The 57,380-nt window shown below is 69.4% G+C and carries 48 protein-coding genes and 7 pseudogenes (1 of these 55 cut by a window edge); 26 read left to right on the forward strand and 29 right to left on the reverse strand.

The annotated features are described in order from the left end of the window. The 7 genes and pseudogenes from OG870_RS46405 to OG870_RS46435 form a co-directional block, all read right to left on the reverse strand. A protein-coding gene (locus tag OG870_RS46405) for a BlaI/MecI/CopY family transcriptional regulator (protein ID WP_266588096.1) crosses the window boundary here: on the reverse strand, nt 1-172 show its start. 446 nt of this gene lie to the left of the window's left edge; only the first 172 of its 618 coding nucleotides appear in the window; the start codon lies at nt 170-172; the stop codon falls past the left edge of the window. A 286-nt stretch (nt 173-458) separates the two neighbouring features. Further along, nucleotides 459-2,306: a stealth family protein gene (locus OG870_RS46410; RefSeq protein WP_266588098.1), complete on the reverse strand. Its 1,848-nt coding sequence runs from the start codon at nt 2,304-2,306 to the stop codon at nt 459-461. A gap of 13 nt (nt 2,307-2,319) precedes the next feature. After that, nucleotides 2,320-4,017, reverse strand: coding sequence for a stealth family protein (locus OG870_RS46415; RefSeq protein ID WP_266588100.1), 1,698 nt, complete (start codon nt 4,015-4,017; stop codon nt 2,320-2,322). 126 nt (nt 4,018-4,143) lie between these two features. Then, nucleotides 4,144-4,407: pseudogene (locus tag OG870_RS46420) on the reverse strand (alpha/beta fold hydrolase); the annotation flags it as partial. 52 nt (nt 4,408-4,459) lie between these two features. After that, nucleotides 4,460-5,347: an oxygenase MpaB family protein gene (locus tag OG870_RS46425; RefSeq protein ID WP_327692245.1), complete on the reverse strand. Its 888-nt coding sequence runs from the start codon at nt 5,345-5,347 to the stop codon at nt 4,460-4,462. Nucleotides 5,348-5,514: 167 nt separating this feature from the next. Beyond that, the gene (locus tag OG870_RS46430; RefSeq protein WP_266588102.1) at nt 5,515-5,685 is read right to left on the reverse strand and encodes a DUF5670 family protein; all 171 of its coding nucleotides are present in this window, start codon (nt 5,683-5,685) and stop codon (nt 5,515-5,517) included. A gap of 125 nt (nt 5,686-5,810) precedes the next feature. Further along, on the reverse strand, nt 5,811-6,368 hold the full coding sequence (locus tag OG870_RS46435; RefSeq protein WP_266588104.1) for a Dps family protein: 558 nt from the start codon (nt 6,366-6,368) through the stop codon (nt 5,811-5,813). A gap of 187 nt (nt 6,369-6,555) precedes the next feature. On the opposite strand from OG870_RS46435, the gene OG870_RS46440 reads away from it, so the two are divergent. Continuing rightward, complete coding sequence (locus tag OG870_RS46440; RefSeq protein ID WP_327692246.1) at nt 6,556-7,527, forward strand: asparaginase; 972 nt, start codon at nt 6,556-6,558, stop codon at nt 7,525-7,527. A gap of 42 nt (nt 7,528-7,569) precedes the next feature. Here the strand turns inward: OG870_RS46440 and OG870_RS46445 are convergent, their stop codons facing one another. The 6 genes and pseudogenes from OG870_RS46445 to OG870_RS46470 form a co-directional block, all read right to left on the reverse strand. Then, entirely contained in the window at nt 7,570-8,526 is a 957-nt protein-coding gene (locus OG870_RS46445) for a phytoene/squalene synthase family protein (RefSeq protein ID WP_327692247.1), read from the reverse strand. Between the two features lie 85 nt (nt 8,527-8,611). Further along, nucleotides 8,612-9,459 (reverse strand): annotated as a pseudogene (locus OG870_RS46450) (DMT family transporter). Between the two features lie 63 nt (nt 9,460-9,522). After that, nucleotides 9,523-9,711, reverse strand: a complete 189-nt coding sequence (locus OG870_RS46455; RefSeq protein ID WP_327692248.1) for a hypothetical protein — start codon at nt 9,709-9,711, stop codon at nt 9,523-9,525. An 82-nt stretch (nt 9,712-9,793) separates the two neighbouring features. Beyond that, a complete protein-coding gene (locus OG870_RS46460) occupies nt 9,794-10,282 on the reverse strand; it encodes a hypothetical protein (protein ID WP_266588110.1) in 489 nt (162 codons plus the stop codon). Between the two features lie 154 nt (nt 10,283-10,436). Next, nucleotides 10,437-10,832 carry a peptidase inhibitor family I36 protein gene (locus OG870_RS46465; protein WP_266528665.1) on the reverse strand — a complete coding sequence of 132 codons (396 nt, stop codon included), beginning with the start codon at nt 10,830-10,832 and terminating at the stop codon, nt 10,437-10,439. A 23-nt stretch (nt 10,833-10,855) separates the two neighbouring features. Further along, a complete protein-coding gene (locus OG870_RS46470; RefSeq protein WP_266528308.1) occupies nt 10,856-11,230 on the reverse strand; it encodes a peptidase inhibitor family I36 protein in 375 nt (124 codons plus the stop codon). 340 nt (nt 11,231-11,570) lie between these two features. Here OG870_RS46470 and OG870_RS46475 point away from each other — a divergent pair, with 340 nt between their 5' ends. Then, complete coding sequence (locus tag OG870_RS46475) at nt 11,571-12,509, forward strand: winged helix-turn-helix domain-containing protein (protein WP_266528311.1); 939 nt, start codon at nt 11,571-11,573, stop codon at nt 12,507-12,509. A gap of 128 nt (nt 12,510-12,637) precedes the next feature. Next, a complete protein-coding gene (locus tag OG870_RS46480) occupies nt 12,638-13,693 on the forward strand; it encodes an NAD(+)/NADH kinase (RefSeq protein ID WP_266588114.1) in 1,056 nt (351 codons plus the stop codon). A gap of 301 nt (nt 13,694-13,994) precedes the next feature. Here OG870_RS46480 and OG870_RS46485 read toward each other — a convergent pair whose 3' ends face one another. Further along, nucleotides 13,995-14,669, reverse strand: a complete 675-nt coding sequence (locus OG870_RS46485) for a hypothetical protein (RefSeq protein WP_327692249.1) — start codon at nt 14,667-14,669, stop codon at nt 13,995-13,997. Then, nucleotides 14,666-15,424, reverse strand: coding sequence for an STAS domain-containing protein (locus tag OG870_RS46490; protein WP_327692250.1), 759 nt, complete (start codon nt 15,422-15,424; stop codon nt 14,666-14,668). The genes OG870_RS46485 and OG870_RS46490 overlap by 4 nt, the downstream gene beginning before the upstream one ends. A 288-nt stretch (nt 15,425-15,712) precedes the next feature. Here OG870_RS46490 and OG870_RS46495 point away from each other — a divergent pair, with 288 nt between their 5' ends. The 11 genes and pseudogenes from OG870_RS46495 (at nt 15,713) to OG870_RS46545 (ending at nt 28,287) form a co-directional block, all read left to right on the forward strand. Then, nucleotides 15,713-16,021 (forward strand): hypothetical protein, encoded by a 309-nt coding sequence (locus OG870_RS46495; RefSeq protein ID WP_327692251.1) that lies wholly within the window; start codon nt 15,713-15,715, stop codon nt 16,019-16,021. Between the two features lie 33 nt (nt 16,022-16,054). Continuing rightward, a pseudogene (locus tag OG870_RS46500) lies at nt 16,055-16,447 on the forward strand (hypothetical protein); the annotation flags it as partial. A 62-nt stretch (nt 16,448-16,509) separates the two neighbouring features. Further along, a complete protein-coding gene (locus tag OG870_RS46505; protein WP_327692252.1) occupies nt 16,510-18,405 on the forward strand; it encodes an HSP90 family protein in 1,896 nt (631 codons plus the stop codon). 2 nt (nt 18,406-18,407) lie between these two features. Continuing rightward, nucleotides 18,408-21,347 carry a hypothetical protein gene (locus tag OG870_RS46510; RefSeq protein WP_327692253.1) on the forward strand — a complete coding sequence of 980 codons (2,940 nt, stop codon included), beginning with the start codon at nt 18,408-18,410 and terminating at the stop codon, nt 21,345-21,347. A 233-nt stretch (nt 21,348-21,580) separates the two neighbouring features. Then, nucleotides 21,581-21,939, forward strand: a pseudogene (locus tag OG870_RS46515) (MFS transporter); the annotation flags it as partial. A gap of 38 nt (nt 21,940-21,977) precedes the next feature. Further along, nucleotides 21,978-23,492: an MFS transporter gene (locus tag OG870_RS46520; RefSeq protein ID WP_327692254.1), complete on the forward strand. Its 1,515-nt coding sequence runs from the start codon at nt 21,978-21,980 to the stop codon at nt 23,490-23,492. A 281-nt stretch (nt 23,493-23,773) separates the two neighbouring features. After that, nucleotides 23,774-25,060, forward strand: a complete 1,287-nt coding sequence (locus OG870_RS46525) for a serine hydrolase domain-containing protein (protein WP_266588126.1) — start codon at nt 23,774-23,776, stop codon at nt 25,058-25,060. 102 nt (nt 25,061-25,162) lie between these two features. Beyond that, a complete protein-coding gene (locus OG870_RS46530; protein ID WP_327692255.1) occupies nt 25,163-26,008 on the forward strand; it encodes a prephenate dehydratase in 846 nt (281 codons plus the stop codon). Nucleotides 26,009-26,217: 209 nt separating this feature from the next. Continuing rightward, complete coding sequence (locus OG870_RS46535) at nt 26,218-26,997, forward strand: oxidoreductase (RefSeq protein ID WP_327692256.1); 780 nt, start codon at nt 26,218-26,220, stop codon at nt 26,995-26,997. A gap of 294 nt (nt 26,998-27,291) precedes the next feature. Next, complete coding sequence (locus tag OG870_RS46540) at nt 27,292-27,969, forward strand: DUF4232 domain-containing protein (RefSeq protein ID WP_327692257.1); 678 nt, start codon at nt 27,292-27,294, stop codon at nt 27,967-27,969. Nucleotides 27,970-28,116: 147 nt separating this feature from the next. After that, a complete protein-coding gene (locus OG870_RS46545; RefSeq protein ID WP_266528341.1) occupies nt 28,117-28,287 on the forward strand; it encodes a hypothetical protein in 171 nt (56 codons plus the stop codon). A 45-nt stretch (nt 28,288-28,332) separates the two neighbouring features. On the opposite strand, the gene OG870_RS46550 is transcribed toward OG870_RS46545, so the two are convergent. Continuing rightward, nucleotides 28,333-29,415: a sensor histidine kinase gene (locus tag OG870_RS46550; protein ID WP_266928074.1), complete on the reverse strand. Its 1,083-nt coding sequence runs from the start codon at nt 29,413-29,415 to the stop codon at nt 28,333-28,335. Between the two features lie 10 nt (nt 29,416-29,425). Continuing rightward, on the reverse strand, nt 29,426-30,121 hold the full coding sequence (locus OG870_RS46555) for a response regulator transcription factor (protein ID WP_266588139.1): 696 nt from the start codon (nt 30,119-30,121) through the stop codon (nt 29,426-29,428). A gap of 87 nt (nt 30,122-30,208) precedes the next feature. Here OG870_RS46555 and OG870_RS46560 point away from each other — a divergent pair, with 87 nt between their 5' ends. Both OG870_RS46560 and OG870_RS46565 read left to right on the forward strand, forming a co-directional pair. Continuing rightward, nucleotides 30,209-30,871: a M15 family metallopeptidase gene (locus tag OG870_RS46560; protein WP_266528349.1), complete on the forward strand. Its 663-nt coding sequence runs from the start codon at nt 30,209-30,211 to the stop codon at nt 30,869-30,871. A gap of 23 nt (nt 30,872-30,894) precedes the next feature. Beyond that, complete coding sequence (locus OG870_RS46565) at nt 30,895-31,974, forward strand: endonuclease/exonuclease/phosphatase family protein (RefSeq protein WP_266928070.1); 1,080 nt, start codon at nt 30,895-30,897, stop codon at nt 31,972-31,974. 14 nt (nt 31,975-31,988) lie between these two features. On the opposite strand, the gene OG870_RS46570 is transcribed toward OG870_RS46565, so the two are convergent. Continuing rightward, nucleotides 31,989-32,954: a helix-turn-helix transcriptional regulator gene (locus OG870_RS46570; protein ID WP_327692258.1), complete on the reverse strand. Its 966-nt coding sequence runs from the start codon at nt 32,952-32,954 to the stop codon at nt 31,989-31,991. A gap of 101 nt (nt 32,955-33,055) precedes the next feature. Here OG870_RS46570 and OG870_RS46575 point away from each other — a divergent pair, with 101 nt between their 5' ends. Then, nucleotides 33,056-33,421, forward strand: a complete 366-nt coding sequence (locus OG870_RS46575) for a VOC family protein (protein ID WP_327692259.1) — start codon at nt 33,056-33,058, stop codon at nt 33,419-33,421. A gap of 120 nt (nt 33,422-33,541) precedes the next feature. On the opposite strand, the pseudogene OG870_RS46580 reads toward OG870_RS46575, so the two are convergent. Beyond that, nucleotides 33,542-34,046, reverse strand: a pseudogene (locus OG870_RS46580) (maleylpyruvate isomerase N-terminal domain-containing protein); the annotation flags it as partial. 253 nt (nt 34,047-34,299) lie between these two features. Here OG870_RS46580 and OG870_RS46585 point away from each other — a divergent pair. The 4 genes from OG870_RS46585 to OG870_RS46600 all read left to right on the forward strand — a co-directional run bounded on the left by OG870_RS46585 (nt 34,300) and on the right by OG870_RS46600 (nt 40,586). After that, the gene (locus tag OG870_RS46585) at nt 34,300-35,253 is read left to right on the forward strand and encodes a hypothetical protein (RefSeq protein ID WP_327692260.1); all 954 of its coding nucleotides are present in this window, start codon (nt 34,300-34,302) and stop codon (nt 35,251-35,253) included. 198 nt (nt 35,254-35,451) lie between these two features. Further along, nucleotides 35,452-37,761, forward strand: coding sequence for an ATP-binding protein (locus tag OG870_RS46590; protein ID WP_327692261.1), 2,310 nt, complete (start codon nt 35,452-35,454; stop codon nt 37,759-37,761). Nucleotides 37,762-38,120: 359 nt separating this feature from the next. Then, nucleotides 38,121-39,122: a bacteriocin fulvocin C-related protein gene (locus OG870_RS46595; RefSeq protein ID WP_266588152.1), complete on the forward strand. Its 1,002-nt coding sequence runs from the start codon at nt 38,121-38,123 to the stop codon at nt 39,120-39,122. Nucleotides 39,123-39,401: 279 nt separating this feature from the next. Continuing rightward, nucleotides 39,402-40,586, forward strand: a complete 1,185-nt coding sequence (locus tag OG870_RS46600) for a type III polyketide synthase (RefSeq protein ID WP_327692262.1) — start codon at nt 39,402-39,404, stop codon at nt 40,584-40,586. A 52-nt stretch (nt 40,587-40,638) separates the two neighbouring features. Here the strand turns inward: OG870_RS46600 and OG870_RS46605 are convergent, their stop codons facing one another. Further along, entirely contained in the window at nt 40,639-42,816 is a 2,178-nt protein-coding gene (locus OG870_RS46605; RefSeq protein ID WP_266928061.1) for an ATP-binding SpoIIE family protein phosphatase, read from the reverse strand. A gap of 672 nt (nt 42,817-43,488) precedes the next feature. Here OG870_RS46605 and rph point away from each other — a divergent pair. Then, nucleotides 43,489-46,089 carry a rifamycin-inactivating phosphotransferase gene (rph, locus tag OG870_RS46610; RefSeq protein ID WP_327692263.1) on the forward strand — a complete coding sequence of 867 codons (2,601 nt, stop codon included), beginning with the start codon at nt 43,489-43,491 and terminating at the stop codon, nt 46,087-46,089. 119 nt (nt 46,090-46,208) lie between these two features. Here the strand turns inward: rph and OG870_RS46615 are convergent, their stop codons facing one another. Together OG870_RS46615 and OG870_RS46620 are read right to left on the reverse strand one after the other, a co-directional pair. Then, complete coding sequence (locus tag OG870_RS46615; RefSeq protein ID WP_266528379.1) at nt 46,209-46,364, reverse strand: DUF6131 family protein; 156 nt, start codon at nt 46,362-46,364, stop codon at nt 46,209-46,211. A gap of 188 nt (nt 46,365-46,552) precedes the next feature. Then, entirely contained in the window at nt 46,553-47,470 is a 918-nt protein-coding gene (locus OG870_RS46620) for a TrmB family transcriptional regulator sugar-binding domain-containing protein (RefSeq protein WP_327692380.1), read from the reverse strand. A 100-nt stretch (nt 47,471-47,570) separates the two neighbouring features. Here OG870_RS46620 and OG870_RS46625 point away from each other — a divergent pair. The 3 genes and pseudogenes from OG870_RS46625 to OG870_RS46635 all read left to right on the forward strand — a co-directional run. After that, nucleotides 47,571-47,705 (forward strand): annotated as a pseudogene (locus OG870_RS46625) (transposase family protein); the annotation flags it as partial. A gap of 256 nt (nt 47,706-47,961) precedes the next feature. Further along, a complete protein-coding gene (locus OG870_RS46630; RefSeq protein ID WP_327692264.1) occupies nt 47,962-48,426 on the forward strand; it encodes a hypothetical protein in 465 nt (154 codons plus the stop codon). A gap of 515 nt (nt 48,427-48,941) precedes the next feature. Next, complete coding sequence (locus OG870_RS46635) at nt 48,942-50,357, forward strand: DEAD/DEAH box helicase (protein ID WP_327692265.1); 1,416 nt, start codon at nt 48,942-48,944, stop codon at nt 50,355-50,357. A 407-nt stretch (nt 50,358-50,764) separates the two neighbouring features. On the opposite strand, the gene OG870_RS46640 is transcribed toward OG870_RS46635, so the two are convergent. Genes OG870_RS46640 through OG870_RS46660 form a run of 5 tightly spaced genes read right to left on the reverse strand, consistent with a single transcriptional unit; the run spans nt 50,765 to nt 54,842 of the window. Then, the gene (locus OG870_RS46640) at nt 50,765-51,355 is read right to left on the reverse strand and encodes a hypothetical protein (RefSeq protein WP_327692266.1); all 591 of its coding nucleotides are present in this window, start codon (nt 51,353-51,355) and stop codon (nt 50,765-50,767) included. Next, nucleotides 51,352-52,662, reverse strand: a complete 1,311-nt coding sequence (locus OG870_RS46645; protein WP_327692267.1) for a hypothetical protein — start codon at nt 52,660-52,662, stop codon at nt 51,352-51,354. Before OG870_RS46645 ends, OG870_RS46640 begins: the two co-directional genes overlap by 4 nt. After that, nucleotides 52,659-53,453: an ABC transporter ATP-binding protein gene (locus tag OG870_RS46650; RefSeq protein WP_266528393.1), complete on the reverse strand. Its 795-nt coding sequence runs from the start codon at nt 53,451-53,453 to the stop codon at nt 52,659-52,661. Before OG870_RS46650 ends, OG870_RS46645 begins: the two co-directional genes overlap by 4 nt. 52 nt (nt 53,454-53,505) lie before the next feature. Continuing rightward, complete coding sequence (locus OG870_RS46655; protein WP_266928052.1) at nt 53,506-54,306, reverse strand: hypothetical protein; 801 nt, start codon at nt 54,304-54,306, stop codon at nt 53,506-53,508. Then, nucleotides 54,303-54,842: an RNA polymerase sigma factor gene (locus tag OG870_RS46660; RefSeq protein WP_266528399.1), complete on the reverse strand. Its 540-nt coding sequence runs from the start codon at nt 54,840-54,842 to the stop codon at nt 54,303-54,305. Before OG870_RS46660 ends, OG870_RS46655 begins: the two co-directional genes overlap by 4 nt. A gap of 1,219 nt (nt 54,843-56,061) precedes the next feature. On the opposite strand from OG870_RS46660, the gene OG870_RS46665 reads away from it, so the two are divergent. Then, nucleotides 56,062-56,547, forward strand: a complete 486-nt coding sequence (locus tag OG870_RS46665; RefSeq protein WP_327692268.1) for a hypothetical protein — start codon at nt 56,062-56,064, stop codon at nt 56,545-56,547. Here the strand turns inward: OG870_RS46665 and OG870_RS48370 are convergent. After that, nucleotides 56,540-56,809 (reverse strand): annotated as a pseudogene (locus tag OG870_RS48370) (IS110 family transposase); the annotation flags it as partial. The gene OG870_RS46665 and the pseudogene OG870_RS48370 sit on opposite strands and share 8 nt — an antisense overlap. Before the next feature lie 155 nt (nt 56,810-56,964). After that, nucleotides 56,965-57,234, reverse strand: coding sequence for an SDR family oxidoreductase (locus OG870_RS46670; protein ID WP_266588170.1), 270 nt, complete (start codon nt 57,232-57,234; stop codon nt 56,965-56,967). Nucleotides 57,235-57,380 lie beyond the last annotated feature (146 nt).

Genomic DNA, 57,380 nt, shown 5'->3' on the forward strand with positions numbered 1-57,380 from the left:
GGATGTTCAGCAGAATGCTGTGGTCGTGCTGAAGGGAGGCCAACTGCTCCTGCAGCGCCTCGATTTCAGCGTCGAGGCGTTCCTGCTCCTTGAGGTTGCGTTCAAGGTCGCCGGTGACCTGCGCGCTGTACTGCGAAGTCAATCCGGTGATCCCGGTAGCGTTTTCGGACACGATGCTCACACCTCTTCCTGGATGCCGTGCTCGGTCGGCAACGAGCCCACGGCGTATGCGAAATCTAACGTGTGTGTGCTGTTCCGCATGCTGCCGTGCGAGAAGCAGACGTTGCTGCCGCACATCTATGTCGTAGTGATGCTACGGAACACATGTCTCCAGGCCCCGAGCAATCCGTATGTTGGGGCTTCTGGGAATTATGTGAACAGGCGACGAGGGCTGGATTCGAACCTGAGTCTCCCCGGGACAAAAGCCGACCCGGTCTCCATTCACCCGGCCCGCCGCGTCATCGCCCTTGGCCTTCGCGCTGCACACCCGCGTCATGACGCTGCGCGCTCTCGGGTGTGGGCTGTCGCGGGAGCCGCGTCACGAACGGTGCGACCGGGCGTGGGGCGGGACGAGCCACCCCTTCGAAGCGACTCGGGAAAGGGAACTTGCGCTCCAGGAAGTCATGGATCGCGGCCTGGGCCGCCTCCCTGGCCGCGGGGGAGGTGTCCACGTCGTTGAGGCAGAAGAAGTCGATGTCCTCCCCGGCCGCGAGACGAGCCAGGCGCCGACCCATGTCCGGCGTGCCCAACTGCACATAGCGGAAGCGGTAGTCGGCCGGGACGGCGCGCCCGGTCGCGATCGCCCAGTGGTGGTGGAGCGTGGACGCCGGAGCGACGTCGGAGGTGGAGCGGAAACGGGAATAGGCGGTCCGCTCCAGTTCCTCGATTCCGAGACTCTCCATCTCCCGCATGACAGACAGCAGTTGGGGATGCGGGGTGTGCAGCGACTTGTGCGTGACGTGTCTGCCGTGGAAGCGCCTGATCACCTCACGGGCGTTCTTGCCCGCGGAGTTCGGCGCCGGCTCCAGTGGGTGCGGGGCGCCGAGGCCGAGTTTCAGCGGGGACAGGGGGATACGGGCGATGCCGTTGCCGTGGAAGAAGTGCTCGGCCCGGACGGGGCGGTTGACGAAGACGTCGTCGTTCACATAGAGATAGCGCTCCGACAGCCCCGGTATGTGATGCAGTCGGCTCTCTATCGCGTGTGAGTTGAAGACGGGGAGCGCATCCGCCGGGAGTATGTCCTGGTGGTCGACCACCGTCAGGCCCGTCGCGTCACGGTTCAGCCATGCGGGGACCTGGGAGTCGGTCACGAGGTAGACGTGCCGGACGAACCCGGCGTACATCTCGAGCGAACGCAGCGCGTATCTCAGTTCGTCGTGGCTGGTGTAGCGGGAGGCGCCGGTCTCGCGTGGGGCGATGCCGTCGTCCAGGAGCGCGTGGTAGGCACGGCGCTTCGCCACCATCGTCGGCTCGTCCCCGTCGACCCATGTGAACACGACGTCGACGGGGAAGCGCACCTCGTCGATGCCCGGCTCGGAGAAGACCGCGAACGTCGGCACGCTGCGACGGCGGGTCGCCACCGAGGCCGGCTGTTGCGCCGCCACGGGGAGCACCTCCGACACGGGGTTGCGGCGCGGGGCGACGAGCGCAGGAGCGAACACGTCCTCCAGCCGGCTGCCGGGCACCGTCAGCCACGAGGGGTCCCGGTCCGGTGCCCCGCCCACGTCCCGACCGCGGCGCCAGAACTCGATGTCACACCCCGCCTCCAGGCCGCTGAGCACCTGCCCGGTGGGGCCGAGGCGCACCACACCGATACGCAGCACCGTCGCCCGTCCCAGCGCCCGCGGCAGCTTCCCGTCGGCCCACAGCACCGCGCCTGTCACGACCCCGTCCCGTCCGACGGCGCCGACGTACGCGGGGGTGCCGCCGAGGCGCTGCGCGGCCCGGGCGAGGACCGCAGCACGGTAGGCCTCCTCGACACCGAGCACCTGCCGGGACCCTCCGTGCCCGTGGTCGGCGGGGATGAGGAAGTAGGGGACGTCGTCCACTTCCAGCAGCGTGCACACCCGATCGAGGTCGGCTGCAGCGGCGTCCGCGACCGTGTAGTCGGCGACCACGGGACCGTACAGCCGTATCGGGCCACACATGACGCGGCGCAGCCCGGGGACGGCGGCCCGCAGGCGCCGCCTGGCCCGCGCCGTACGCAGCGTCCACAGGCGGGTCGACAGGATGAGCCGGAAGCGCCCCAGAAGGTCCCGGGCGGCCCGCGATCCCGCGGACGTCGCGAGGCGGTGGCGGAGGTCCATGCGCGCGGCCCCGTCAGTTCCGCTTCTCGAAGGGACTCGGGAACGGGAAGTAGTTCTCCAGGAACTCGCTCATCCCGACGCCGACCCGTTCCCGGTCCTCGGGCGGAACATCGACGTCGTTGAGGCAGAAGAAGTCGAAGCGGCGGCTGCGGCGCAGGTCGTCCAGGCGTGCTTCGGCGTCAGAGCGGCTGATGTTCACGTAGCGGAAGTTGAACCTGCCCGGCACGCCGCGGCCGGTCATCAGCGCGTACTGGTAGAGCAGCGGGGCCGTCATGGCGATGTCCTGCGGCGAGCGGAATCGGGACGCCGTCGTACGGCGGACGTCCTGCGGGAAGAGCTCCTCCAGCGCCTGCAACGTCCCGCGCTGCTGCGGCAGCGGGGTGTGCATGAAGTTGTTCGTGGTCATCCGCCCGAACCGCTCCCACAGCAGCCGTCTCACGTTCTTGCCGGCGGAGTTGGTGGCCGTCTCCTCGGCGTGCGGCTTGCCGACACCGATCTTCAGTGGGGACACCGGAATTCTCATGAGCCCACTGCCGTGGAAGAAGTGCTCGGCGGTGACCCGGCGACCGACGAACACGTCGTCGTTGAAGTACAGGTAGTGCTCCGACAGCCCCGGGATGTGGTGCAGCCGGGTCTCGATCGCGTGCGAGTTGAACACCGGCAGGACGCCCGGCGGGAAGATGTCGCGGTGGTCCACGACAGTGATCCCCGGGGCCTCGGCGTCGAGCCAGTGCGGCTTCTGGCCGTCGGTCACGAGATAGATGTGGCGGACGAAGTCGGCGTACATCGCCAACGAACGCAGCGAGTACCGCAGTTCGTCGTGGCTGGTGTAGCGGGAGGCGTTGGTCTCCTTGTCGAGGATCTCTGCGGTGCCCTGCTGCTGGTACCGGGCACGCTTGGCGCGCATCTCCGGCTCCTCGCCGTCCACCCAGGTGTAGACGACGTCGACGGGGAAGGTCACCTCGTTCACCGTCGGCATGGTGAAGGGGACGAAGGTCGGCAGCTCGCGGTCGCCGACCCGCACCACGGCAGGCTTCTGCTCGGACGCCGGAAGCACGTCCGTGATGCCGTTGTTCCGTGGCGCGACAAGGGACTCGGCGAAGATGTCCTCGGACGCCTGCGGCTGCACCCTGGCCAGCCGCCGCGGCCCGTCATCGGAGGCGAGCAGCTGCGCCCCGTCCTCCCAGAACTCGACATCACAGGCAAGCTCCGGGCCGGCGAGCAACTGGCCGGCGGGGCCGAGGTGGTTCTCCCCGATCCGCAGCGCGGAAGCCGCGCGCAACGGCGTGGGCAGCACACCGTCCATGAACAGTGCGGGGTGCTGGAGCCGCCCACCGGGCAGCGGCCTGCCGATGAACACCGCCTTCCCCGCGTTCCGAGCTTCGAGTGCGGTGAGGAAACGCTCCCGGTCGACGGCGTTCACACCGACCGTGTGACGCGTACGCGAGGCCGGCAGCAAAAAGTGGGGGATACCCTCCTGCTCCAACGCGGCCACGACCAGGCCGAGATTGGCGGCAGCGGCGTCAGCCGCGCTGAACCGGCTCACGACCCGCCCGTACAACTGCTGACCGCGCACCGACACCGGGCGCAGCAGAGGATCGGCGACCGCGGCCCTGCGCCGCCGCCGCATCGTACGCAGCTGCCACGCCCCCTCCGCGGCCTTCCGCTTCACGCGTGGTCGCATCCGCCGGGCAAAGGAACGCACGGTCACGTTCGCAGCTCCTCTTCATCAACCCTGCACGTACCTGCCTTAGCCAGACCGGCACTTGTGGCCAATGGTTGTAAGAGATGTCGCTGAAAGTTAACGTGCCGCACAGCCGGGGCATGGCTTGGCCTGCTATGCCCGAGTGCGCGTCGCGGTGTCGTCGCTACGCGGTCGCAGAGGCCCCGCGGGCCCGCCCTTGAGGCGCAGCGCGGCCGGACCTCCGGGATCGTGCCCGGCGACGGCGAACCTGGTGTGGCCCAGGGAGCGCATCACCGCGACCACGTCATCGGCGACGGCCCGCTTGGAGTACCCGGCGTGATCCGCGGTGGGCGCCGGGCCGCCGACCCGGCCGTATCCGCGCAGGTCAGCACAGACCACCTGGAAACCGCACGCGACGAGGAGCGGGGCGCCAGGCGGATCGACGTCGGTGAGGCATCGGTGTTCGCACTCACCTCCGGGTGGACATCGTCGCCGGTCGTGACGGCGCCATCACCCAGCGCACCGCGGACGTGACGGCGAATCCCAGCGGTCTGACGCACCACTCGTCGACGACCGGCAGCCTGGGCAGGCCGAGCTCCCGGGCGGCCCAAGTGGGCAGCAGGGAGACGGCGTTGGCGGCCAGGACCCCGTAGGGAAGCCGAGCGGCCAGCGGGACGGGCGGATTCAGAAGCAGAAAGCGAGCGGCCTCCCGCGCCTGTGCGGTGGCCCGGAGCTCCGGACGGTAGGCGGCGAGCAGCCGAGCGAGTTCCGCGCGGTCGCGCGGCGGATCGAGCACGCCCAACTCGCCGGCAATACGAGCGGTGTCGGCGATGTATCCGTCGCAGCCTTCCTCGGACAGAGGATTCGTCCCGTAGCGCTGGTGCGCCCGGAGGAAGCTGTCGATCTCGGCGGCGTGCACCCAGCCAAGCAGATGGGGATCGGCGGCGTGGTACTCGTCGCCGTCGACGGTGAGCCCGCGAATGCGTTCGTGCACCGACCGGACCTGCTCACACGCCTGCTCCGCGTGCGCGGCGGTGCCGAAGGTGGTCGTGGCCAGGAACGTGCTCGTACGGTGCAACCGACCCCAAGGATCTCCGCGATAACCGGAGTGCGCCGCAACGGCAGCCATGGCCACCGGGTGCAGGGACTGCAGCAGCAAGGCGGACAGCCCACCGATGAACATCGAGGCATCCGCGTGCACTCGCCGGACGGGGCGTTCAGGCCCGAACCAACGCGGACCAGGGGTGCCATGGATGAGGGCGCGATTGCGCCGGCCGTCCGGACCGGCGACGCGGGCGAAAATGCCACGGCTCAATTGCTCTCGCAGTCCGGACCCGCCGGATGGAATGAGTCTCACCACCGTGCGGCCCTCCTCCCGGTCGACTGCGGCGGGGCACGACACCGGCCGTCGCCCTCCAGTGTCCCGTGGCGGTCGGAGCAGGTGAACGGGCCAGTCGGCCTGATCAAGGACGAGCGGGCCCCGCCGGCTCTGCGCCTGCGGGGCCCGCTCACCTGTCGCCACACCTACCAGCGATACCAGCGGCCCTTACGACCGCCGTGCCCCGCGGGCCGGACCAGGAATCCCAGCAGCCACAGCACCAAAACGATGACCGCGATCCACCATAGCGCCTTGAGCGCGAAACCGGCACCGAAAAGAACCAGGGCGAGCAACAGAACCAGAAGCAAGGGAATCATTCTTTATGCACCTCCGCCGATTCAAGTGCCCCGGGTAAAGCGCCTCACGCACCGAATTCCCCTTGTTTGTTTCGGGCGCTTCCGGGAATTCGGATTTGTTTCCGCGGGCCCTCCAGTTCCTCGGGTCAGGACTTCGCGGCCCTGGCTGCGTCTTCCTCCGTCTCGGCCAGAGCCGTGGTCAGAGTGCCGCCGGCGTTCTCGAGGTGGGCTCGGACGAACCACTGGAACTGCTCCAGGTCCCGCAGGTGTTCGATGAGCAGGTCCTCCGTTGCCGGGTCGATCTCGCCGACGACCTTGATCGCCGCGCGGACGTCCTCGATGAGGCCGGTGTAGACGACGTTCAGCGCACCGAGGTGGGCGATGGCGTCCTCGCGGCCGATGGAGTAGTCGTCCCAGGTCCGTTCACTGACCAGGGCGCCGGGTGTGCCCTGGGCGACCCCACCGAGTGCGGCGATGCGTTCGGCGACGTCGTCGGCCATGTCACGGACCCTGTCGACCTGAGGGTCGACCATCTGGTGCACGGCGATGAAGTGCGGCCCCACGACGTTCCAGTGCACATGCTTCAGCGTGAGGTGGAGGTCGTTGAGGGCGTGCAGTCGCAGGCGGAGGACATCGATGAGCCGACCGGACGCCTCGCGCTCGATGCCCGGCACCGTGTACTCGGGGGTGAGGTTCTTCGCCATCACAGTCACTCCTTCTCCAGTGGATGGGGTAGGTGTTCCTGGTGCCCCACCTGCGCTCCGACAGACCTGTGAACTCGGTCTCCGGAGGCGGACACCGCCCCCAGGGCGTTGGGTGCGTGTGCTGGTCGCCCGGTGAACCGGTGGGTGGCAGGCTGCTGTGATCGGTGCGCTGAGACATGGAGTGCGAATGGCGAAGCCCGTGACCGTATTCACGCTGGGCGGGACGATCTCCGCCGCTCGGGGAGGCGCCGGGCGACTGACCGGTGCCCAGGTGCTGGCGGACCTGACCGTCGCCGCGGACGTCGACGTACGATTGCGGGACTTCCGGCGGCTCCCCAGCTCGGCACTGACCGTGGACGACCTCGCGGAACTCGCCGAGCTGATCGACGCGGCCGGAGTCCTTGGCTCAGGTGCAGTCGTCGTTCAGGGCACGGACACGATCGAGGAATCGGCCTTCCTCCTCGACCTGTTGTGCACGCATCGCGAGCCCCTCGTGGTCACCGGCGCCATGCGGCGCCCCGACTCACCAGGGGCGGACGGTGCCGCGAACCTGGCCTCGGCCATCGCCGTGGCCGGCGATCCGAGGTTCCGTGACGCAGGTGCCGTCGTGGTGATGGCGGACGAGATCCACGCCGCACGATACGTCCGCAAGGCACACACGACGTCGATCGCCACCTTCGCCTCGCCCGGCGCCGGACCGCTCGGAACCGTGGTGGAGGGCAGACCCCGCGTCCTGCTCCAGCCCCCGGCGCCCACTGTCCCCAGCCCTCTGCGCATCAACCGGGCGGTGCGGGTCGCCCTGGTCACGCTGTCGCTGGGCGATCAAGGAGAACTCATCGACGCCGTGGACGACCGTTTCGACGGGCTTGTCGTGGCGGCCTTCGGGGCGGGGCATGTGCCCGGGTGGCTGGTCCCGTCACTGGAGGACCTCGCTACGCGCATGCCGGTGGTCCTCGCCTCCCGCGCCGGCGCCGGATCGATCCTGGGTACGACGTACCGAGGACCTGGATCGGAGTTCGACCTTCTCCGTCGAGGCCTCATCTCGGCCGGTGTCCTCGACGCACCGAAGGCACGGTTGCTCCTGCATGCGCTGCTGGCCGACGGGGCGGACCGCGCACTCATCGCACTGACCTTTGCAGATCTGACCGGGGAACGCTGAGGCCGCGGCCTTCATGGGGCTGTCTTTAGCGTCGAGTTGCGGCTACCGTCGGACGCCGGTGCTCTCACTGGAGTGACGCTGCCGACTGCGCGCGGTGAGGTACTGGCGCCCCAGAAGTCGTACGGTCGCTGACACCTTGGGACGCGCACCGTGCGCCAGCAGCGCGCTCCCCTTGCGCTCTACGTCCTGCAGGCGCAGGCGTTGCACCGCGATCAGGGTGTCGAGGAATGGCTGAAGCTCGGGTTCGACGAGACGCGGCAGGCCGTCGCAGGAATCCAGCGCCGTGCCGGCGAGGCGCGCCTGGGCGGTGACCAGGCGGTCGACGGCCGGCAAGTGGTCGCCTGTGCCGTGCGCCAGGTCTTCGGTGCCGAGACCGAACCGGTCCAGTGCGTCACGGGGGATGCCGACCCGTCCCTCAGCGGCGTCCTCGGCCAGGTCCGCCAGGAAATCTGTGCGCTGCATCGCCTCGATCAAAGTCCGGCAGCCGTCCTGGAACTTCAACGCGTCCGCCTGGGACGGCGGTTCGAGCAGCGAAGCCGTGAGCATGAGGGCAGGCAACGAGTAACCGTCCACATACGCCTGGAAGTCGTTCTCCGTCTCGAAGCCGTTCCAGGCGACCTCAACCGACGCCCCGTCGAGGAAGTCCCGCACACGCGCCGCCATGAACGGATGCCGACGCGCGGTGTCCGCAAGGGCCCTCAGCATGGGCTGCTCCACGCTGCCGCGACACTCGACAGCGGCCGTGACCGTCCGATCCCAGGAGCGGAGAGCCGCCAGCCGAGCGTCGCTCTCGCCTGTGTCGATGCGGTTGTCCGTCTCGTGCATGAAGGCGACAGCCGCCACGACGGAGGGGTGGAGCCGTGCGGGGAGCAGCAGCCGAACCGCAATGTACTCAGCCGCTGCGAACCGGCGAACCATCGTGCGTTGCGAGCTGTAGTCCCTGCGCAGAGAGGGATCACTGATTCCGCACTGGTCCAGGGCGGCGGGCCACCTGCTCACGCGTCTCCTCGCTACGGGAACTGTCCGATGATCACGCAGACGTCAGCGTATCGGCACGGCGTCGGCCGGAAGGCAGCCCGTGGCTTCACCGTGCGAGCTCGACGAGAGCCTGTACCGCCCGGCTCAGCACCAGCACACCCGTGACGATCAGCAGGGCACCCAGCATCATGGGCACCAGCCACCAACCCGTGCGGATCTCCTCGTCGAACAGGGTGATGCCCAGTGCCAGGCTCACCGCCGCGTCGCCGATGGTGAGCGCGGGCTGAGATGCGGCGAGTGGGCCCGCCTGGAGGGCGTTCTCCAGCAGGAGCACCGCGGTCACTCCGGCCAGTGCGAAACCGTAGGTCTGCCAGGACGTGAGGAACGCCGCGAAGCCGTGGTCGGCGAACGTGCCCGTCGCGGACTTCAGCAGAGCGGCCGTGAGGGCGTTCCCGATCGCTGCCGCGGCACCGAGGAGAGCAGCCCGTACGGCTGCCGGACGTCCTCGCCCCGCCAGGAGAACGGCTGCGGCCATCGCGCCCAGGCACAGGCAGAGCGCCGGGATCCATCGCGTCAGGGGGCTTGGTCCGTGGCTCCGTGCGGGGCGGCGGAGGCCAGGACCAGCGCGAGGCCGGCCACCACGCCGAGCACTCCCCACCAGCCCAGTCCGGCAGCCGGCGGTGCATCAGCGGTGCGGCAATGAGCAGAGCGAAGGGCAGTTCCAGGATGAACAGCGGCTGTACGAGGGCCAGGGGGCCGTTGACCAGGGCCAGGCTGAAACACCGCCGCGCCGATCACCCCGGCCATGCCGATCACCCAGGCGGCCCGGTGGACCAGTTCCGCAAGCAGGCGCAGCCCGCTCCTGCTGGTGGCGGCCGCCTTGCGCTGGAAGGCGGTTCCCATGGCATTGCTCGCGGCGCCCGCGACGGCGAATACCGCGGCCAGCTCGATCATGCGGTGCCTCGGACGGGAGGAGTCAGTGCAGCATCCGTTCTCGTGGTCGACCCCCCGCTGTCCTCAGCGTACGCAGCGGTCGGTGGGGACGCCCACGCTGATGCCCATGCCCATGCCCATGCCCATGCCCATGCCCATGCCCATGCCCACGTCCATGCCCTTGCTCGTGCCTATGCCTATGCCTATGCCTATGCCTATGCCCTTGCCCATGACAATGCCCGCCGGGGTCTCTCCCCGGGCGGGCACTGTCATGCGTCAAGGACGGGCAGGTGCTGGGTCGGCCGAAGCGCTCAGTCTGCAAGGCCATCGATGACGGACGGGCGCGACCAGTACTTCAGCAGTTGCGGATGGACCACACGGGATTCCAGTCCTGGGTTCCCACCTGTGGCGGGGAGAAGGCCCTCAGGACCTGCCCCTGGGCGCCGTAGAAGTACGAAGTGACCGACCCGGTCTGCTTGTTGAGGTAGTAGCCGTCGCCGAGCCAGTGGGACAGGGAGTAGCGGTTGCAGTTGTAGAGGAAGAAGATCTTCCACTTCGAGACGGTCGGATCCCACACCTCGACGCAGAGGTTTCCCGCCGTACAGTCGAACAGCTCGCCCTCCGCCCGGTGAATCCAGTTGGCCGCGGGAGAGATGGTGGGAGATACGGCGGCCGGTGCCGAACGGGACGCGGCGCCGTGGGGCGCAGGCGGCGCGACCTGGACACGGTCGCCGGCGTGGGTGGCGGGGGTGGTCGCTGCCTGAGCCGATCCGGTGGAGAAGGCGGCCGGCAGGGCCCAGGCCACCACAGCGATGATGCTGAGCAAGGAGCGCTTCGCGCGCATGGATGAGACCTCCGTCAGGACGACACCGGGACGTCGGACAGCGGCACCGATCGGGCCGTCCCACATCCCGTCGGGAATGACGGTGCGGGCCGGACCGGTGACCCACACCGGCCCGCACCTCTGCTGTGTCTGATGTATCTGCTGTGTCAGTGGCTCAGCACTCGCCGCGCCACACGACACGGGTGATGGTGAGTCCCGCCTCGCCGTTGGCCTTGTAGCGGCCAGGGCCGGGGTTGTAGTGGAAGCAGTCGGTCGACGGCTGCCCGCCGAGGTACGACGTCACGTCGACGTGGTCGGCGCCCGCAAAGGCGACACCGTTGTTGAAGATGGAGCCGACGCCCAGATTGCCGGACCAGTTGCCGGCGACCTTCAGGACGAGCCGGCCGGTCTGGTTGGGGCCGCTGTAGGCGCAGAAGTAACCCTTGCCGCAACTGGGCGGGTTGGGTTCCGCGGAGGCCGCCGGCGCAGTCGCGAGGACGCCGGTGAACGCCACCGCGACAGCCCCGACTCCCAGTGCGCCGAGTCGCTTTCCGGTCAGCATGGAGCGCATCCCCCTGTTTATCAGCACGTTTATCAGCACTCGCCGCGCCATACGACTTTGACGACACGGGTGCCCGCAACGGCGTTCACCTTGTATGTGCCGGGACCCGGGTTGTAGTGAAGGCAGCCGATTTCCGTTCCGCCCTCCACGGTGTACGTCACGTCGACGTGGTCGGCGCCCGGGAATCGGATCCCGTTGTTGAACGCGGACCGGAAGGCGACGTTCCCAGTCCAGTTCCCGGCGGTTTTCATGACGAGTTGACCGGTCTGGTTCTCTCCGCTGTAGACGCAGAAGTATTCCTTCGGGCAACCGGGCGGATTGGGTTCCGCCGATGCTCCCGGCGCGGTCACCAGCACGGTGGTGAAGGCGGCGGCTGCCACCGCACCGAACGCAGCACGTTTGCGCATGCCGTTGTTCCCCCTCTTGTCGGTACTGCGCGGATCTTGGTCACGTGCGACTTCAGGCTGCCTGCCACCGGCGCCGCGCGCCAGGTGATTCGACCCTTGTCGAAAACGCCTGCTGATGCGCCTGATTGGGCGTGCACCGAGGCTGGATAAGCGAGGCCGGTTGGCGTGAAAGCACATGTCGAGGCATTTGATTCCAGGGGACCATCAGGAGCACCGTATGCCCCCTACTTCAGTTGATCACGTGACCGACTGTGAGATTTCCGTGCTCCGAGTGCATTTCACGCGCGAAGACTTGCTCAGGACTCGTGTCGCTTCCGCTCCCGATCCCTTGTGGGAGATTGTGCTCAGTCTGAATCTGCTGGCGACGCGTCAGGGACGGGCTGTCTTCGACACGTGGCGCGCCCAGGCGCGCACCCGGCTGCGAAGCCTGCCTCAGCAGCAGCTGCACCTGGTCAGGGCACTGGCCCCGCCGCGCGGCAGCTTCCCGGACTTCCTCAATCCGGCCGAGGCCTCGCAAGGGTTGTCGGAGGGCGTCCAGGCGATTCTTGGCACGTCGCGCCGGAGGCTGCGCGAGGAGATGAACGTGCTCACCGTGGCGCCGGCGTGGTTGCGTCCGCTCGCGGACGGCGAGCCCACGGCGCTGGAGACTCTCGGGCAGGCAGTGCACGGCTACTTCGACGCGGCCCTGACTCCTTACTGGTCTGCGGTGCGTGCACAGATCGAGGCGGATCGCGCCGTGCGTGCCCGGGACATGCTTCGGGGCGGTGTCGACGCGTTGCTGTCGGCACTCGGCCCGTCAATGCGCTGGCGTCCGCCGGTGCTGGAAACGGTGTACCCCCTCGACCGTGACCTCCGCCTGGACGGCAGGGGGCTGCTTCTGGTGCCCTCCGTCTTCTGCTGGCAGGCACCCATCACGCTGACCGACCCGAGGCTGCCGCCCGTGCTGGTCTACCCCGTCGCCCGGACACACCACTGGTGGTCGCCACAGCGGGCGAGCGGCCAGACCCGTACGACGCTCGAACGACTTCTCGGCCACGGACGGGCCGCCGTACTCCGCGCCCTGGAGGACGGGTGCACCACCAGCGAGGCGGCCCGACGGGCCGGCGTGACCGCCGCGACAGCCAGCGAACACGTCAGGATCCTTCGGGAGGGGGAGCTGGCCGCTTCGGTCCGTGATCGGAACACCGTGCTGCACGTTCTCACTCCGCTGGGCCTCACCCTGCTGAGGGCCAACCGGTCGGGGCAGCCCATCGCGTCGACGGACAGGATGAGGATGTGAGACACGCCGGAGGGCGGTGGATCGCAGGGTATGGAGGCGCTCCCTGCCGTCGGCTTTGTGGCAGGGCCCCGCGAAAGCTGTGACGATGGCATACAGGCTGCAGACCCGACGGCAACGTGGGAGATGACATGCCGATCAGCCGGTTGGGACTCGTCGTGCACGGAGGTCGTCCCGAGGCGGTGTCGGGAGCGCGGACCGTGCGTGAGTGGTGCGCGCGGTACGGCATCGGCTGCGTCGACATCGACGTGTGGCAGGGCCAGGGAAGCCGGCGCAGCGGACGTGACGAGATGCGGGCCGCGGGCAGTCCCGACCTCATCGTGACGCTCGGCGGAGACGGCACCTTCCTTCGCGGCGCCCGCATCGCCGCGAAGAAGAACAGCAAAGTCCTCGGCGTCGACCTCGGCAAGGTCGGATTTCTGACGGAGACCGCGGTCACCGACGTCGAGCGGGCACTGGATGCCATACACGCAGGGCAGTCCGAGTGCGAGGAGCGCATGACTCTCACCGTGCAGGCGTCGAGGCTGCTGGAGATGCCCACGGACCTGGAGCAGTTCCTCTGCTACGGCCGCGGGCCCGCTCTTCCACCGCCACCACCGCAGTCGGATCCAGCGCTGGAGGAAGGCGGGGGCATCGCGCTCGACGTCACCGCCCTCAACGACGTCGTGGTGGAGAAACTGGCCCGGGACCGCCAGGTCGGTCTGGGCGTCTACATCGCCGGCAGGCTGCTGGCTTCGTACTCGGCGGACGGCGTCATCATCGCCACCCCGACGGGTTCGACCGCCTACAGCTTCGCCGCCGGTGGACCGGTGCTGTCTCCCCGGATGCGAGCGGTGATCTTCACCCCCGTCGCCCCGCACATGACGTTCAACCGCACCGTGGTCGCGAGCGCGGACGAGCCGATCGTCCTTCGCGTGCTGCCACACTCCGGGCGGGCCGCGATGAGCGTGGACGGGCAGCCGCGAGGCATCCTCGACCCCGGCGACTGGATCGGGGTGACGGCGGCGCCCGAGCCCTTGCGCCTGGTCAGGCTCAACCCCGCCAACTTCTACGGGCGCCTGCGGGAGCGCATGCGGCTGACCGACGCCCCCGCCACAGCCGCGGACGGTGAGGCGGCGCCGCAGTTCATGTCCAGCCGACCTGTTCGGGACGGCGTACGCCCTCTTGACGCCCCGCCGCTGCCCTGACGAGCCGGACCACTCGGCCGGGTCGGGCGACCTGTCGACAACCGATGCGCCGAACTTGCCCGGCTGGTGCGCCATTTGAGCGTGAAGTGTGGCCTCCGGTACGTGCCGGGCTTCGTCGATGATCCGGGCGGCGAACACCGCGGTGGTGTCCCACCCGCCGCCGCCCTCCGAGGCCGCGCCGGAGCCGGCGCGCGCGCCGGCTCCGCCGGCCGGCGGGGACACCTCGCCTGAGCACGCCTCAGTCGTACGGGCCTCCGCCGGCCGTGGGACGCACATCCCCGGAACGGGAAGGAGGAACGCGTCAGCCCGGCACGGTGCCTGTCGCCGCGGCGGTACGGGTGGGACGCCTGGGGCTGGATCGGACCGCATCCCCTGCTTGCGGCGGTTCTCCGCGCGGCATTACCAGCGCGCGCAGCACGACCGGCCCGGGGAACGCGGCGACCTCCCCGATGTCCTGCCAGCCCCACGACTCGAACGCGGCCCGGGCGGCCCGGTCGGCCGGATGGACCAGGGTGAGCCCGAGTGTGGCGTGTCGTGCGGTCAGCAGGCGCTGCTGGAGCCGGTGGGCGATGGCGCGGTTTTGTCCGTGGGGATCGGCGACAACCTGGGTGAGCGCGAAAGCCTGTCCCGCGGCGGTGAGTCGTGCCACGCTCCGCTGTGGCGCCGGGTCGACCCCGCGCCACCACAGGTCCCTGCGGCCCACTGGAACGCCGAAGGCGCAGCCGACCACGGTCGTCGTCTCCGCGAGAACGAGGGCGAACCCGGGACGCCGGACATCGCCGGCCAGACGACGTAGGAAGTCCCGTCGGCCGCGGCACCTCTCGACGACCGATCCCGGGGTGGACTCGACGTACAGGTCCGCGAGGTCTTCCCGCAGGTCCTGGGCCTGCTGGCGGCTGAGCCGGCGCAGGCGGATCGCGTCCTTGAAGGCCGGCGCACGAGTGCCGCCGTCGAATGTCCCCGTGCCGCTGTTCATTGCGGGCTCGGCGGGGGAGCCGCCGTGTGGAGGTCGTGCAGGAGGGAGGGCGGCACCGGAGCCGATGGAGGGCCGAGGAGCAGGGGAGCGGAACCGGTGTGCGCGAGGAGCCGAGCCGTCTGCGGGGACGGGTGGTGCAGGCGCAGGGACGCGTGGGCCGCGGTCGCGTGCTGTGACGCGTCGACGAAGACGTCCGTACCGGTGCCGTCGCAGTGCCCGAGGGCCGTCAGATCGACGTCGATGGTGACGATCCCGTCGTGCAGGCATCGCTCCAGCGCGTCGCGCACGAGGGGAGCGGTGGCCGGGCCGATGTCTCCGGCCAGGGTGATCAGTGCACGCGTGCCCCGGTCGTGCCGGTAGATGTTCAGCGGTGGAAGAGTCATGACGCCTCGGTTCGTGGGATCCACCGGGTCGGATACGGCGGTCATCAGGCGGGCGGCCGACGCCGCGTCGGTCTCGGGCGGGATGACCAGCAGGTCCCGGCGGCCCGTATGGGAGGAGAGCAGCAGCGGCGTGTGCGGGACGACCGGCCGGAGTGCGGGGTTGACGGCGACCCGGGTGACACGACCGCACAGCGGGTCCAACAGGTCCGTCAGCGACGGCAGTTCGTGCAACAGGTGGCGGGAGCGTGGCCACCAGGAGCCGTCGAGGAGACCGGGGGAGGGGCCCTCGGTCCTCAGCCTGAGGCCGGCGGCCGGGCTGGTGATGGGTGTGCGGGGCGGCAGGGATGCTGTTGCCTCGAACGAAGCGGACATGACATGCGCCTGTCTCCCGGCCGTCCGGTGCGGGCGTGATCCGGGTTTCGTCGCTCACCGAGAACGACCCGGCGCGGAAGCCGGTATGCGAGTGCCCTCGATGTCATCCACGGTACTCCCGCCCGCATCACGGCGACTGTCCCGGCAGTCAGGAGGATGGCAGGAGTCAGAAGGGCGGCAGGAGTACGGTGGGGTTATCGAGGGCACCTCGCACACCGGTGACCGAACCGGTCTCGTCCTCGTCGTGCGCCGACACGGACCGCTCCGGTCCGGGGCAGGGTCCGCCCTATGACATCCGAAACTGCGCGCCCTGCGCACCCTCCGCACCGTCCCGAGGCACTGGACGAGCCGAACGGGCGCGGCCGGGTGGAGGTGCGCATCGTCTCCGACGACGCCGAAGCGGCCCGGCGCGTCGCGGACGCGCTCCGGCTGTTGTTCGCCGGTGACGAGCAGCGCAGTTATCCGGTGGGTCCCTCCGGGACGGGGACGCGACTGCACCTCACGCTGGATGCCACAGGCGCCGTCGGCCCGCTCCGCTCCTGGCTCGACACCAGCAGGGCGCCCGTCGACCGAACCCACCACGGTGAGACAGCCTGACGGCTCGCAAACTCCCTCCCCACACCCCTTCGGCAGCCCCGTTGGAGCGGCGAGCCCGGCCAGGCCCTGGCGTTCGCCCGTGATGCGTTCGACGGCGCACCCGAGGGCCATCGGCTCGGCTGTGTGATCGCCATGGCGCACATCGAGGACTGGGTGGAGTCGGACGACAAGAACTGCCTCGTAACCCCGGAGATCCAGGACGAGTTGCTGGACGCGGCCGAGCGCAGCATCCTCCACCCCGCCTACGTGTCCCGCCCTGGCTGGCAGGAGGACTTCAACATTTTTGCGATGGCCCTGTCACTGGCGGCCGAGAGGATCGCGTTGCCGCGCGTCTTCGACCAGCTGCAAGGCGCCTGCACATCGTGGCCCTGGAAGTACATGGCGCAGCCGGAAAAGGCGTACGCCCGCGCCCGGCGCAACGCCTGAATCCGCCACCCCTTCACCCCGCCAGCCACTGCTCGTCACCTCACCTCACCCCGGACTGCCCGATGACTCTGCCCCACACCCCTTCGAGCCCGGCCGACGCCGACCGCACCTTCCAGGTGGATCTGCGCGGCCTCGTCGATCTCCTCTCCCACCACCTCTACTCCAGCCCTCGCGTCTACCTGCGCGAACTCCTCCAGAACGCGGTGGACGCGCTGACCGCGCGGCACGGCCTCGAACCGGACGCCCCCGCCGATGCCTCCGCCGACGCCTTCGGCATCCGCGTGTACGCCGACGGTTCGGTGGTGCGCGTCGAGGACGACGGAGTCGGTCTCACCGAGGCCGACGTGCACACCTTCCTCGCCACGATCGGCCGCAGCAGCAAGCGCGCCATGGGGGTCCCCCCGGCCGAGCCCATTCGAGGCTGGGGGAGGATCGCCGAGCAACGCGCCGATTTCATCGGCCAGTTCGGCATCGGCCTGCTCTCCTGCTTCCTGGTCGCGGACGAGATCCACGTCCTGAGTCGTTCCGCCCGTACCCCGGACGCGCCCGCCGTGGAGTGGCGGGGACGCGGCGACGGCAGCTACACCGTCCGCACCCTGCCCGCCTCCGCACGCCCCCGGCCCGGCACCACCGTCACGCTGACGCCGCGCGCCGAAGCGGCCGAGTGGACCCGGCCGGTACGGGTCCACGAGCTGGCCCGGCACTTCGGTTCCCTGCTGCGTCACCCCGTGACCTTCCACGACGGCACGGCCGGCCCGGGCGCACCCGTGAACGCCGAGCCCGCACCCTGGGCGCGTACCCACCCCACACCGGGAACCCGTTCGCGCGCACTGGCCGCATACGGCGAGGACGTCTTCGGGTTCACGCCGCTGGACACCATCGAGCTGGACCTCCCGGCCGTGGGGCTGAAGGGCATCGCGTGCGTACTGCCCGAGGCCGTACCGGCCGGACGACGACACGGTCACCGCGTGCACGTCAAGGGCATGCTGCTGTCCGAGCATGCCGAGGAGATCCTGCCGGAGTGGGCGTTCTTCGTCCGCTGCGTCGTCGACGCCGAGAGCCTGCGCCCGACGGCATCCCGCGAGTCGCTGTACGAGGACGACACCCTCGCCGCGGTCCGTGACGCCCTCGCCGAGCGGCTGCGCGCGTGGATCGCCCGGACCGCCGCAAGCGACCCGGACCTCCTCGGCCGCTTCCTCCAGGCCCACCACCTGGCCGTGAAGTCCCTCGCCGTGCACGACGACGAGATCCTGCGGATGCTGCTGCCCTGGCTGCCGTTCGAGACCACCGACGGGCACGCCACACTGGACGAGTTCGCACGCAGCCATCGCACCGTGCTCGTGACAGCCAGCGTGGAGGAGTTCCGGCAGGTCGCCGCGATCGCCTCGGCCGCCGGACTCGGCGTCGTCAACGGCGGCTACACCTACGACCGTCAACTGGTCCACCGGCTGCCGGAGATCAGACCCGAGGTCTCCGTCGCCGACCTCGACCCGGCAACCCTCACCGCCCATCTCGACCCCGTGGACCGGGAGACGGAACTGGCCGCCGCGGCCTACCTCGCTCAGGCCCGCGACGCCCTCGCCGTCTTCGACTGCGACGTCGCGCTGCGCACCTTCCAGCCCGCCTCCGCCCCGGCCCTCCTCCTGGACAGCCGCGAGGCCCGGCACGAGCGCACCCGCTCCCAGCTCGCGCGCGAGCAGCAGGGCGGCCTGTGGGGCGACATCCTCGGCCACCTGCGCCAGGAAGCCCCGAGGGCCCAGCTGATCCTCAACCAGCTCAATCCGCTGGTCCGTACCGCCGTCACCATCGACGAACCCGAACTGGCCCGCACCAGCGCCGAAGCCCTCTACGGGCAGGCGGCGATGCTGTCCCGGCGCCCGCTCAGGCCGGCCGAATCGAGCCTGATCAACCGCTCCTTCCTCGACCTCCTCGCCCACGCCCTCCGCAAGGACAGCTGACGATGCCGACCGCACCCCTTCCCCGGAACACAGACGAGCTGTACCGGGCACTCCAGGAGAACGACCGGCGCCCCTACGGCCGCACCCGCACCGTCACCGCAGAGGAACTCGTCGACGCCGCCGAGCAGTTCGCCGAGCCCGTCCCGCTCGTCCACGCGCTCCTGGAACTCCAGGAGGCGTACACCTACGGCTCCGAGCCCCGCAAGTCACCCGTCGTCTTCGCCCGCCTGCTCACCCTCTTCGACGAGCAGCCCGACGTCTTCGACGAGCGCCTGCGCCACCAGCTGTTCTGGCGGTTCAAGTGGGTGGCCAACGCCCTGCGCGCCCTGCCCGAGGTACCGCTGAGCAGCCTGCGGCAGTGGCAGACGGAGATGCGCGACCGGTACGAGAAGGCCGGCCTCGGCCTGCAGCCGTACTACGGACAGGCCTACCAACTCGCCGCCCACATCGGCGAGGACACCACCCGCGCCTACGAGCTGTGGGCGGCCCGCAGCCGCACCCGGCTCAGCGACTGCGAGGCCTGCGAGATCTGCGAGCAGGCCCTCCACCACCTGACGACCGGCGACGACGAACGGGCGCTGCGCACCTGGGAGCCCGTCCTGGCCGGGAAGGAATCCTGCCAGGAGGAGCCCGCCCGCTCCGTCTCGTACGCCCTGCTGCCCCTGCTGCGCACCGGACGCACCGACCGGGCCCGCGAGCTGCACCTCGCCGGTTACCGCGGCTGCCGCCGCAACCCCTCGATGCCCGGGGAGGTCGGCCGGCACCTGGAATTCTGTGCGCTGACCGGCAACGAGGCACGCGGCCTGGAGCTGCTCGCCGAAAACCGGAACCTGTTCGACGAGGTCGACTCGCCGCTGGACGTGCTCAGCTTCCTCACCGGCGTGGAGGTCCTCCTCCAGCGTGTCGAACTCCTCGGCCACGGTGGACTGCCCGCCGCCGGATACGCGGGCCGCACCTGGACGGTGGCCGGCCTGCGCGCCGAGATACGGGACCGTGCCGACGAACTCGCCGCCCGATTCGACGCCCGCAACAACACCAGCGCCCACACCGACCGCCGCACGGCCCGCCTCAAGCGCGCGCCGCTCCTGGACGCGCTGGAACTGACCCTGCGCACCCGCAGCCTCGGCACCGTCGCCCCGGCCGTCCAGGCTGCCCCGCCCGCCGCTCCCGCGGCCACCACCGCACCCGAGCCGCTGCCCGAACTCATCCTTCGGGCAAGGGCGTTGAGCGAGCAGGGACACCCTGACGCACAGGCCTGCTGGACGCGCCTGCGCACGCTGGTCGCCGCCCCCGACTACACCCACCCCGACGACGCGGCCGTGGGCCCGCTCGCCCGCCTGCGCGCCGACCTGCTGACCGAGGATGCGAGCGCGGCGGGCGAGAAGGACCAGTTCACCGTCGCGGCAGCCCTCCACGAGCAGGCCGCGGGCCTGTACGACGACGCCGGGGAGCCGGGGCACGCGGCGCTCGCCCGCGCCTGCGCCCTGGTCGCCATCGCAGAGACCCCTGGGCAGGGCGCTGACGGAGCAGAGACGAAGACCGCCGCGCTCACCGCAGCACACGCGTCCCTCGTCGGCCTCCACGAGAAGACATCCGGCCTCACCCCCTACCAGGAGGTCCGTCTGCTGCGACTGCGGGCGACCGTGCTCGGCCTGCGACTTCAGGCGTCGCGGAACGAGGAGCACGTCGCGCCGGTCCTCGCCGAGGCCGACCTGCTGCACGAATTCGCCACCCGGTACGACGTCGTCGGGCAGATCTCCGGCGCCCTGCTGCTGCGGGCCGGCACCCACGCCCTCTCCGGCGACCTGCCCGCCGCGGTCACCGAGATCGACGCCCTCCGGGACCGGCTTGAGGCACACGGCCCCGCCTGGCACCTGCCCCGCACGCTCGGACTGCGAGGCCGGTTCCAGCTGGGCCTGCGAGACGCGCAGGCAGCCCACACGGACCTGGCCGAGGCTCTTCGCCTGGCCGCCGAGTGGCCCGCCAAAACGGTCGGCACCGCCCGCCTGCACGCTGATCTGGCCGAGGCCTGCCTGCACCTGGGCCGCCCGGACGAGGCACTGCGGCACCTCACGCGCTCCGCGGAACTGGAACTGCGCCACGGAAACCGCACGGAGGCGTTCTGCACCTACAGCAACGCGGCCCAGCTCAGCCTCGACCTGGGCCGGGTCGAGGACTGCATCGCGCTGCTCGACTCGCTTCTGACCGAACCGGACGTCGCGTCGGGGGAGTTGGACGACCGGCTCGCCGCCCAGCTGCGCCTGACCCGCGCCCGCGCGCTGCACGCGGGCGATGACCTGAAGGCCGCCACGGCGGAGTTCGCCGCCCTCGCGGCCGAGTCGGCAGGCTGGGACGACGACCCGGGAAGCCACGCCATGATCGCCGCGGAGACGGCCGTACTCCTCGGTGAGTCCGGCGAGTTCGACCGCGCCCGCGAGGCCGTCGACCAGGCACTCGCCGCCCACGTCCACGAGCCGCGCTACGAGCAGCTCAGCAACTGCCTGCGCGAACTCGCCCGCCTCAAGGCGAACCAGCACGGCCCCGACGGCCTGGCCGACGCCCTCGCCTTCCTCGCCGACGCCGGCCGGGTCGCGGACGAGGCCCGCGCCGCCGCCTTCGAGGCCCGCGGCCGTTCCCTGGACACCGCGCTGGCCTACGAACACGGTCGGGTCAACGCCTACGCCGGTCAGCACGAGGACGCCTTGGCCGCCCTGGACAAGGCACTCGCGCTGCTCGGCGAGCCGGGGCCACAGGACGACCACGCCGGCGAGTGGGCCGAGTGCGTCCGTCTCGCCGGTGCCGTGGAAGGGCTCTACCTGAAACGTCCTGCCCCCGCGCTCACCCGCCTCGACGCGGCGGTCACCCGCCTGACCGCCCTGGGCCACACCGAGGAAACCGAACCGCTCACCTCCTTGGCGACCCGTCTGCGCGACGAACAGTGATCCACAGGTAGTGGCGTGGTGCCGGGTCGGGCTGTCGACCCGGCACCACGACCCCGTCGTGGCTGTCCACCGTGGGCTGTCCACCAGGGAGCGGCCGGGGCTGGCAGGGGCACGGCAGGGAGTCGGGCAGCCAGGCGGGCGTGATGTGGCACTCCGGACCTGCGGGTTCGGACGAGCGCGACGGCCGACTTCGATCCTTCACCGGGTTTGCGACAGCCGCGGGCGAGCAGAGCACGGCCGCAATGCTGATGCTCGGGCTGTCGCTGGGGTGCCTGCGCGGCACCATGTCCGCGACACTGCCGGCACTGTTCCCGACCCAGGTGCGCTACGGCCCCCTGTCCATCGGCTACAACCTCGCTGTCTCCCTGTTCGGCGGCACCACCCCCTTCGTCATCACCGCGCTGATCTCCGTGACCGGGAACGACCTCATGCCCGCCTTCTACGTGATGGCCGCGTCCGTCGTCGGTGTGATCGCCGTGGCGTGCATGCGGGAGACGGCACGACGGCCTCTGGCCGCCTCGCCGCCCTCCGTGGCCACCCCGAGGAGGCCGCCCGCATGGTGGAGAGCCGGGCACCGACGCCGAGGTTCTGACGCGCGCGTGGTGTGCCCTCCGCCGGGCGGGAACCCTGATGCAATCAGGTCGACACACAGGCGAAGGAGAAGCGGTGCCGACGCAGGCTGACGCCGACGGACCCGACCCACGGCGCTGGAAGGCGCTGTGGGTCACGCTGGTGGCCGGGTTCATGAGCCTGCTGGACGTGACGATCGTGGCGGTCGCGCTCCCGTCCATGCAGCGCGACCTGCACGCTTCGGCACCCGCCATCCAGTGGGTGGTCTCCGGCTACGCCCTCACCTTCGCCCTGGTCCTGGTGACCGCCGGCCGCGTCGGTGACGCGATCGGCAGGCGCCGTATCTTCCTGCTGGCCCTGGCGGCCTTCGTCCTGTGCAGCGCGGCGGCGGGCGCGGCACCCGGCATCGCGTTCCTGATCGCCGCCCGCCTCGCCCAGGGCGTCGCGGCGGGCTGCCTCGCCCCGCAGAACTCCGCCCTCATCCAGCAGATGTTCAGAGGAGCCGAACGCGGGCGCGCCTTCGGTCTGTTCGGCGCCGTCGTGGGCATCTCCAGCGCCGTGGGCCCGATCGTGGGCGGCCTCATCCTGACACTCGCCGACGGCCCTCAGGGCTGGCGCTGGATCTTCTACGTCAATGTCCCGGTCGGCGCCGTCGCCCTGCTGCTTGGCATGCGGCTGCTGCCCAGGACGGCCCCCGGCCGCCGGGAGCCACTCGACCTGGGCGGCGTCGCCCTCCTCGGGTGCGGGGTCCTGGCGCTGATGCTGCCGCTGGTCCTGGCCGAGTCGGGCGGCGTAGGACGACTGTGGTGGCTGTTCCCGGTGGGGGCGGCCTTGCTGGCCGGCTTCGTACGGTGGGAGCGGCGCGTCGCCGCCGGCAACGGCCAACCGCTGCTGGACCCCCGGCTCGTCACGACCACACGCGGCTATGCCGTCGGCGCGGCCATCGCCACGCTGTACTTCGTCGGCTTCAGCGGAGTGTGGCTGGTCTTCGCCCTCTACTTCCAGAACGGCCTCGACTACTCGCCCCTGCGCTCAGGACTGGCGGTGACGCCGTTCGCGATCGGATCGGCCTGCGCGGCGGCACTGGCAGGCCGCCTCGTGGACCGATGGGGCCGCCTGCTGACCGTGTGCGGCCTGGTCGGCGTGACGCTGGGCCTGGGCGGCACCGCGCTGATCCTCCTCCTGGCACCCGCCCACGTGGCCGCCTGGCTCACCGTGCCCGTGCTGTTCGCAGGCGGCCTGGGCAGCGGATGTGTCATCTCCCCGAACATCACCATGACCCTGCGCGATGTACCGGTGCGCATGGCCGGCGCGGCCGGCGGCGCCCTGCAGACCGGGCAGCGGCTCGGCGGATCGGTGGGCACGGCGGCGCTGCCCGGCCTCTTCTACGTCGTGCTGGGCGCCGGCGCCCACGACTACCGCACCGCCGTGGCGACCGCCGTCGGCCTCGGCATCCTCCCCGTCGTGTGCTCGCTCACCCTCGCGGTCCACGACTGGCGCCACGATCGCCGCGCCGACCGGCACCAGAGTCCACCGGACGTCTCGCACGGCCACTCGCACGCGGGTCAGGGCTGAGGCACGTAGCGGCTGCGGGAGCCGTGTGCCGCGTGCCTACCTGCGTCGGCGAACATGGTGCGGCGAATGCCCAGGGTGTCGCCGGTGACCGGCACATGTCGTCGCCGGCCGGGATCGCGGCTCTCCGTAGGGATCGATCCCGGCCCGGCGTCGCCTCAGACACCGGCGTGGCTCCGAAGGAGTGGACTCAGCCGATATACATATCGCAGAGGGGCCTTCGCGACGCATTGCCAATGATGATGTTGCCGCCCGAGCCCGGTAACTGGAAGAGGCGCCCCGACATGCGACGTACCCCTCACCGCCGTCTGCTTGCCGCAGCGCTCGTCGCGTCGGCTGTTCTGGTTCCGATGGCGGCAGCTCCCGCCACGGCCGTCCACGCCAAGAGCGTTGACCGGCAAGACCCGTACGACCGGCAGGACCGGAACGACTACCCGCCGGGCGGTCTCGGCCCCGAGGTCACCGCCCGACTGGACGAGACGATCGAGGATGTCCGTCGGCGGGCAGGCATCCCCGGCGTCATCGTCGGCCTGTGGATGCCGGGCCAGGGAAGCTATGTCCGCGCGACCGGCGTCGCCGACACCGTCACCCGCAGGCCGATGACCACCAGCCCCTTCGTGCGGATCGGCAGCGAGACGAAGACCTTCACGGTCACCGCCCTGCTCGAGCTCGTGGACGATCATCGGGTACGACTGGACGACCCGATCTCCCGTTACGTGCACGGCGTCCCTGACGGTGACCGGATCACCCTGCGTCAGCTCGCCGAGATGCGCAGCGGCCTGTTCCCGTACACCTCCGATCCGGACTTCACGCATGACCTGCTGAGCAACCCGACGCGCTTCTTCACCCCTCGGGAAGTACTCGCGTACGGCTTCAGACACGCGAACACCTTCGCGCCGGGCACGCAGTTCCAGTACTCCAACACCAACCTCGTCCTGCTCGGCCTGGTGATCGAGAAGGTGAGTGGTCACCGGCTCGCCGACTTCATCGCTACGCGGGTGCTCCGGCCGGCCAGGCTGAGCCACACGTTTCTCCCGCAGGGGGCGGAGTTCCCCGAGCCGCATCCCCACGGCTACACCGACCAGACGCTGAGCGGTGCGGTCGCCGACGCTACGGACTGGAACCCCAGCTGGGCCTGGGCGGCCGGAGCGATGATCTCGAACCTGCACGACCTGCGCCGCTGGGCGGAAATCGTCGCGACCGGGAAACTGCTCAGCCCGCAGACCCAAGCTCAGCGCCTCAAGACGTTGCCGACCGGATTCCCCGGCACCAGCTACGGCCTCGGCATCTTCGAGACCAACGGGTGGATCGGGCACAACGGCTCCATCCCCGGCTACGAAACCGTGACCGTCCATCTTCCTTCGCGGAAGGCCACTCTGGTCATCATGATCAACACGGACTCCACCAGCGAGGGCCAGGAACCGTCCACGCTGCTGGCCCGGGCGATCACGGCGGTCGTCACCCCGGACAACGTCTACGACGGCGCGGTTGTCACGCGTGCCTCGCGCCAGACGAACGGCCCGGTGGCCGGCAAGGTGAATCGAGATCGGACAGGCCTGCATCACCTGTGAGACGTCTCTGTTCGTGGACGGTCCCACAGCCCTCGCGTGCGCGATCTACAGTGGACCCTCCCCCGGCGGAGAGGCCGGCTGCACAGGAAACGGTGTTGATCGGTGGTTACCGTCGCGTATCAGGGTGAGTTCGGCTCCAATTCGGCGGCGGCCACGCAGAGCCTGTTTCCCGACGGCACGCAGATGCCGTGCACGAGTTTCGAGCAGGCACTGGACGCGGTGACTCTCGGCAGCGTCGATCTGGCGGTGATCCCGGTGGACAACTCCGCCGCCGGCCGGGTGGCGGACGTGCACCACCTGCTGCCGGAGTCGGGCCTGTTCGTCATCGGCGAGTACTTCCTGGCCATCCACTTCGACCTGATGGGCGTACCGGGGACGTCGTTGGCCGACGTCGAGTGCGTGCGCAGCCACGTGCATGCCTTGGGACAGTGCCGGAAGGTGCTGCGGGAGGGCGGCTGGCGCACGCTGGTCTCCGATGACACCGCGGGTGCCGCCCGCGAGGTGGCGGAGCTGGGCGACGTGCGGCACGCGGCACTGGCCCCGCCTGCCGCGGCCCGGCACCATGGCCTGACGGTGCTGCGCGAGGGCGTCGAGGACGATCCGGACAACACCACGCGGTTCGTGGTCCTGTCCCGCGAGGCCGCCTTCGCGCCGGTCACGGACGAGCCGACGATGACGAGCCTCTTCTTCGCCGTGCGGAACATTCCCAGTGCGCTCTACAAGGCCCTGGGCGGTTTCGCCAGCAGCGCGGTGAACCTCACGAAGATCGAGAGCTATCAGATGGCGGCCGGGTTCAATCCCAGTTGCTTCTACGTGGAGATCGAGGGCCACCCGGAACAGCCCCATGTCGCGCTGGCCCTGCAGGAGTTGCGCTTCTTCTCCAGCGAGGTCCGGATTCTGGGCGTGTATGCGGCACACCCTCACCGCGTACGGGAACGCATCGGCTGAGCGCCGCCCGCGGCCGTCGGCGCGCGGCCACGGGCTTGAGGCACGTCACTGCGCCTGCGTCGGCTGCGAGTGAGCATGCTCAGGCTGGCCTGCGTCAGGAGCAGGTGACGCGTTCGCGCTGCGACGCCCCTGCCGAGCTGGCACCGTGGGTGCCGGGCCGCGCCGTTTCCCGGTCGTGCCCCACCGTCCCCGTCCAAGGAGCCGATGTCGTGGGCAACGAACTACAGGGCAGGACCGCCGTCGTCACCGGTGCGAGCAAGGGCATCGGGCTGGCGGTGACGCAGGCTCTGACCGAGGCGGGAGCAGCCGTGGTAGCCGGGTCCCGCACCGCGTCGAAAGACCTGGACGAACTGGTCGAGCAGGGCTCGGTGACCTGGGTGCCCGTCGATCTGAGCGAGTCGGCCGCGGCCGAGCGGCTGATCGAGGCCGCCCAGGGACAGGTGGACATCCTCGTCAACAACGTCGGTACGGCGCCGCCCCGCACCGGCGGCTTCCTCACGGTGACCGACGAGGAGTGGCGACGCACGCTCGACTTGAACCTCCTCGCGGCCGTACGGGTCACGCGAGCGGCCCTGCCGGCGATGCTTGCGGCGGGCCGGGGCTCGGTCGTCACGATCGCCTCGGTCAACGCCACCCTGCCCGACCCGCTGGTGATCGACTACAGCGCGGGCAAGGCGGCCCTCGTCGCGTTCTCCAAGGCCCTGTCCAAGGAGTTCGGTCCCAAGGGCATCCGCCTCAACACGGTGAGCCCGGGGCCGGTGGAGACCGATCTGTGGCTCGGCGGGGGTGGAGTGGCCCACACCGTGTCGGCCGCGGTGGGCGCTGCTCCCGAGGACATCGTGGCCGAGGCGAAGTCAGCCATGGTCACGGGTCGCTTCACCAAGCCCAGGGAGGTGGCCGAGCTGGCCGTGTTCCTGGCCGGGGACCGCTCGGCCAACATCACCGGCAGCGACTTCGTGATCGACGGCGGCATGATCCCCACCTGGTAGTCACTCGGCGAGGGCGGCCGGAGCTGTCCTTGAACACGGTGCCGTGGGTGGCAAGTGATGCCACGTCAATTCCCGTCTCCCAGCGGCATGTTCGGAGTCACCCCCCACACCCCCACATCCCCGCATCCCGCATCTCGTGTCGCCTTCGTGATCATGTCATCGTTCTGTGACGGTGCTGTGCTGGAACGAAGGCGCCGGGATCCCTTCGAGTCGCAACCCCCTCATAGTGATCAAGGAAGCACGAGAGAGCCGAACCCGCTTCGGCCTCAACTACGCAACTATCAGGGGGATTTCATGTCCGGCCACCACCGCAAGGCCATCCTCGTCTCCGCAGCCCTCGTGGGCGGCGCCATGCTGATGACCGCCTGCCAGGGCACGGACACGGCCACGGACACCGGCGCCACGCAGAGTTCTTCGGCCGCCGCTGGGGCCGATAACGCGGCCACCCCGTCCGGCACGTCGACCGCGGGCGGCGGCCAGAGCGCAGACAAGGGTTCCGGCGCCACAGGCAAGGGACGCAAGGACGGAGCCGGCTCCGGCGCCGACACCGGCAACGGCGAGCGACAGCCGGTCGGGCAGAGCTGCGGCGCCAACGACATCTCCTGGAGCACCAAGCCCGAGACCCAGGCCGGCGGATACATCCTGATCATCGCGAAGGCGAAGTCGGGGATCACCTGCTACCTGCCCGCCGCGCTGCCGACCGTGGCGTTCGGATCCGACGGCACCCAGGCAGGTCCCGCGGAGCAGAGCGCCGCCAAGCAGATCAAGCTGAGCGGGACCACCACCGCCTACGCCGGAGTGAACCCGAAGACCACCAACGGAAACGGCGGCAAGGAGCTGGACAGCATCATCGTCGGCGTCGGTGACAACGACCCCAACCCGGTGTCCCTGCCGGTCGGCACCATCACCGTCGAGCACCCGATCGTCACCAACTGGCACACCGCCCCGGCGGACGCCGTTCCCTTCGGCTGACAGAACTGCTGGACGTTCACCGAACACGATGGCACCGCCACGAGACCCGCACTCGTCGTCCCGGCTCAGCTGCCCGTGTGTTCCGTCCAGTTGGGGGCATTCGGAGGGCACACGGTATGCGCCCGACTCACCGAACGGACGGACATCATGCTGGCGATCCTCTCGGCGGTCCTGTTCTTCATCGCCTTCCTGATCAATGCTGCGGACATCTCCACCAACGACACCTTCACCTCGACCAACGTGATGCTTCTCGGCCTTACCGCGTTGGCTCTGCACGTGGCGGGTATCGGCAGTGGATGGTCCTGGCGCAGACGCTGAAGACCACGCGCCTGCCGCACTGGCGGCGCATCAACCCCTCATTCCTCACCCTTCTGTCTGCGGGGCTGTCGCGGGTAGTTCCACAGTGATGCGGATCCCGCCGGCAGAGCGTGGGGTGAGGGTGAGTGTTCCGTCGTGTGCGTGGGTGATGGTCTTGACGATGGCCAGGCCGAGGCCGACGCCTGCGTGGTCGGTGTGTATGCGCTCGGTGCCGCGCTGGAATGGTTCGGTGAGTGTCGAGACCAGCTCCGGTGTGAGTTTCTCACCGGTGTTTTCGACAGTGAGCACCACGGTCTTGGGGCGAACGCCGGTATTGACCCAGACGGTGCCCTGTCGCGGCAGGTTGTGGATGATCGCGTTGTGTACGAGGTTCGTGGTCAACTGCAGCAGGAGCGCTTGCGATCCGAGCGTGGGCGCGATGTCGCCGGAGGTCTCGATGGTGACGCCGTGCTTTTCCGCGAGGGGCAGCAGTGTTTCGGTGGCTTCTTCCGCCAGGAGAGACAGGTCGACTTGTTCTCGGGTGAAGGATCGCTGCTCAGCGCGGCTCACCAGGAGCAGTGCCTCCGTAAGGCCGATGGCTCGGGTGTTGACTGCGTCGAGGCGGTCGATGAGTTCGCCGGTATCGCGGTTCGGATCGGTGCGGGCCACTTCGAGAAGTGCCTTCGAGATCGCCAGCGGGGTGCGCAGTTCGTGAGAGGCGTTGGCGGCGAACCTCTGCTGTTCGGCGACGTGTGCTTCGAGCCGTGCGAGCATCGCGTCGAAGGCGTCGGCGAGTTCACGGAACTCGTCTCTGTGGCCAGGCAACCGGATTCGGTGGGAAAGCGATCCGTTCGTGGCCATGCGTGTGGCGTCCGTGATGCGAGTCAGCGGTGCGAGCATCCGGCCGGCGAGAAACCACCCTCCCCCGAGACCGAATACCAGCAGGAACGCCAGCACGACGGCCGCGGTCGGAGCGAAGGCGCGCAGCACGGCGAGGCGGTAGCTGGGCACCATGATGAGCCCGACGTGGGGCACACGAGTCAGGAACACCCACCCGGCCGCGAGCAGCACAACGCCGGCAAGCATGAGGAACCCGGCGTAGCTGAGGGTGAGTTTGAGGCGAACGCTCAACCCGGGCGCCCTGTCCACGGTCTCCTCCCTATCCACGGTCTCCGCCCTCACGTGCGGTGCCGGGTGCTGTGTCGATGCGGTAGCCGACGCCCGGCACGGTGGCGATGATCCATGGTGCGCCAAGTCGCTTGCGCAGTGCAGAGACGGTGATGCGCACGGCGTTGGTGAACGGGTCGGCGTTCTCGTCCCACGCGCGTTCCAGGAGTTCTTCGGCGCTGACGACACCGCCCTCGGCAGCGACCAGGACCTCGAGCACTGCGAACTGCTTCCTGGTCAGCGCGACGTAGCGGCCGTCCCGGTAGACCTCTCGGCGGAACGGGTCAAGGCGCAGACCTGCGATCTCTCGTACGGGAGGCCTGTTGTGGGCGCGTCTGCGGTCGAGTGCTCTGAGCCGCAGCGCGAGTTCTTGGAGTTCGAAGGGCTTCGTGAGGTAGTCGTCGGCCCCGAGTTCGAACCCGGAGGCCTTGTCGTCGAGACGGTCGGCCGCGGTGAGCATGAGGATCGGCATGCCGCTGCCGGAGCCGACGATGCGTTTGGCGATCTCGTCACCGGACGGTCCGGGGATGTCGCGGTCGAGTACGGCGATGTCGTACGTGTGGATGCTCAGCATTTCCAGAGCTGTGTCGCCGTCGCCCGCGATGTCGGCCGCGATCGCTTCCAGGCGTAGGCCATCGCGAATGGCCTCTGCCATATAGATTTCGTCCTCGACGATCAACACACGCATGCTCTCGATGCTACGAGCCGCCACCTATCGTCGGCGTATCGAAAACCACATACGGGCTGGCAACACCACGCTGCCTTGACTGGCCGCATGGTTTCAATCCCACCATCAGCACGACCAACGACGCGCCGGTTTCACCGGCTCCTTGTCGTCGGCCTGTCAGTGGTCATCGCGGCGATCATCGCAGCCCTCGGCTACCGGTTACTGAAGTCCTCTTCCCCTCCTTCCTCCTCGTCCTTGTCCTCCTCCTCGGCCGCACCATCGTTGAATGCTCTTCCCGGTGAGCACTCCGGTGCCCTTGGCGAGGCTGACGGTGTCGTCCCCGACGGCGTGACGGTCTTCGACGACGAGATTCCGGCTGTGGCCAAGCTCGATCCCGATCTGCTCAAGGCCCTCCGCCGGGCTGCGGCGAATGCCGCGGACGACGGAGCGAAGTTCTACGTCAACAGCGGCTGGCGTTCCCCGGATTACCAGAATCAGCTTCTTCGCGAGGCGGTCTCCGAGTACGGGTCCGAGGACGAGGCCGCCCGATGGGTGGCCACCGCGGCGACTTCCCCCCATGTGTCGGGGGACGCGGTCGACCTCGGGCGCTCCGATGCGACGGCGTGGCTGTCGAAGCACGGTGCCGAGTACGGGCTGTGCCAGATCTACCGGAACGAACCCTGGCACTACGAACTGCACACCGATGCGATCGGTCGTGGTTGCCCGCGCATGTATGCCAACCCCACCCAGGACCCGAGGATGCAGCAGTGACCGGCAGTGAGCGAGGAGAGCCGATGGCGCAGGTGGACACAGCGGCGACCGGACAGGGCGGCGCAGGTCGCCGCGAGGCCGGCGCCGGGACCTGGCAGGCGGCTATCCGCCGGACGATCCATGCCGGCTCCCGGCCGGAGCCCTGGAAGCGCGGCCCGGTGCTCGTGGCGCTGGCGCTGCTGCTCGGCCTGTTCATGCCGCTGCACGCGGAGATCCCGAACGGGATCGGGAACCTCGGCAGCCTGGTGGAGACCTTCCTGCCGTGGTTCGGCCTGTTCATCCCGGTGCTGCTGGCCGGGGCGCTGTGGCGCCGCTCCGCCTCCGCGGTGGCCGCGCTGCTGCTGCCGGTCACGGTGTGGCTGAACCTCTTCGGCGGGCTGCTCGGCGACAAGTCCCACCCGGGCAGCGATCTCACCCTGGTCAGCCACAACGTCGACGCCGACAACCCCGACCCGACCGGCACCGCCCGCGAGCTGGCCGCCTCTGAGGCGGATGTGGTGGCACTGGAGGAGATCACCGCGCAGGCCCGGAGCACGTACGAGAAGGAGCTGGCGAAGGCATACCCGTACCACACGGTGCAGGGCACGGTCGGGCTGTGGAGCAAGCTGCCGCTGTCGGACACCCGGCCGGTCGACATCGACACGGACTACGGGCCGCTGGCGGACACCAAGCCGGTCGACGTCACGATGGAGTACAACCGGGCGCTGCGCACCACGGTGGCCACGGAGCAGGGGCCGCTGGCGGTGTATGTGGCGCACCTCGGGTCCGTCCGGGTAAATCCCAGCGCGGGTTTTTGGACGGGCTCGCGGGACAGAGGAGTGCAGGCGCTCGGCAAGGCCATCGCCGCCGAGCGGAACGAGCGGGTGGTGCTGCTCGGCGACCTGAACGGCACCCTGGACGACCGCGCGTTCGCCGGCATCACCTCGCAGCTGCGCTCGACCCAGGAGGCGGCCGGGGACGGCTTCGGCTTCAGCTGGCCGGCGAAGTTCCCGGTGGCCCGGATCGACCAGATCCTGGTGCGCGGTGTGAAGCCGGAGAGCTCGTGGTCGCTGCCGGCCACCGGCAGCGACCACATGCCGGTGGCAGCGGGAATCAGCTGGTGAGCACGGCGCATGGGTCAGGACGTTGGTGACGGCGCATAGTGGTGGGCAAGATCGGTGGCGAGGTCGCGGAGGTGAGCCCTGGCTTCGGTGGGGCCGTGCACAGTGATGGCGCTCCCGAACGGCAGTAGTGCTCGCACGTCCTCCAGATGCAGGAAGCGGATCGTCACCTTGCGGCCGGTGGCGGATTCTTCATGGTCGTCCGGGACGAGTCGTAGGCCAAAGATCCGTTGCGCTCGCTCGATCTGGGTCTGGTCGATGGTGGCCCTGACCTCTATCGCGTGGTTGTGCTCCCACTGATCAATGAGCGCTGCAGCGACGGTGGCCAGGGTCTGGCTCTCGCGGATCCGTCGTGGCTGGTCGACTTCTTTCCACGTCGTGATCCGTTCGAGTCGGTACATCCGTGGCACTCGGGCACGGTCGGCGACGAGGTACCAGAGGCCGGCCTTGGCGAACAGCCCGTAGGGATCCACGACCAGGTCGCGTGGGCACGACTCGCGTGGGCTGTCGTACTCGATCCGTAGCCGGCGACCTCGCCGCACTGCGCCGAGCAGCGAAGCCGGTGTCGTGCCGGAGGCTCGTGCCTGACGCCAGGGACGGCTGTCCACGTGCACTACGTCGGTGAGGGGCAGGAGCTCATGAACTCGACGTGGCTGTGCAGCGGCGATCTTGGAGAGCGCGCGCCGGCTTTCGACCGATGCGTCGAGCTCCGCGCGTTGCTTCTCATCGAGCCCGGTGAGCGACAGATGATCACGCTCGCCCGGTGTGAGTCGCGTGAGGTCGAGCCCGGACCCGGGCAGCATGGTCACGCCTCCGAGGCGGCCCCGGTGTGCGGTCACCGGCAGACCGGCGTCGCGGAGCCAGTTCAGGTCTCGGGTGATGGTTCGAAGGGACACCCCGAGCGCTGAGGCGAGTTCCTGTGTGGTCACGGCATCCCTCGATTCGAGGAGCAGCATCAGGGTGAAGAAGCGGTCTGGGGTCACGCACCAATTTTTTCAGGGAATTGCGACACGATGCGGCGCATATCCCGGTCAGGCTGGTGGATGCGTACCTACCACCTGCGAGCCTGTGAGAAGGAACAACCATGACCAGATCCGTCGTGTCCATCGTCTACGTGAACGACGCTCCCGCCGCAGCTCGTTTCTACGGCGACCTCCTCGGCATGAGCCCCTCGTTCGAGACTTCGGGATACATCACCTTCGACCTCGGGCCGGGCGCTGACCTCGGTCTGTGGTCCGGCCAGTTCGAGGATCTGTCACCGGACGTCCTGCGCACCAGTGAGGTTTGCCTGGCCGTCGACGGTGGACCCGAAGAGCTCAACGCGACCTTTGAGCAGTGGAATTCCAAGGGGGTCACGATCCTGCGCGAGCCTCATGACGCGGGGTTCGGGCTGACCTTCCTCGCAGCCGATCCTGACGGGAACCGTATCCGCGTCGCACCGCGGGGCTGAAAGGCCGCAATGCGGCAGGCGCGCACGACAGGTGTCGCGCCTGCCGTCGTCCGACTTCGAGAGGACGACGAGTGCCCCACGGGCAGCGGGCTTGTGCGGCCAGGCGCTTGTTGTTGTTCAGCAGGTGGACAGGACATCGTCGACACCGTCGAGTGCCACCTCGTCCGGCAGCGGCTGCGGCGCGCCTACGGTGACCTGGGCGTAGTAGGTGTGCACCGCGACCTCCTGGAGCTGGTGCCGTGCCACGGCACCGGACGTCTGCGGCGACTGCGGGCATCCCACCAGGTCCAGCAACCGCGATACGGGCCGGCCTCCCGCAGCGCGTCCAGCAAGTGCTGCGTCGATGCGGCCAACCAGGCCAGCAGGCCGCACGGTCGTCAGGCGCAGCCGGGGCGCACTCCAGCGCAGGCTTGGCCGGGGGAGCGTCGGCAGGCCCCGCGGCGACGATGGCGTCCCAGCGGCGGCGCCCCTCGCCCAGGTGATGCACCAGATCGAACAGGGTCCACTCGGGGCAGGTCGGCACCTGCACGTCGAGGCTGGGCGCGGAGGCGACCGCGGCCCGGAAGGCCGTCGATCGGTCGTCCATGAGTCGCACCAGGACGGCGAACTCAAGTGTCGTTGTCACACCGACTGTCTCTCACTGCCCTTCCGACAACCGGACAGCGATTTTCACCGCCGACGCGGCGAGCGCGAGGTATGGGCTGTGCGCACTCCGATGACACGGTTCTCTGCTCGGATCGGGCGAGCCTCAGAAGGCAAGGGGGCACTGCTCGCACTGCTCACGCACGTCAGGCTCGATCGCAGCGGCATGTCAGTGACGCCTGTTATAACCGGGATGCGGGAGCTCAATGGGGGTGTCCCGTACCAAGGAGGGGAATGTGACTGTGCACAGACGCGCAGGTTCACTGCGTTCGCTGCTGGGCGCGTTATTGACTCTTGCCGTGGCGGCCGGTCTCGGCGTCGGCGTCGCCGGGGCGGCATCGGCGGCCACCGGCACACCCGTGGCCGTGACCAAGTACAGCTTCACCAGCCAGGCCGGTGACTACGTCGGCCAGGGCACCAGCGCCGCGTACACGCCGTCCACGGCCACCGTCAGCGTCGGAGGCGACGCGGGCTATGTGCGGTTCAGGGTGAGCACCGCCGACGAGTGGTGGGACGTCGACCTCGCGGCGCCCAAAGGTGAGCAACTCCGGCCGGGCATCTACCGCAACGCGGAGCGAGCCCCGTTCAGAACCGGGCGTTCACCCGGCCTCGACGTGTCCGGAGACGGCCGCGGCTGCAATGAGGTCTACGGGCAGTTCTCGGTCAACCAGATCGAGACCGACGCGTCAGGGGCGGTCACGGTCCTGGACGCCACCTTCACCCAGCACTGCGAGAACGCCGCAGCCCCTGCCCTCAAGGGTGTCCTCAAGTACCGCGCCCACCCTCTCTCCTACGCCTACACGAGCGACGCCGGCGACTACATAGGCCAGGGCGCGACCCAGACGCATCAGGGTGCCACCAGCACCTTCTCGCTCGGGTCCTACGGCGACGGCGTCCAGTACGGCGTGTCCGGCAAGCGGGAGTACTGGACCGCTCTGCTGACCCCGCCCGACGGCGAACAGTTCGTGGCCGGACGCACCTATCAGGCGCAGCGCAGCCATGGCGCAGCAGTGGCGGGACTGGACGTGTTCGGCAACGGACGCGGCTGCAACACCGTCACGGGAGAACTCACGGTGACCAAGCTGGCGCGTGGTGACGACGGCGCCGTCAAGGCTTTCGCCGCCACCTTCGTGCAGCATTGTGAGGGCGGTGGACCCGCACTGCACGGCACGATCCACTACTACGCCTGACGCTCTGGCGGCCCTGCCGGAGCGGGAGTTGACCGGCGGGGCCGCACCAGGAGTCGGCGGGTGCCGCCTACGGCACCGACCGGAGGACGGCCGGCCCTGTCACGTATCCGCCTCCCTCGGGCGGTGGACCGTGTCTGTGTCGGACCGCTCACGCCCAACAGGCCACCCGTGGCCGATGGTCCTGGTAGGAAGGTCACTGTGGAAGATCACTTCGGTTCGGCCGTCCGACGGTTCCGGTTGCGTGCGGGGCTGACCCAGGAGGCACTGGCCGAGCGTTCCGGCGTTTCGGTCAGCACGATCCGCGGCATGGAGACCGGCAAACGCCGCAATCCGCAGCTCGCGTCGGTGCGCCAACTGGCCGCCGCGCTCGACCTGCAGCCGGCCGAACTGGACGGACTGTTGGCCGCGGTGACGGGTTCGGTCGCGGGTGCGGCCGAGGTTACGGGTACGGGCGAGCATGCCGCGACGGTCCCGGTACCGCGTCAACTGCCCGCGCCCCCGGCGCCGTTCGTGGGCCGAAACCACGAACTGGACCGACTGGATGCTGCAATGCGGCCCAGTTCGGGTGCGGCAGGAACTCTGGTCATCTCCGCGATTGCGGGCGCCGGCGGGGTGGGCAAGTCGTGGCTTGCGTTGCATTGGGCTCACCGCAACGCCGACCGCTTCCCCGACGGGCAGCTCTTCGTCGACCTACGGGGCTTCAGCCCCGACAGCGAGCCGATGGACCCGGCCGTGGCGGTACGGGGATTCCTCGACGCGCTGGGCGTTGAGCCCGGCCAGATCCCGGTCGCGCCGCACGCGCAGGCGGCGTTGTTCCGCAGCCTGGTGGCGGACAAGCGGATGCTGCTGGTGCTCGACAACGCTGTCGACGCCGCCCAGGTGACCCCCCTGCTGCCGGGCGGCGACACCTGCACCGTCGCGGTCACCAGCCGCAACCGATTGCTGGGCCTGATCACCGGCCACGGCGCCCACCACCTGTCCGTGGACACCCTCACCGACGCCGAAGCCTGCGAACTCCTCGTCGCCCGACTCGGCTCCGCACGCATCGAGGCCGAACCCGCGGCGGTGGCCGAACTCGTCGGCCTGTGCGGCGGGTTCCCGCTCGCGCTGAGCATCATCGCCGGCCGCGCGCACGCCCACCTGCACCTGTCCCTGGCCGACCTCGCCGACGAACTGCGCGACGACGTACTCGACGTACTCGACGACGCCGACCCCGCCGCGAGCCTGCCCGCGGTGCTCTCGCTCTCCCGCCGCGCGTTGAGCGACGAAGAAGCCGAGGTGCTCGGGCTGTTGGCGATCGCACCCGGACCCGACATCAGCCTTGCTGCCGCCGGCAGTCTCACCGGCCTCGGCCCCAGCCGGACCCGAAGCGTGCTGCGCAGGCTCGAACAGGCTTCGCTGATCGGGCAGGACGCCGCCGGCCGGTACCGCATGCACGACCTGATCCGCCGCTACGCCACCACCGCCCACGATCTGGCCGACAGCACGCGAGCGGCGGCGTTGCGGCGGGTGCTCGACTTCTACACCCACACCGCGTACGCCGCCGACCGCCTCCTAGACTCCCACCGCGACCCCATCGAACTCGCCCCGCCGCCACCCGCCTGCCACCCCCAGGCGCTGTCCGACATCCCGGCGGCGATGGACTGGTTCGACACCGAGCAGCGGAATCTGCTCGCTGCTCAGCACACCGCCGCCGCCCACGCATTGCACCGCACGGTCTGGCAGCTGGCCTGGACGCTGTACGACTTCCACTACCGTCGAGGCCACCGCCACGATCAGCTCGCCGTGTGGCAGATCGCCGTCGACTCCGCGCATCAGCTGCGCGACCCCGGTGCCCAGATCCTCACGCATCGGCTCCTGGGCCGCGCCCACGTCGTGCTCGGGCACCATCAGGAGGCGATCGCCGCCCTGAACGAGGCGCTCGCCCTGAGTGAGCAGCAAGGCGACCGCGCCCTCCAGGCTCAGGCGCACTACACACTCGCGTCGATCTGGCCGGACGGCCGGCGGGCGCTGGAGCATGCCAGGCGGGCACTCGACCTCTACCGCGGCCTCGACCAGCCGATCGCGGAAGCCAACGCGCTCAACGCCGTGGGCTGGTACGCCGCCCGCCTCGGTGACCGAGACGACACCGCCCGAGAGCACTGCCAGGCCGCCCTCACCCTCTACCAGCACCACCACGATGTGAACGGCCAAGCGCAAACCCTGGACAGCCTCGCCTACATCGACCACCACAGTGGCCGCCACCACGACGCCATCGAGCACTACCGCCAGGCCATCAGCCTGTACCGCGAGCTCGACAACACCTACGAAACCGCCGACACTCTCGACCGGCTCGGTCACTCCCACGCCGCACTCGGCCACCACGAACAGACCCGTGCGGTGTGGCAGGAAGCACGGGAGCTGTATCGACAGCAGGGACGTGACGAGGAAGCCGAGCAGGTGGAACGACAGCTCGACGAGCTCGACGGCCTCGGCGAACATCACAACCCGGACGCCTGTGGGTCGTAGCGGCCGACAGCGCGAGCGCCACAGCGCCGCCCGTGACGACCGGCTGAACCGGTCGTACATGAACGGTTCGTGACCTGTTGGCCCGCCTGGCACGCCAGCACGATGGTGAGCGAACAGCGCGTGTGCGGTTCAAGGCGGACCGACCCGTTGCGCGCGGCACCGCCCCGACGCGGATCGCGTCCCGTGCGACCGCCGCGTGCCCGGCACGTCCACGCGGGGCGCAACCCGCGCCCGTCGGCAGCAGGTCACCCACGGCAACCGGTGTCCCGCCCACACACCCGTCATCCACCCGTCCTCAGCCCCCTCTTCCACCCGTCAACCGGCCGCCGCGACCTGTCGCGGGGAACGGAGCTTCATAGATGAGCACCACTGAGGGACACGGCGCTGCCGAGTCCGAAGTTCGCTGGATGCTGGCCTTCGACGCGTCGTGCTCGACGTGCCGTGCCGTGTCCTCGATCGTGTTCAACGCCTGTGACGCACGCCTGGAGGTGGTCGCCCTCGGTCGTGCCGACGTCCGTGCCTGGCGTTCGCGAGCGTTGGGGCCCGACGCGCCCTGGGCACCGACGCTGCTGAAGGTCACCACCGGCGGAGGGCAAGACGCCGCCGTGCCGGACCGAACCGGTACCGACGGCGAGTCCGTGCGGGCCTGGACAGGGCCGTCGATGACGCTTCAGCTGGTGCGACGACTGGGGCCGCGAGCGACGGTCCGCGTCCTGCGGGCGCTGGGCGAGGCACGCGACGCGAACCGCTCCCAAGTCGGCACGGGGTCCAGCCGCGCGCAGTTCCTGCGGGTCGCCGGAGGGCTCGCGGTCGCCTCGACCATCTTGTTCAAGGGGGGTACGCCCGCCTTCGCCGCGGGCCAGGACGCTGCGGCGGCCAGTGAGTGGGTCAAGGCGAACGCCGGGCGTCTGCCCACCACCTATTCCGATGTGACCGCCTTGCCGCTGGCCCACCGCCGCGCCGTGCACGCCGCACTGCCGCCGGCTGCCCGCAGCCGCCTGTGGGTGGAGCACATCGACCGCTTCCGCGCCGCGCACACCCATCCCACGCCTCGTCAGGGCACGGTCATCGAACGGGCTCGCACCGCCGCGTCGGACCCTGCGACCTTCCAGCGACGCCCGCCCGCACGTCGTCGGCACAGCGACGACCTGACCGGGTCCGCGGTCGCCGCATTCGGCAAGGAGGGCGCGGCGCAACTGCTGGCCACGCTGGGACCGGTGGAAGCCCTGGCACAGGACTGTGCGTGCAGTTCGTTCTCCGACGCGTGCCTGTTCAGCGACTGCATCGGAGGCGGATGCACGATCTCCGACGGCGGGTGCGGCGAGTTCTGGATCTGGGACTGCGACGGGACCTGCCGCTGACGGACGGGGGAGGGGGGACGGTGACAGGCGCCATTGACTGACCCGGACCGACTGCCGGGCCCGGCGGCCGTCATCGCCGGTCGCGGTCACCACGTCGGCGGTGACCGCGATCACTTACGATCCCGAGGAGTTGACATCGGGCGAAGAGAACGCAAATTCAGCCAATTGGCGGCCGGATGCGAAGTAGAGTGCTACAGCGGCGCCTTGACCACACTCTGCCGATTTAGGCAAGTTACGGCCACTTTGCGCCGTCAAGGTCCGCGGAGAAAGGGGCGTACTGTGGGCGCCTACCTGTGTCCTCCCGCCGTAGTGCACGGCGAACACGCCGTGAAAACCGGCGACATCCTGGCCGACGTGTGCAGTCGACATCCGCAGGCCCCATGGCTGGCGCGGATTGACGGCATCGCCGAGAGCACCGGAATCGCCTCCCGTGGATGGATGCTGCCGTTGGAGGCGGCCGTCGCACCCAGTAGGGAGAGCGGCTTGCGAACGCCGGGCCCTGGTCCGGCCCGTGAAGCTCTGGCCCGTGGTGGGTTCAGCGACCGGGAGGTGGACCGGGCGATCGCCGCGCTGGAGGAGATACCGGCGCCCCAGACCATCCAGGAGCGCACCGCGCCGGCCTGGGCGGCCGTGCAGACGTACGGAGAACGCGCAGCCCGCGAAGCCCTTGAGATCGCCGGGCTGCACACCGCCGACGTGGACTGTCTGATCACCAGTCACTCCACCACCCCCGCCCTGCCGGGGTTGGACCTGTCTCTGTTCAACCGCCTCCCGCTGCGCACCGACGTACTGCTGCTGCCGGCCAGTCAATGGGCCTGCATCGCGGGAACCCGTTCCTTGGCGCTGGCGGCCGACCTGGTCGCCGTGGACCCCGACCGTGTGGTGCTGGTGGTGATATCGGAGGCGCTGAGCACCACCTACCAGCCCGCCGACGACACGCTGGAATCCCTCATCGTCCGGTTGCTGTTCGCGGACACCGCCGTTGCGGCAGTGGTCACCGGCCGTCCCAGGCCGGAGTCGATCCTGCGGCTGGACGCGGCCTGGCACCACACCCTGCCCAACACCGCGGACCTGCACTGGCTGGACACTCGCGCCGACGGCACACATTTCGTCATGGACCGCCGGGGGCCGCGCGCCGTCCAGGAGACGGTTGCCGCGATGTGGAAGTGGCTGAGCACCCGCCATCAGGACGACGGACACCCGTGGCATCCCGATCTGCTGCTCGCCCATCCCGGCGGGACCCGGGTGCTGGAGTACATGGAACAGACGATGCCCGACGGGTGGCCCGCCGGACTTCTGGCCTACAGCCGGGCCGGCTACACCACAGGCAACCGCGGCGGCGCGGCCGTACTCGACATACTGCGACGCGCGCACGACGTCGGCCAGAAAACAGGCAGCCGCACCGTGCTGTACGCGGCCGCACCCGGGCTGACAGCCACGGCCCTGGAGGGGGAGTGGCTTTGACTCCCGCTCCCTCAGCGGCGACGAGTACGAGCGTTCTCCACAACCCCAGGCATCACAGGTCCAGTTCCGCCCAGACGGCCTTGCCGGCGTTGGTCCACCGCACCCCCCAGCGCGTGGTGAGTTTGTGGATGACGTGCAGGCCGCGCCCGCTGTCGTCGAGTACCTGGCCGCGGCGCAGGCGTGGTCGGCCATTGCCGGTGTCGCCGACCTCGCATATGAGGCGGCCCCCGGCCTTCACCAGCCGCACTGTGACCGGTCCGGTGGTGAACACGACGGCGTTGGTGACCAGTTCGCTGATCACCAGCAGCGCACTGTCCTGGGCCTGATCGCTGGTGTGCCATCGCCGCAGGGCAGCAGAGACCAGGGTGCGGGCGTGGGCGGCGGTGTCGTCGCGGGCGGCCAGCTGCCAGGTCGCGGTGTCCCGGCTGCGACGGCCGGTCATACGGGCGAGCAGCAGGGTCACGTCGTCGCGCAGGCGTCCCTCCGGGGCCAGATCGGTGACCACGCGGCGCGCGATCTGCTGCAGGTCGTCCCAGGGATGCACCTCACGCACCAAGTCCGTGAGCCTGCCGATACCGTCGTCGAGGGAGGCCACCGGGTCTTCCACCAGGCCATCGGTGTAGAGGGCGAGGAGCGAGCCGGGAGGCGCGGCGAACTCCTGCACGTCGAACGGCTCCCGCACGGCGAACTCAGCTCCCAGGCCCGGGTGAGGCTGCCCCGTGATGGTCGTGGCGGACCCATCGGGACGGACGAGGACGGGAGGCAGGTGGCCCGCGTTGGACATCACGACCCGGTGGTCGACGGGATCGTAGACCGCGATGCAGCACGTCGAACCCAGCGCGCTGTAGCCGGCCGCCAGGCCCGCGTCCGTGTCGTCCAGGAGCGTGACGGTCTCGTCCAGACGCTCCAGCACCTCTCCGGGGCCCAGCCCCGCAGACAACAGTGCGCGGGCCTCCATGCTCAGCTGGCCCATGGCCGCCGCGGCCCCCAGGCCATGCCCTACGACGTCGCCGACCACCAGCGCGGTCCGGTCGCCCGGCAGCGGAAAGCTGTTCACCCAGTCTCCGCCGACGCCCGCACTGTCAGGGGTGGTGGGCAGATAGACGCTGGCGACCTCGATGGTGTCGCTGCCGGCCCGCGGCAGCAGCCGGCGCTGCAGTGCCAGGACCTGGGCGTGCTCGCGCTGATGCTGGCGGGCCAGGTCCACGTGACGGGCGGTTTTGGCCACGAGTTCTTGCAGGTCGAGCAGTTCGCTGTCGCGGAAGGGGCGCTCCGGTCGCCGCCAGACTTCCGTCACGCCCAGCACGATGGGCCCCGATGTGCCTTCGGGTCCCTCCACGACCAGCGGTATGCAGGCCACACTCGCCGGCAGGTTGCCGGGTACCAACGCGCGCACCAGCCGGGGATCGCTCAGTACCCGCTCGATCGCCTCACGGTCGGGAATCACGATGGCCTGCGGCACGTCGTCGCGCGTGACCGCACCGACCAGCAGACGGCTCGCTTCGCGGGGAAGGTTGTCCCCGCACGTCAGATATCCCTCGGGCCAGGCCCGCTCCGGCACCAGGGCCGCCCGCCGCAGCCGGATGCGCTCGTGCGCCTGCTCGGTGACGGCTTCCCCCGTCCAGACGGCGAAGTCGAGGTCGACGGCCGCCACGTCCCCCCATGCCAGCAGGGACTGGGCCAGGGACTGCGCGGTCTCGCCGATGTCCAATGACGTACCGATGGCGGCCGCGGAAGCGTACAGGTGCAGCCGTCTGGCCATGGCGATCAGGGAGACCGTAAGGCCTCCCTGCGGCGCTGCGGCCGGCAGGATGCTCATCGAGACCACCAGCTCTGTGCCGTCGTCCCGCCGCAAGCGCTGGACCCGGGCAACGTGCGCCTCCCGCGTCTCGACGACGTTCCGCAACCGCTGTGTGACCGTCGGCACGTCCCCGGGTGGCAGCAGTTCGGTGAAGATGGCCCCCGGCTTGACGCTCACTCCTCTGAACGGAGCCGCGTCCAGATTGCAGCTGGTGATCCTCAGATCCCGATCGAGGTTGACCGCCCCGAGGATCTGTTCCTGACCTCCGGCCTCCCGGCCGTCCCCTTCGAGCCGGTCGGCACGGCTGTCGCTCTGCGCAGCGACAGGAACCGCGGCGGCCGTGCTTCCGGCCCGGGGGATGTAATCCGCCAGGGCACCGCTGACCATGTCGAACGGTGAAGCAGGCGAAGAGGAGGGTGTGGGGTCCATGCAGCTCACTCAGCTCGCTGACTCCGGCGCGCGCCGGAGAGGCATTCCCGAGTCCGTGCGATGGAGCCCCGAGATCCCTACCGCACACCTCCTGGATAGCACACACGCGGACATCACCGAAGGGGCAAAGGTGAGTAAAAGGACAGGTGTAGGAGCTGACAGTAACGGGCACGCACTCTGCGTCGCGGAGTCCGCGGCGAGCCCTTGTTCACCACCGGTACGCGGTCGGGTGCGGATGGGGTTGTGGCTCCAGCGGCGTCAGCCGGGCGTCGGCGCCGACCGGTGTGAGGGGCGAAAGGCCTGTCATTTCCGCGGCCGACAAACACAAAAGGCAAGGAGACCTCTCCTTACCTGTCTCAAGTTATAGCGCACTGGGGGGCTTGCGGCAAGACCCCGGTCGGCGCGCAGAATCGTCGGCCGAGGCCACAACCTGCGGAAACGGGAGCACTACGTGCGTGTGATGTACGGGCCAGGCGGCGACGTCGAACCAGCGGAGGGACTGGCGGTGCGGTTACGGGCGCTCGGGGCGGGGGAGCGCGCCGCCCGATCGTCGGAGGGAAGGCAGCCGGAAGTGAGGACGTGCACGGCAAGAGAGTCGACAGAGCTGAAAACGCCGGAGATTCGTTCGGCCAGTGCACTGCATCGGAGCACGGCTGCTTGGGAGGTATCGCGATGATCGAGCAGTATGTGTTGGATCTTCGAGAGGTTGACGAGACGCAGGTTGCCGTTGTTGGCGGCAAGGGCGCGCACCTGGGCGGGCTGACGCGGATCGACGGCATCCGCGTGCCGGGTGGCTTTTGCGTGACGACAGACGCCTTCCGACGGGTCATGGCGCAGGCGCCGTCGATCGGGGATCTGCTCGATCAGCTGTCGCGTCTGAACCCGGACGACGGGGAGGCGATCCGCACGCTCAGCGCGCAGATTCGCCGGGCTGTCGAAGAAACGGTCATCCCGGGCGACGTCGCGGCGGCGATCACGGGCGCTCACGCCCGGTTCGGCGAGCAAGCCGCCTACGCCGTCCGATCCAGCGCGACGGCAGAGGACCTGCCGACGGCCTCCTTTGCCGGACAGCAGGACACCTACCTGAACGTCGTGGGGCCGACGGCAGTTCTTCAGCACGTCAGCCGGTGCTGGGCCTCGCTGTTCACCGAGCGCGCCGTGACCTACCGCCAGCGGAACGGCATCGACCACCGTACGGTCCTCATGGCTGTGGTCGTGCAGCGGATGGTCTTCCCGCATGCGGCCGGCGTCCTGTTCACGGCCGACCCCGTCACGGGCAACCGAACGGTCGCCACCGTGGACGCCGGCTTCGGCCTCGGCGAGGCCCTGGTCTCCGGCCTGGTGAACCCGGACGTCTTCCAGGTGCGACACGGCGAAGTCGTCGCGAAGACGATCGCCGCCAAACGGAGTGCCGTTCACGCCCTGCCGGCCGGTGGCACACAGACACTGGCCATCGACTCGCAGCAGCAGGAACAAGCGGCGCTGACGGATCCGCAGGCCGTTCAGCTCGTGCAGCTCGGGCGTCGGATCGAAGCGCACTTCGGCCGCCCGCAGGACATCGAGTGGTGCCTGGTCGACGATGGCTTCCACATCGTCCAGAGCCGGCCGATCACGACGCTGTTCCCCGTCCCGGACATCGGCGACGAGGAGAACCACGTCTACGTCTCCGTTGGCCACGGGCAGATGATGACCGACGCCATGAAGCCCCTGGGGCTCTCCATGTGGCGGATGACGGCCATGGTGCCGATGCACGAGGCCGGCGGGAGGCTGTTCGTCGACGTCACCCGGCGCCTGGCCTCGCCCGCGAGCCGCGCCGGCCTCCTGGACGTCATGGGGAAAGGCGATCCACTGACCAGGGACGCTCTGGAGACCGTCCTCGACAACGGCGATTTCGTCCCGTCGCTCCCGGACGCGGGTCCCGGCCGGCCGGCGGGCGGCGGCAGTGCGCCCGCCCCCATCGAGACCGATCCGGCCATCGTCACCAAGCTGATCGAGCGCAGCCAGGTGTCCATCGCCTCGCTGGAGCGCGACATCCGGACCAAGAGGGGACCGGCGCTGTTCGACTTCCTGCTGGAGGCCGTCGAGGAGCACAAGCGGGTCCTCAGTGATCCGCTGAGCATTCAGGCGATTATGGCGGGGATGGACGCCACATGGTGGCTCAACGACAAGCTGCAGGAGTGGCTGGGCGAGAAGAACGTGGCCGACACGCTCACGCTGTCCGCCCCCGACAACGTCACCTCGGAGATGGGACTGGCGCTGCTCGACGTCGCGGACGTGATCCGCCCGTATCCGGAGGTAGTTGAGTTCCTGCAGGGCGTCCAGGACGAGGGCTTCCTGGACGAGCTGGCCAAGCTCGCGGGCGGGACCGAAGCGCGCGACGCCATTCAGGCCTACCTCGACCGGTACGGCATGCGCTGCGTCGGCGAGATCGACATCACCCGACCACGATGGCGTGAGCGCCCCACCACACTCGTGCCCATGATCCTCGACAACGTCAGGAACTTCGAACCGGGCGCCGCCGAGCGGCGCTTCGAGCAGGGGCGGCAAAAGGCGCAAGAGAAGGAACAGGACGTGCTGTCGCGCTTGCGGGCCCTGCCGGACGGGGACCAGAAAGCCGACGAGACCAAGCGGATGATCGACCGGGTGCGAACCTTCATCGGGTACCGGGAGTACCCGAAGTACGGCATCGTCAGCCGCTATTTCGTCTACAAGCAGGCCCTGCTGGAAGAGGCCGAGCGCCTCGTGCAGGCCCATGTGCTTCCTGAGAAGGAGGACATCTTCTACCTCACGTTCCAGGAACTCCGCGACGTCGTGCACTCGAACCAGGTGGACGGCCGGCTCATCCAGCAGCGCAAGGACGCGTTCCGGTCGTACCACGCGCTCACACCGCCCCGGGTGCTCACGTCGGATGGTGAGGCCGTCACCGGGGCGTACCGGCGCGACGACGTGCCGGCCGGCGCCCTGATCGGCCTACCGGTCTCCGCCGGGACCGTCGAGGGCAGGGCCCGCGTCATCCTTGACATGGCGGACGCCGATCTCGAAGCCGGCGACATCCTGGTCACGACCTTCACGGACCCCAGCTGGTCGCCGCTGTTCGTGGGAATCGCGGGCCTGGTGACGGAGGTGGGCGGCCTGATGACCCATGGCGCGGTGATCGCCCGTGAGTACGGCTTGCCGGCCGTCGTGGGGGTCGAGCAGGCCACCCGCCTGATCCGGGACGGGCAGCGGATCCGCGTGCACGGAACCGGCGGCTACGTCGAGATCCTGCCCTGACCGACCGCGCGAACAGAGTCATCCAGTCCGGACAACAAGAGCAACCTGTCCGGGCTGGATGACCTGACCAGATCGGCGCGGGCCATCCGGTCGGCGCGGTGGCCGACCAGATACCGGCCTCACCAATAGTGTCGACGCCCGGCGACGGCGTGACCCATGGAACCCATGACCCACAGAAGCGCGCCGATCACCAGAAGAATGACCCCTATGGTCCACAGGATCGAAACGCCGGTGAGAAAGCCGACGACTAGAAGGATTACACCGAGAGCGATCATTGTGGCCTCCAACAGCTGGGACTGCTCGTGGCGTTCGGGTACCCGCAAAACGGTGTTCAACTACCGAAACGTCGGGCTCCCAGGAGGGGGCCATCGCAGCCTTGCCGCCGTCGCTGGTCGATCATGGATCCTGAGGGCTGCTCGGCAGGTCTGCGCCAGGCAGGGCGTTCAAAGGGCCGAAAACATCATCAGGTCCGCCGGTTCGACTTCCTCGGCGATGCCGTCACCCGGGCCGGATCGACCAGCCCGCGTGCGTGTGCCATCACCCCCGCCTGGAACCGGTCCGAGACTCCCAGGTCGTTGAACAGCCCGGTCGGATACCCCTGACACGTGCGCTCCGCGATGCCCAGCCGTTTGGAGATCGCCGCCACGGTGAGGCCGTCACCGAGCAGTTGCAGAAGCAGGTGCTGAGTCCCGTTCCATGTCTCCGTCTGGTCGGGTGCCTTCGCGGTGGTGAACAGAGACGCACCTTCCCAGGCGCGGCTGAACACCTCGTACAGGTAGCTGACGATCGAGGGTTCCTGCACGATCACGGCTGAGGCGTCGCTGGACCGATGGGTGAGCAACGCGGTGCGGCGGTCCACAATGATCATGCGAGGCGGCAGGGTGGTCGCCGTGCGGATCTCCGCGTCGGCGCGCATGGCCTTCGTCGCGTATTCGATCGTAGGGCCGTCGAACCGTGACGCGTGCTGGTACAGGGAATACAGGCGAACGCCTCGTTCCAGCATCGCGATGTCCCTGGGGAGTGCGTCGTCGAGAACCTCCGGCGGACCGGGGCCGCCCGGCTGGCACGCGGCGACCTCCTCTCCGCATTCGCCGATCATGCGCTCCAGGAGGGCACGAACGGCCGCGCCGGACCGGACGACCTGGATGCCGCACTCGCTGTAGGAGAGATGGGCCTCGTGGTAGGTCCCTGCCAGATCGTTGAACGTACCTCTGAGGGCCGTGATGTCCTGACGCCGTCTTTCGAGAGCGGCCTGTTCCCGCAGTAGATCCCACTCCAGCGGCCGGACCGGCTTTTCGCTGGCGCTTCTCGGGTTCGCGACGACGAAGGTGTTCGTGGCCTTGCACGCGTCCGTCGTCCACGATTTGGGCCGGGACGCCAGCGCTGTCCGGGGGTGGCGAGCGAGTGAGCTCTTTCAGCCGGGCCACTGATCAGGTGACGGGATCGGTGTCCCTGCCGCAGCGCTGGTCGAGTGAGTCACCATGCTCATCGTCACCCGAGAGGGCGACCGACGGTGCAAACTCCCGCCGCATCAGCGTCCCCTGGTCGGCCTGGTGTACCTACGGCGGCACGACACCGTCGCCCAACTCGCGGCCGACTTCGGCAATTCTGTAGGACCGCCCGCGCCCCCACCGGGTTGGTCACCACCTGCATGCCCGGCCGCGCCCACGACCCGACCACCGTTGCATCCACCGGATCATCCGGATCTGCGAATGCCCACGGAACTGGCCCGTGGGTGACAACACCTCTCAGACTCCCGCGTTTCCGCGGCCGATGACGTTTCGACCCTACGGGTGGCCTGTGGTGCTCACGGGCCGACTGGGGATCGTGCACCGGTCGGCCCGAGCCCGGCGTACACCGTGCTGTCGGAATGTGTTTGCCATCGACGCGAGCGGCAACGCGAAGTCCATGAATCAATCGAACAGCGGCACGAATCAAGATTCCGTATCCAAGCGGAGTGCATCCTCCAAGGCCCGGCGGGCCACAGCGAAGGCCACTGCTCCCGCATCGCAGGCGGCAGACAAGGCAGCCGAGAAGTCCGACGACGTGACGTCAGCAGCAGTGGACACGGCCGAGCGTACGGCCGGGACGACCAACGCCGTCGTGCACAGCGCGGCCGAGCATGTCCAAGCCGGCCGCCAGGCCGTCATCGCCGCCTCGGGACAGGCCGTGGCCTTCGCCAAGACGGCATGGACGTTGATCGCCAACCGAAAGGTTCTCGCCGTCGGCGTGGGAGCGGGCGTGTCGGCTTTGGGTGCCACGTCATATCTGGCGGGCCGCCGTGCGGGCCGCCGTACCCACGGCCCGATCACCCGTCTGACCGGCGGTCGGATCTGAGGTGAGGCGGACCCCGCCACCCGCGGCGGGGTCGCCGGCCGGCACCACAACTCGCGTGACCGACGCCCGACATCGGGAGACCACCACCGCCTACCCAAAACTCCGCCACCAGAGCAGCGCCGTCGAGTGGGAGAGCACGGCCCGCCACGCCATACGTGCCCAACGCGCCGTTATCCCGAATCCCACGCCTACTGGCCGAACGCGACACCGAACGCGGCCCCCACCTCACCGCACGTGGACGTGCCTGGGACAGGGCTCACCCTCCGACCGCGTCCGCGTCCGCGTTCGCGTTCGCAGGTACCGACCTACCGACCCGCTGTGTGTCTGTGCCGCGGCAGCGGTGCAGGCGGAGTGATCAGCCGCACAACGTCAGGCCGTCACCTGTGCTACCGTCATGCGTTTGCGCGCTCGCGGCGGGCCGGTGACTCTGCCGTGCTCTTTCCATTGTTGTGTTTCGTCGGCTGCTCATTCCTACCGAGCCTTCCTCGGTACGTTCCCCATGCGGAAGGCTCTTCATGACCCACCCCGACTGCCCCAGCACCTCGCACGGTGACCTCGCCCAGCCGGTGACCACTGTCCCAACGGTGCCTGAGGCAGACTCCTTCGCTGACCTGGACCTGCCGGCCGAGGTGCTGCGTACTCTCACCGAACTCGGTGTGCACGAGCCCTTCCCGATCCAAGCGGCCACGCTGCCCAACGCCCTCGCGGGACGCGATGTCCTGGGGCGCGGGCGCACCGGGTCGGGCAAGACGCTCGCCTTCGGCCTGCCGCTGCTCACACGAATGGCCGGGCGGCGCGCGGAACCGAAGCAGCCCCTCGCTCTGATCCTGGTGCCCACCCGGGAGCTGGCCCAACAGGTCACCGAGGCGCTCTCGCCCTACGCCGACGCGTTGCGCCTACGGATGGCCACAGTCGTCGGCGGCATGTCGATCGGCCGGCAAACGGCTGCTCTGCGCGACGGAGCCGAGGTCGTCGTCGCCACCCCGGGCCGTCTGCACGACCTGATCGAGCGCGGTGCCTGCCGCCTGGGACGAGTACGGATCACGGTCCTGGACGAGGCCGACCAGATGTGCGACATGGGCTTCCTGCCGCAAGTGACCGAGGCGCTCGACCAGGTGCACCCCGACGGTCAGCGGATGCTGTTCTCGGCCACCCTGGACCGCGACGTCGACGACCTGGTCGACCGCTACCTCCACGACCCCGTCGTCCACTCGGTCGACCCGTCCGCGGGCGCGGTCTCGACGATGGACCACCATGTTCTGGTCGTGCATGGCCCCGACCGGTACGCCGTCACCACAGAGATCGCCGCCCGCGACGGCCGCGTACTGCTGTTCATGGACACCAAGCACGCCGTCGACCAGCTGACCAAGCACCTGCGGGCCAGCGGAGTGCACGCCGCGGCCCTGCACAGCGGCAAGTCCCAGCCGCAGCGCACACGGACCCTGACGCAGTTCAAGAATGGGCAGATCACCGTCCTGGTGGCCACCAATGTCGCGGCCCGTGGCCTGCATGTCGACGATCTCGACCTCGTCGTCAACGTCGACCCGCCCACCGACCCCAAGGACTATCTGCACCGCGCGGGCCGCACCGCCCGGGCCGGTGAGTCCGGCAGCGTCGTCACACTGGTGCTATCGGGCCAGCGCCGCGAGATGAGCGATCTGATGGCCGGAGCCGGCATCAAGCCGACCATCACCAAGGTGCGCTCGGGCGAGGCGGAACTGAGCCGGATCACCGGCGCCAAGCCCCCTTCCGGCACCCCGCTCGACGGCGGGCCGGCCACGCCCCGGCCGAAAAACACCAACGCACCCTTCCGCGGCATGGGCACCAGCAAGGACACCGCCCGCGCCGCCGGCGGCAAGTCGCGGAGGGCCGGCGAGGCCCGCAAGCTCGCCGAGGCCCGAAAGGCAGCCGCAGTGCGTCGCGGCGGCTGAGAGCCGAGGCCTCTTGACCACAGATGGCGCCGAGCCTCTTTCGGCATCGGAGGACGTTCCCTGGCTGTTCCCAGGAGTGAGGCATCCGCTTCACCCACATGCGTGATGACGTAATTGCGGTCCGCGTCCCGCAGCCGGTCGGCGTCCGACACTGATCCGTTGAGCAGCCGCTGCATCCAGTCCGCGGTCACATGTCCGGCACGCTCCGACAGCGTCCAGCTGTTCCTCTTCGGCAGCTCAGCCAGCAGTCCCTCGTTGAACCGCGCGAACACCACCCCGAGGCTCGGGCCGGTTGAACAAGAATCCCAACGAACCGGTCAGCGCGGACAGTTCGGCATCCCACTCGGGTATCTGCTCAGCCGTCACACCCAACACCATGCCCGGTCAACGACACCACACGAGCTCCGTCACGGATCTCCGGCTGTAGTACGTGGGCCTCGGCTGACGTAGGCGGCGGTTCCGGCGGCGGTGAGTACCGCTGCGACCACGGCCGCGGGTCGGCTGTCGGCGGCCTGTGTCTGCCAGGTCAGCGCCTCCCCCGCGGTGCCCATGCCCGGGAACACCGCCGCGCCGAGCGTCCACCCGAGAGGCAGGAACCACGAGCGAGCGGTGCCGACCGTGGCCGTCCCCAAGGCGGTCAGGCCCAGCAGGCCGGCCGCGTCGCGGACGACACATCCGAACGGCCCGAACCGCGTGCCGGTGAGCAGTGTGGCCAGCAGCAGCATGAGTACGCATCCCAGGGCCGTGGCCAGGTGGGACATCCGCAGCCCTCCCCACGGCCTCGCCGCCGTGCGGTCCAGGGTGTCGTCGGGGCCTCCGAGCGTGGTGGTGGCGACGGCTACCAGGAGCAGGACCGTCAGGGCGAGTACGGTGCTGCTCACCTCGCCCTCAACGCTGAAGGCCGTCGCCAGCAGCCACGCGATGGCAGTGCCCGCGACGGCCGCGCCGAGCGCCGCCGGCACCTGGCGCGAGCGGACGTAGAGCGTCAGGCCTGTCATCGGGCGCCTCCGCTCAGGAGGTCGGTGGTGTCCTGGCACTTCTGGGCGGCCTGATGGACGGCGACAACCCGGGCTTCGGCCTCGGCTCGCGGCAGTGCCCGCAGCCCCTTCCAGAGCTTGACGGCGTCCGGGTCATGGAACTCGAGGCCATCGGGACCGGCGGTCGGCTCCCGGTCGAGCAGCCAGTAGGCCGCAGCGGTGGCGACTGTGAAGTTCCGGTTGTCTCCGCAGCTGAGAGGGCTGGTGAACACTCCGGTGAGCATCGTCGGTTCGAGCCGTCCCGGGTGGGCGAGGCGACCGTGCTTGTCGACCGTGATACTCATCAGCGCGGTGTCGGCCCGCGACCTCGGTGACGTAGGAGGAGAGAACGTGGAGGTGTCCTCATGTGCCTCGACGATTGATGTCTTCGTCAGGAGTTCCAATGCGTGCCGGGCCTTGGGGGTCACCTCGGGCAGCAACCCTTCGTGCGCCCGGCTGACGCAGACCCGCGGGGCGTCGTCGGTGCACACCAGTTCCTGGGCGACCGGGTCGAGCGTCCCTTGGAGGTAGGCATCGCCGGTCGGCACCACCAGGGCCGTGACCGTGGCCCCGATGGCCAGTGGCAGCAGCGCGGCGAACGCGAACTTACTGTTTTGGACGGCGAAGAGCACGACGCAGGCCACCGCCACCGCGGCCATCCAGAGTGCCTGGGCGGCGCTGACTCCGCCGTCGACGGTGTCGTAGTCGCTGAACATGCTCATCCCCATCGCCGGGGAGAACGCCGCCGTGAATCCGCCGTCCGGAAGGGCGTGGGGCGCGAGGAGCAGTAGCGCGAAGCCGATCGCGGCCAGCGCGGGTGCGGTGGCGAGCGCCGGCACCAGGCGTCCGACGGCCAACCCGAGCCAGACCGAGGCGATCATCGCGACCAGCCCGACGGCCACGACGGCAAACGCGGCCGGCGGCAGGTAGCGCGCCGTGTCGGCGATCCGTGGTGCCGCCGCGAGGAGCGTGACCAGGTAGGCGACGAGCACCGCCAGGGCCGTCGTGGCCAGGATCGGCACCATGCGCTGCGGTCTCGGGCGGGGCACGGCGGCGAGCAGTTCGGCGACGTTCGCCCGGTGCTCGCGATAGGACTGCCAGGCGCCGGCGGCCATCGCAAGGGGCGAGAGAACCGCGAGGTATTCGCGCTGCGTCATGACCAGCGCCATCCACCCCGTGGACCAGCGCCCCGCGGTGGCGTGGAGGACGATCGTGCCGGCGACGGCGATCAGGAGCGCGGCGCCGAGGGCGGCCGAGCGCCGGAGCTCGATGCCGAGGATACGGTTCATGCGTTGCTCCGGTGCTGGCGCAGGAGTGCGGAGTAGCCGCGCTCCGCCGGGCTGTCGCCCGCGTCGCCCTGCCCACCGCGGGCGATCAGGTCGTCGGGGGTGCCCTGGAAGAGGAGTCGGCCTTCGTTCATGAGGATGACATCGGTGCAGGCGGCGACGACGTCCTCGACGAGGTGGGTGGAGACCATCACGCAGCTGTCGACGCCGAGGTCACGCAGCAGGTCGCGGAAGTCGAGACGTTGTTCGGGGTCGAGTCCGACGGTGGGCTCGTCGAGCAGTAGCAGTTCGGGGTCGTTCACGATGGCCTGGGCGATGCCGGCCCGGCGCAGCATGCCGCCGGACAGCGTCTTCATCTTGGCGTCGGCCTTGGTGGTGAGACCCACCCGATCGATCGCGCGTTGTACGGCGTCGGGTATCGCGGTTTTGGGCATTTCCTTGAGCCAGGCCATGTACGCGACGAACTCGCGGACAGTGAACCGCGGGTAGAAGCCGAACTGCTGCGGCAGATACCCCAGTTTGCGACGCACCTCGCGCAGGTCGGCACGGCCGTCCACCTGCGCGCCGAGCAGCGTCAATGAGCCGCTGGCGGGCTTGACGACGGTGGACAGCGCGCGCATCAGCGTGGTCTTGCCGGCGCCGTTCGGGCCGAGCACACCCTGCACGCCGGCAGTCAGCGTCAAGTCGAGTCCGTCGACGGCCAGGTGCCGGCCGGCCCGGACACGCAGTTCGTTTGCGTGGACGAGCCAGGGATGAAGGCTGGGAGCCGTTTCGGCAGCATGTACCGCTCGCATGGGTCTCTCCTGTTTATCCTGTTGATGAGGGTCAGTTGCCACTGGTCAGGCGTCAGTTGCCACTGGTCAGACGGCGGAAGCGCGTGGCGGCGAGCGGTGTGACAGCGGCAAGGGCCACGGTGGCCACCACCCAGTCCCCGGTGCTGCCCGGCTGCAGTACCGGGGACAGGGACTGGGCCGCCACACTCGGCAGCAGGACTGCCGCGGACCAGACCACCGCGAGTCCGATCGCCGCGCGTCGTACGCCGATGAGGGCGCCGAGCACGAGGGTGGCCCCCGTGAACGCCAGGCACGGCAGCAGGGTGAGGGCCAGCGAGGTTCCGGTGCTCACACCCGCCACCAGCAATGCCGGAACCACGACGACGAGCACCGCGAGCGTCCGCCGCAGCACCATGGCCAGGCCGGCTGCCGGTGTCGTGGCGATCAGTTCCCAGGCGGGGTCGATCCGCCGGCTCCATGCCACCGCGACGCCGGGCAGCGGAGCCACCGGGGCCAGCAGTGGCACGAGCGACGGCAGACTCGGCTCGGCGGAGTCCAGGAGTACGCCACAGCCCAGCACCGCGACGGTCACCGCGAGCCAGGGCAGCAGCGTCCACGCGAGCCAGCGTCGGTGCACGGCCGCTGCTGGTGTGCATTGCCGGGTCGGCGACGGGCTCGCTTCGATCGCCTGGCCGAGCGAGACGGCGACACGGTCGAGCAGATCCGTCGTGGCAGGGGTGGCCTTGGCGGCCAGTGACTCACGGCAGTTGGCGCACGCGTCGAGATGGACCTCGATCGACCAGAGCGCGGCGTCGTCGAGTCCGTGCCCGCCGTCCGCGTAGCGGGCCAGGATCGTGGTGGTGGGATGAGTCATGAGAGCGCCTCCCGCAATGCCGTCCGAGCCCGCCGCGCGCGGGTTTTCACCGTGCCCTCCGGCATACCGAGCAGCACCGCCGTCTGACGGACCGACAGGTCATCGAGCACCATCGCCTGCAGCACCTGCCGCAACTCCGGTGGCAGCCGCAGCAGCGCCTGTTCGAAGTTCTGGTCGACGCGGTTCGCCATCACCTCGTCCTCGGCGGCCGGCACGGTCGTATCGAGCAGGGCAACCGTCGGCACCCGCTCCTGCCGGGCACGTCGGCGGAACGCGTCGACGAGACGGTTCGCGGCGATCGCCCAGAGCCAGCCGACCGCACTGCCCTCGGTCACGGAGCCCGCATAGCTGCCGGCCGCACGCCAGACCGCCAGGTAGGTCTCCTGGAGCACGTCGGCGACGACGTCGTCGTCGGCGCAGCGGCGGCGGAGCCGCACCGCCAACCAGGGCGAAGTACGCCGATACAACTCGTCGAACGCTGCCCGGTCACCACCGGCGACGCGACGCACGAGTTCTGCCTCGTCGAGGTCTGTCATCCCTTTCACGATCAGGGAGACGAAACGACCGTCCATTCAGGTTCTCGGACGCTTCGGCGGCTACCGAAGGCAACAGCGCTTTACGCCGAGCGCGAGGTCGTCCACATCGCCGACCGGCCCGAATCGCACCGTGGGCAGCTGCCTGCCCTGGATCGCCTCGCGTACGCGGGCCCCACGCTCGCTGGCGTCGTTGCCGGGCGCCAAGTCGACCCTCACTGTGCAGGGGTTCGCCGGAGTCGTCGGCCTCGACGACAGCGCCCCCGACGCCCAGCCGGCCGTGATCACTGGCTACAAGGCCGCCCGGCGGCTTGGCCCACCTCAAGAACTGGCGGGGGCCTCGGCAAGATCCGCACCGACCCGAAGTGGGCGACCGCCATGGTGCGGGCCCTGCTGGTGCTGACAAACAGCGAAGTCTCCCGGTGACCGATGATCTACGCCGAAGTCATCCGCCCACGATCAGGACGAGCACTCCGGCCCCCGCCCACACCAGACCCGTGACCAGCAACTTCACGATGCACAGTGCTCATTGGAGCACAGGCCACTGGCACCGGCCCCAGTCCGCCGGGCCGACCGCGTCCGGGCCGTCGACGGACATGACGAACTTGCTGGGGAAACAGATCGCGCCTTCGGGAAAGTGCACGATCCTCGCTCCCTGGGCGCTGGCCTGGCGCATCAGAGCCCGGACCTCACGCCGACTTTCGCGCAGCGCTTCAACGTCTCGGGGGTCAGCTCAGACCATAACGAACAAGCCAGAACCCCCGGCTGGGCGGCGGAAGCCCAGTCGGGCTGTGAGCGGTGACCTGCCGAGGGCGATCGCCTCCCGGTGGAAGGCTCCATGAGGCTTCAGCCGGACGATCGTCCCCGTGGACCGGTGGTGAGGCCCGGGGACGCTGTCACCTCCACGACCAAGCACTGATGAGCAGTCAAATGACCTCGTTTGTCTCGCTGTTGACAATGCGCAGGGTGAAACGGGGCGCGTCCGTGGCCGCGACGCATGGCGGTCGGCTGGGGGATGAGGTCGCACAGCAGGGTGGTGAGGTGGCGCAGTTCCTGGACGAGGGGCGGGCGGGGGAGCGGGACGTTGCCGCCCTGGGGTAGTGGAGCGGGTGATGTGCGGGTGAACCTGGCCGATGAGTTCCGGGACGATCGGAGGGTTCCCCGACGGATTCGTCAAGGAAATCGGGCTGCGTTGGGGCTCGGTGCCGGGCAACATGACGGGGTGTCTGATCTGTTGTGGGATGACGTCGAGGGCTTCTTCGACGTCGGTGAGATGGGGTCGCTGCCGGACGTACGCGTCCCTGGCCCCTCGGTGGAGGACTGGCAGGCGGTCCTCGACCTGATCAGCGCGAGCGGCTGGAAGTGCCAGTACTCCGAGGGTGAGGTCGTGATGCCGGTGCCCCGGGCGGAAACAGTGTTGTCCCGCTCGGCTGATGCCGAGTGCCCGAACTTGCGAGTCTGGCCGGCAGCCGAAGTGCTGGCGATCTTCCGCTTCCATGCGGCGGAGGAGATCGACTTCGACGTTGATCTGCGGGAGCTGCAGGGCCAGCAGAGACTCGATGTGTTCTGCGGCTTCCTGCGGGCGATCGGGCGACGGCTGGCCAAGCCGGTGCTGATGGATCCGGAGGGCGACTGCGGTCATCCGGTGCTCGGGTTCGATGTGGAAGCCGATCGAGTCGTTCTGTTGGCTGAACTGCCGGTCAGTTGATCACGGACGCCGGCTGCGGTTCGTAGAAGGGTGCCGTCGCGGAGCATCGCAAAGAGCACGTAGGCCCGATGGCGAGCGAAGCAGAGCAAGGCCTGGGTGCGGTGCTCGCCCTTTGGCGGCGTTCTCGTCGTAGTAGGCCTTCGATGCCGGGTGGGCGAGGTCGGCAACGCGCACAGGGGAAAGGCCCGCTTGAGCTGTTTGTTGCCGCATCGGGAGGGCTGTTCACCGCGGTTCGAGGATCTCGAACTCTGGTTACGGGAGCACTGTGCTTTGAGGTGCGGCGCGCAGCATGGCGTCGCCGACGTGTCCTGGTGCTTGTTCCGAGGGGTGAATGGATGTGCGGCGCGGGCGCGGAACGCGCCGTGGTCAGGCTTTGACCTGCAAAATCACGGCCTTCTGCAACACGCTTGAGGCGGCCTACGCGGTTGTGGCGATGCCGCCGTCGACGGGGATCACGGCGCCCGTCAGGTATGCGCCTGCCCGGCTGGCGAGGAACACGGCGACACCCGCCATGTCGTCGTCGCGGCCGATCCGGCCTAGTGGGGCCGACGCCGCGATCGCCTCGCCGAACTCATCGAGGGTTGCAGCCATTGCATTCCCGTCTCCGTCAGTAGCACCCGGCCGTAGATGCCATTGACCATGCCGAACAACGCGGGCATCGAGAAAACGCCGAAACCGCCAATCCATACCCCCGGCGCCCGCGCCCCCAGACCGACCGCCACTGTCCCACCGGCAAGGATCAACATGACAAAGCCGGTGCGCCGCCAGCTCTTTCGCCGTGCGGCATCACTGTGGCCGATCAACGACATGGGCCATGTTCCTGATGCCACTGA

Source organism: Streptomyces sp. NBC_00461 (genome assembly GCF_036013935.1).
GTDB lineage: Bacteria > Actinomycetota > Actinomycetes > Streptomycetales > Streptomycetaceae > Streptomyces.

Excerpts from the sequence above, each read along its gene's own strand:
- OG870_RS46410 (WP_266588098.1), bottom strand. The coding sequence starts at position 2,306 with ATGGACCTCCGCCACCGCCTCGCGACGTCCGCGGGATCGCGGGCCGCC.
- OG870_RS46430 (WP_266588102.1), bottom strand. The coding sequence starts at position 5,685 with ATGATTCCCTTGCTTCTGGTTCTGTTGCTCGCCCTGGTTCTTTTCGGT.
- OG870_RS46435 (WP_266588104.1), bottom strand. The coding sequence starts at position 6,368 with ATGGCGAAGAACCTCACCCCCGAGTACACGGTGCCGGGCATCGAGCGC.
- OG870_RS46440 (WP_327692246.1), top strand. The coding sequence starts at position 6,556 with ATGGCGAAGCCCGTGACCGTATTCACGCTGGGCGGGACGATCTCCGCC.
- OG870_RS46455 (WP_327692248.1), bottom strand. The coding sequence starts at position 9,711 with ATGACAGTGCCCGCCCGGGGAGAGACCCCGGCGGGCATTGTCATGGGC.
- OG870_RS46460 (WP_266588110.1), bottom strand. The coding sequence starts at position 10,282 with ATGCGCGCGAAGCGCTCCTTGCTCAGCATCATCGCTGTGGTGGCCTGG.
- OG870_RS46465 (WP_266528665.1), bottom strand. The coding sequence starts at position 10,832 with ATGCGCTCCATGCTGACCGGAAAGCGACTCGGCGCACTGGGAGTCGGG.
- OG870_RS46470 (WP_266528308.1), bottom strand. The coding sequence starts at position 11,230 with ATGCGCAAACGTGCTGCGTTCGGTGCGGTGGCAGCCGCCGCCTTCACC.
- OG870_RS46480 (WP_266588114.1), top strand. The coding sequence starts at position 12,638 with ATGCCGATCAGCCGGTTGGGACTCGTCGTGCACGGAGGTCGTCCCGAG.
- OG870_RS46485 (WP_327692249.1), bottom strand. The coding sequence starts at position 14,669 with ATGAACAGCGGCACGGGGACATTCGACGGCGGCACTCGTGCGCCGGCC.
- OG870_RS46490 (WP_327692250.1), bottom strand. The coding sequence starts at position 15,424 with ATGTCCGCTTCGTTCGAGGCAACAGCATCCCTGCCGCCCCGCACACCC.
- OG870_RS46495 (WP_327692251.1), top strand. The coding sequence starts at position 15,713 with ATGACATCCGAAACTGCGCGCCCTGCGCACCCTCCGCACCGTCCCGAG.
- OG870_RS46505 (WP_327692252.1), top strand. The coding sequence starts at position 16,510 with ATGACTCTGCCCCACACCCCTTCGAGCCCGGCCGACGCCGACCGCACC.
- OG870_RS46510 (WP_327692253.1), top strand. The coding sequence starts at position 18,408 with ATGCCGACCGCACCCCTTCCCCGGAACACAGACGAGCTGTACCGGGCA.
- OG870_RS46520 (WP_327692254.1), top strand. The coding sequence starts at position 21,978 with ATGCAATCAGGTCGACACACAGGCGAAGGAGAAGCGGTGCCGACGCAG.
- OG870_RS46525 (WP_266588126.1), top strand. The coding sequence starts at position 23,774 with ATGCGACGTACCCCTCACCGCCGTCTGCTTGCCGCAGCGCTCGTCGCG.
- OG870_RS46540 (WP_327692257.1), top strand. The coding sequence starts at position 27,292 with ATGTCCGGCCACCACCGCAAGGCCATCCTCGTCTCCGCAGCCCTCGTG.
- OG870_RS46545 (WP_266528341.1), top strand. The coding sequence starts at position 28,117 with ATGCTGGCGATCCTCTCGGCGGTCCTGTTCTTCATCGCCTTCCTGATC.
- OG870_RS46555 (WP_266588139.1), bottom strand. The coding sequence starts at position 30,121 with ATGCGTGTGTTGATCGTCGAGGACGAAATCTATATGGCAGAGGCCATT.
- OG870_RS46560 (WP_266528349.1), top strand. The coding sequence starts at position 30,209 with ATGGTTTCAATCCCACCATCAGCACGACCAACGACGCGCCGGTTTCAC.
- OG870_RS46565 (WP_266928070.1), top strand. The coding sequence starts at position 30,895 with ATGGCGCAGGTGGACACAGCGGCGACCGGACAGGGCGGCGCAGGTCGC.
- OG870_RS46575 (WP_327692259.1), top strand. The coding sequence starts at position 33,056 with ATGACCAGATCCGTCGTGTCCATCGTCTACGTGAACGACGCTCCCGCC.
- OG870_RS46595 (WP_266588152.1), top strand. The coding sequence starts at position 38,121 with ATGAGCACCACTGAGGGACACGGCGCTGCCGAGTCCGAAGTTCGCTGG.
- OG870_RS46605 (WP_266928061.1), bottom strand. The coding sequence starts at position 42,816 with ATGGACCCCACACCCTCCTCTTCGCCTGCTTCACCGTTCGACATGGTC.
- rph (WP_327692263.1), top strand. The coding sequence starts at position 43,489 with ATGATCGAGCAGTATGTGTTGGATCTTCGAGAGGTTGACGAGACGCAG.
- OG870_RS46615 (WP_266528379.1), bottom strand. The coding sequence starts at position 46,364 with ATGATCGCTCTCGGTGTAATCCTTCTAGTCGTCGGCTTTCTCACCGGC.
- OG870_RS46635 (WP_327692265.1), top strand. The coding sequence starts at position 48,942 with ATGACCCACCCCGACTGCCCCAGCACCTCGCACGGTGACCTCGCCCAG.
- OG870_RS46640 (WP_327692266.1), bottom strand. The coding sequence starts at position 51,355 with ATGACAGGCCTGACGCTCTACGTCCGCTCGCGCCAGGTGCCGGCGGCG.
- OG870_RS46645 (WP_327692267.1), bottom strand. The coding sequence starts at position 52,662 with ATGAACCGTATCCTCGGCATCGAGCTCCGGCGCTCGGCCGCCCTCGGC.
- OG870_RS46650 (WP_266528393.1), bottom strand. The coding sequence starts at position 53,453 with ATGCGAGCGGTACATGCTGCCGAAACGGCTCCCAGCCTTCATCCCTGG.
- OG870_RS46655 (WP_266928052.1), bottom strand. The coding sequence starts at position 54,306 with ATGACTCATCCCACCACCACGATCCTGGCCCGCTACGCGGACGGCGGG.
- OG870_RS46660 (WP_266528399.1), bottom strand. The coding sequence starts at position 54,842 with ATGACAGACCTCGACGAGGCAGAACTCGTGCGTCGCGTCGCCGGTGGT.
- OG870_RS46670 (WP_266588170.1), bottom strand. The coding sequence starts at position 57,234 with ATGGATTGGCGGTTTCGGCGTTTTCTCGATGCCCGCGTTGTTCGGCAT.